49 protein-coding genes (1 of these 49 only partly in view) are annotated in these 50,985 nt (G+C 29.9%); 16 read left to right on the top strand and 33 right to left on the bottom strand.

The features are described 5' to 3' along the window. Positions 1-97: 97 nt before the first annotated feature. From ACN0WB_RS03145 to topA, 16 genes are all read right to left on the bottom strand, one after another. Complete coding sequence (locus ACN0WB_RS03145; RefSeq protein ID WP_417428734.1) at positions 98-778, bottom strand: hypothetical protein; 681 nt, start codon at positions 776-778, stop codon at positions 98-100. Then, positions 775-1,635, bottom strand: coding sequence for a dTDP-4-dehydrorhamnose reductase (gene rfbD / locus ACN0WB_RS03140; RefSeq protein WP_417428733.1), 861 nt, complete (start codon positions 1,633-1,635; stop codon positions 775-777). The genes ACN0WB_RS03145 and rfbD overlap by 4 nt, the downstream gene beginning before the upstream one ends. Before the next feature lie 202 nt (positions 1,636-1,837). Further along, the gene (locus ACN0WB_RS03135) at positions 1,838-2,326 is read right to left on the bottom strand and encodes an acyl-CoA thioesterase (protein WP_417428732.1); all 489 of its coding nucleotides are present in this window, start codon (positions 2,324-2,326) and stop codon (positions 1,838-1,840) included. Between the two features lie 95 nt (positions 2,327-2,421). Continuing rightward, the gene (locus ACN0WB_RS03130; RefSeq protein WP_417428731.1) at positions 2,422-2,919 is read right to left on the bottom strand and encodes an OmpH family outer membrane protein; all 498 of its coding nucleotides are present in this window, start codon (positions 2,917-2,919) and stop codon (positions 2,422-2,424) included. 28 nt (positions 2,920-2,947) lie between these two features. After that, on the bottom strand, positions 2,948-3,571 hold the full coding sequence (locus ACN0WB_RS03125) for an OmpH family outer membrane protein (protein WP_417428730.1): 624 nt from the start codon (positions 3,569-3,571) through the stop codon (positions 2,948-2,950). Between the two features lie 18 nt (positions 3,572-3,589). Further along, positions 3,590-6,139, bottom strand: a complete 2,550-nt coding sequence (gene bamA, locus ACN0WB_RS03120; RefSeq protein WP_417428729.1) for an outer membrane protein assembly factor BamA — start codon at positions 6,137-6,139, stop codon at positions 3,590-3,592. Positions 6,140-6,163: 24 nt separating this feature from the next. Beyond that, complete coding sequence (locus ACN0WB_RS03115) at positions 6,164-6,913, bottom strand: isoprenyl transferase (RefSeq protein ID WP_417428728.1); 750 nt, start codon at positions 6,911-6,913, stop codon at positions 6,164-6,166. Between the two features lie 4 nt (positions 6,914-6,917). Beyond that, a complete protein-coding gene (locus ACN0WB_RS03110) occupies positions 6,918-7,790 on the bottom strand; it encodes a DUF6089 family protein (RefSeq protein WP_417428726.1) in 873 nt (290 codons plus the stop codon). A gap of 222 nt (positions 7,791-8,012) precedes the next feature. After that, positions 8,013-10,499 (bottom strand): polysaccharide biosynthesis tyrosine autokinase, encoded by a 2,487-nt coding sequence (locus tag ACN0WB_RS03105; RefSeq protein ID WP_417428724.1) that lies wholly within the window; start codon positions 10,497-10,499, stop codon positions 8,013-8,015. A 4-nt stretch (positions 10,500-10,503) separates the two neighbouring features. Next, the gene (locus ACN0WB_RS03100; RefSeq protein ID WP_417428758.1) at positions 10,504-11,349 is read right to left on the bottom strand and encodes a polysaccharide biosynthesis/export family protein; all 846 of its coding nucleotides are present in this window, start codon (positions 11,347-11,349) and stop codon (positions 10,504-10,506) included. A 31-nt stretch (positions 11,350-11,380) separates the two neighbouring features. After that, positions 11,381-12,511: a glycosyltransferase family 4 protein gene (locus tag ACN0WB_RS03095; protein WP_417428722.1), complete on the bottom strand. Its 1,131-nt coding sequence runs from the start codon at positions 12,509-12,511 to the stop codon at positions 11,381-11,383. Beyond that, a complete protein-coding gene (locus ACN0WB_RS03090) occupies positions 12,502-13,629 on the bottom strand; it encodes an EpsG family protein (RefSeq protein WP_417428720.1) in 1,128 nt (375 codons plus the stop codon). The genes ACN0WB_RS03095 and ACN0WB_RS03090 overlap by 10 nt, the downstream gene beginning before the upstream one ends. 4 nt (positions 13,630-13,633) lie before the next feature. After that, positions 13,634-14,635, bottom strand: a complete 1,002-nt coding sequence (locus ACN0WB_RS03085) for a glycosyltransferase family 2 protein (protein ID WP_417428718.1) — start codon at positions 14,633-14,635, stop codon at positions 13,634-13,636. 4 nt (positions 14,636-14,639) lie between these two features. Beyond that, positions 14,640-15,722, bottom strand: coding sequence for a formimidoylglutamase (locus ACN0WB_RS03080; protein WP_417428716.1), 1,083 nt, complete (start codon positions 15,720-15,722; stop codon positions 14,640-14,642). Between the two features lie 78 nt (positions 15,723-15,800). Continuing rightward, entirely contained in the window at positions 15,801-17,354 is a 1,554-nt protein-coding gene (locus ACN0WB_RS03075) for a hypothetical protein (protein WP_417428715.1), read from the bottom strand. Positions 17,355-17,432: 78 nt separating this feature from the next. Further along, on the bottom strand, positions 17,433-19,982 hold the full coding sequence (topA, locus tag ACN0WB_RS03070) for a type I DNA topoisomerase (RefSeq protein WP_417428713.1): 2,550 nt from the start codon (positions 19,980-19,982) through the stop codon (positions 17,433-17,435). A 126-nt stretch (positions 19,983-20,108) separates the two neighbouring features. Here topA and ACN0WB_RS03065 point away from each other — a divergent pair, with 126 nt between their 5' ends. The 9 genes from ACN0WB_RS03065 to trpS all read left to right on the top strand — a co-directional run bounded on the left by ACN0WB_RS03065 (position 20,109) and on the right by trpS (position 27,305). Next, positions 20,109-20,588, top strand: a complete 480-nt coding sequence (locus ACN0WB_RS03065; RefSeq protein WP_417428711.1) for a DUF2062 domain-containing protein — start codon at positions 20,109-20,111, stop codon at positions 20,586-20,588. A gap of 88 nt (positions 20,589-20,676) precedes the next feature. Continuing rightward, positions 20,677-24,075 carry an isoleucine--tRNA ligase gene (ileS, locus tag ACN0WB_RS03060; protein ID WP_417428709.1) on the top strand — a complete coding sequence of 1,133 codons (3,399 nt, stop codon included), beginning with the start codon at positions 20,677-20,679 and terminating at the stop codon, positions 24,073-24,075. 60 nt (positions 24,076-24,135) lie between these two features. Next, a complete protein-coding gene (locus tag ACN0WB_RS03055) occupies positions 24,136-24,516 on the top strand; it encodes a TraR/DksA family transcriptional regulator (RefSeq protein ID WP_417428707.1) in 381 nt (126 codons plus the stop codon). A 188-nt stretch (positions 24,517-24,704) separates the two neighbouring features. After that, positions 24,705-24,776, top strand: a complete 72-nt coding sequence (locus ACN0WB_RS03050; RefSeq protein ID WP_417428756.1) for a DUF6576 domain-containing protein — start codon at positions 24,705-24,707, stop codon at positions 24,774-24,776. Positions 24,777-24,788: 12 nt separating this feature from the next. After that, positions 24,789-24,974, top strand: a complete 186-nt coding sequence (locus tag ACN0WB_RS03045) for a DUF2683 family protein (protein ID WP_417428706.1) — start codon at positions 24,789-24,791, stop codon at positions 24,972-24,974. A gap of 1 nt (position 24,975) precedes the next feature. After that, positions 24,976-25,614, top strand: coding sequence for a lipoprotein signal peptidase (locus ACN0WB_RS03040; RefSeq protein WP_417428704.1), 639 nt, complete (start codon positions 24,976-24,978; stop codon positions 25,612-25,614). 52 nt (positions 25,615-25,666) lie between these two features. After that, complete coding sequence (locus tag ACN0WB_RS03035) at positions 25,667-25,966, top strand: nucleotidyltransferase family protein (RefSeq protein ID WP_417428702.1); 300 nt, start codon at positions 25,667-25,669, stop codon at positions 25,964-25,966. Then, positions 25,959-26,306 carry a DUF86 domain-containing protein gene (locus ACN0WB_RS03030; RefSeq protein WP_417428700.1) on the top strand — a complete coding sequence of 116 codons (348 nt, stop codon included), beginning with the start codon at positions 25,959-25,961 and terminating at the stop codon, positions 26,304-26,306. Before ACN0WB_RS03035 ends, ACN0WB_RS03030 begins: the two co-directional genes overlap by 8 nt. A gap of 30 nt (positions 26,307-26,336) precedes the next feature. After that, positions 26,337-27,305 (top strand): tryptophan--tRNA ligase, encoded by a 969-nt coding sequence (gene trpS / locus ACN0WB_RS03025; protein ID WP_417428698.1) that lies wholly within the window; start codon positions 26,337-26,339, stop codon positions 27,303-27,305. Positions 27,306-27,370: 65 nt separating this feature from the next. On the opposite strand, the gene ACN0WB_RS03020 is transcribed toward trpS, so the two are convergent. The 5 genes from ACN0WB_RS03020 to ACN0WB_RS03000 all read right to left on the bottom strand — a co-directional run bounded on the left by ACN0WB_RS03020 (position 27,371) and on the right by ACN0WB_RS03000 (position 32,022). Continuing rightward, on the bottom strand, positions 27,371-28,066 hold the full coding sequence (locus tag ACN0WB_RS03020; RefSeq protein WP_417428696.1) for a YjjG family noncanonical pyrimidine nucleotidase: 696 nt from the start codon (positions 28,064-28,066) through the stop codon (positions 27,371-27,373). Between the two features lie 219 nt (positions 28,067-28,285). Continuing rightward, positions 28,286-28,876 carry an RNA polymerase sigma factor gene (locus tag ACN0WB_RS03015; protein WP_417428694.1) on the bottom strand — a complete coding sequence of 197 codons (591 nt, stop codon included), beginning with the start codon at positions 28,874-28,876 and terminating at the stop codon, positions 28,286-28,288. Between the two features lie 174 nt (positions 28,877-29,050). Continuing rightward, on the bottom strand, positions 29,051-29,536 hold the full coding sequence (locus tag ACN0WB_RS03010) for a hypothetical protein (RefSeq protein ID WP_417428693.1): 486 nt from the start codon (positions 29,534-29,536) through the stop codon (positions 29,051-29,053). A gap of 70 nt (positions 29,537-29,606) precedes the next feature. Continuing rightward, positions 29,607-30,887 carry a methionine adenosyltransferase gene (metK, locus tag ACN0WB_RS03005; protein WP_417428691.1) on the bottom strand — a complete coding sequence of 427 codons (1,281 nt, stop codon included), beginning with the start codon at positions 30,885-30,887 and terminating at the stop codon, positions 29,607-29,609. Between the two features lie 178 nt (positions 30,888-31,065). Further along, positions 31,066-32,022, bottom strand: a complete 957-nt coding sequence (locus ACN0WB_RS03000; RefSeq protein ID WP_417428689.1) for a LysR substrate-binding domain-containing protein — start codon at positions 32,020-32,022, stop codon at positions 31,066-31,068. A 99-nt stretch (positions 32,023-32,121) separates the two neighbouring features. On the opposite strand from ACN0WB_RS03000, the gene ACN0WB_RS02995 reads away from it, so the two are divergent. From ACN0WB_RS02995 to ACN0WB_RS02975, 5 genes are read left to right on the top strand one after another with little or no spacing between them, the layout of a single operon-like run. Further along, positions 32,122-33,612 (top strand): catalase, encoded by a 1,491-nt coding sequence (locus ACN0WB_RS02995; protein WP_417428687.1) that lies wholly within the window; start codon positions 32,122-32,124, stop codon positions 33,610-33,612. Between the two features lie 58 nt (positions 33,613-33,670). Further along, on the top strand, positions 33,671-34,438 hold the full coding sequence (locus ACN0WB_RS02990) for an enoyl-CoA hydratase-related protein (protein ID WP_417428685.1): 768 nt from the start codon (positions 33,671-33,673) through the stop codon (positions 34,436-34,438). Beyond that, complete coding sequence (locus tag ACN0WB_RS02985) at positions 34,439-34,873, top strand: deoxycytidylate deaminase (protein WP_417428683.1); 435 nt, start codon at positions 34,439-34,441, stop codon at positions 34,871-34,873. A 6-nt stretch (positions 34,874-34,879) separates the two neighbouring features. Beyond that, positions 34,880-35,785, top strand: coding sequence for a site-specific tyrosine recombinase XerD (gene xerD, locus ACN0WB_RS02980; protein ID WP_417428681.1), 906 nt, complete (start codon positions 34,880-34,882; stop codon positions 35,783-35,785). A 2-nt stretch (positions 35,786-35,787) separates the two neighbouring features. After that, the gene (locus tag ACN0WB_RS02975; RefSeq protein WP_417428679.1) at positions 35,788-36,303 is read left to right on the top strand and encodes an NUDIX hydrolase; all 516 of its coding nucleotides are present in this window, start codon (positions 35,788-35,790) and stop codon (positions 36,301-36,303) included. Here the strand turns inward: ACN0WB_RS02975 and ACN0WB_RS02970 are convergent. The 12 genes from ACN0WB_RS02970 to ACN0WB_RS02915 all read right to left on the bottom strand — a co-directional run bounded on the left by ACN0WB_RS02970 (position 36,290) and on the right by ACN0WB_RS02915 (position 47,569). Further along, the gene (locus ACN0WB_RS02970; protein WP_417428677.1) at positions 36,290-36,748 is read right to left on the bottom strand and encodes a heme-binding domain-containing protein; all 459 of its coding nucleotides are present in this window, start codon (positions 36,746-36,748) and stop codon (positions 36,290-36,292) included. The genes ACN0WB_RS02975 and ACN0WB_RS02970 overlap by 14 nt on opposite strands. A gap of 2 nt (positions 36,749-36,750) precedes the next feature. Further along, positions 36,751-38,520: an Ig-like domain-containing protein gene (locus tag ACN0WB_RS02965; RefSeq protein WP_417428675.1), complete on the bottom strand. Its 1,770-nt coding sequence runs from the start codon at positions 38,518-38,520 to the stop codon at positions 36,751-36,753. Between the two features lie 48 nt (positions 38,521-38,568). Further along, positions 38,569-39,819, bottom strand: a complete 1,251-nt coding sequence (locus ACN0WB_RS02960) for a serine hydrolase domain-containing protein (RefSeq protein ID WP_417428673.1) — start codon at positions 39,817-39,819, stop codon at positions 38,569-38,571. 75 nt (positions 39,820-39,894) lie between these two features. Beyond that, positions 39,895-40,845 carry an NAD(P)-dependent oxidoreductase gene (locus ACN0WB_RS02955; protein ID WP_417428671.1) on the bottom strand — a complete coding sequence of 317 codons (951 nt, stop codon included), beginning with the start codon at positions 40,843-40,845 and terminating at the stop codon, positions 39,895-39,897. Positions 40,846-40,966: 121 nt separating this feature from the next. Beyond that, positions 40,967-41,488, bottom strand: a complete 522-nt coding sequence (locus ACN0WB_RS02950; protein WP_417428669.1) for an acyl-CoA thioesterase — start codon at positions 41,486-41,488, stop codon at positions 40,967-40,969. Beyond that, on the bottom strand, positions 41,475-42,146 hold the full coding sequence (locus tag ACN0WB_RS02945) for a hypothetical protein (RefSeq protein WP_417428667.1): 672 nt from the start codon (positions 42,144-42,146) through the stop codon (positions 41,475-41,477). The genes ACN0WB_RS02950 and ACN0WB_RS02945 overlap by 14 nt, the downstream gene beginning before the upstream one ends. Positions 42,147-42,234: 88 nt before the next feature. Then, the gene (locus ACN0WB_RS02940; protein WP_417428665.1) at positions 42,235-42,909 is read right to left on the bottom strand and encodes a T9SS type A sorting domain-containing protein; all 675 of its coding nucleotides are present in this window, start codon (positions 42,907-42,909) and stop codon (positions 42,235-42,237) included. Between the two features lie 146 nt (positions 42,910-43,055). Next, entirely contained in the window at positions 43,056-43,817 is a 762-nt protein-coding gene (locus ACN0WB_RS02935; RefSeq protein ID WP_417428663.1) for a T9SS type A sorting domain-containing protein, read from the bottom strand. Positions 43,818-43,880: 63 nt separating this feature from the next. After that, positions 43,881-45,998 (bottom strand): TonB-dependent receptor, encoded by a 2,118-nt coding sequence (locus ACN0WB_RS02930; protein WP_417428661.1) that lies wholly within the window; start codon positions 45,996-45,998, stop codon positions 43,881-43,883. A gap of 171 nt (positions 45,999-46,169) precedes the next feature. Continuing rightward, positions 46,170-46,865 carry a WG repeat-containing protein gene (locus ACN0WB_RS02925; RefSeq protein WP_417428659.1) on the bottom strand — a complete coding sequence of 232 codons (696 nt, stop codon included), beginning with the start codon at positions 46,863-46,865 and terminating at the stop codon, positions 46,170-46,172. A gap of 27 nt (positions 46,866-46,892) precedes the next feature. Continuing rightward, a complete protein-coding gene (locus ACN0WB_RS02920; RefSeq protein ID WP_417428657.1) occupies positions 46,893-47,195 on the bottom strand; it encodes a DUF2752 domain-containing protein in 303 nt (100 codons plus the stop codon). 77 nt (positions 47,196-47,272) lie between these two features. Next, entirely contained in the window at positions 47,273-47,569 is a 297-nt protein-coding gene (locus ACN0WB_RS02915; protein ID WP_417428655.1) for a CD225/dispanin family protein, read from the bottom strand. Between the two features lie 513 nt (positions 47,570-48,082). Here ACN0WB_RS02915 and ACN0WB_RS02910 point away from each other — a divergent pair. Both ACN0WB_RS02910 and ACN0WB_RS02905 read left to right on the top strand, forming a co-directional pair. Then, positions 48,083-50,359: an aconitate hydratase gene (locus ACN0WB_RS02910; RefSeq protein ID WP_417428653.1), complete on the top strand. Its 2,277-nt coding sequence runs from the start codon at positions 48,083-48,085 to the stop codon at positions 50,357-50,359. Between the two features lie 191 nt (positions 50,360-50,550). Next, a protein-coding gene (locus tag ACN0WB_RS02905) for an Eco57I restriction-modification methylase domain-containing protein (RefSeq protein ID WP_417428651.1) crosses the window boundary here: on the top strand, positions 50,551-50,985 show its 5' end (the start). 2,448 nt of this gene lie beyond the right edge of the window; the window shows 435 of its 2,883 coding nt (coding positions 1-435); the start codon lies at positions 50,551-50,553; its stop codon lies off the right edge, out of view.

Here is a 50,985-nt window from a genome sequence, read left to right as displayed (position 1 = left end):
ATATTTTTAAAAGACATTTGATATTAGAAAAATAAAAAAGAAAAAATCCACTTAAAAATGGATTTTTGGTTTTCTAAATGGAATTAATATTTCAAATTTATTGTGAAACTTCCTTATATATTGTTGTTAAAAAATCACCATAAGACTTTTCCAGTTTTAAAATATCACCAGATTTTATATTAATTCCCGCCTTTCCATAAGAATTTGAATTAACTTTAAAAGGTGATATTTGAAAAAATTGTCCGTTTTCATATTTATTATACATCACTTTTACAGATGATCCCAAAAATTTTCGGGTAGAAATAGTAGAAATCTCACCTGGTAAAAGTTTTTTTAAGACAAAAGAGCGAGATGGTAATTCTACCAATTTATTATTAATACTAATTTTCTGATTTTTTTTTGAAGAGGAAATTACATAAAGTAAATTCGTTTGATCTGGAAAATCCTCTTTTTCTACTTCATATAAACTCAATAAATAATGGGAAGAATCTATTTCTACAGATTTCCCGTCAATTGAATTAAATGGTTTATAAGTGAACGCATTTGCGCCAATTAATTTTGCCTTCTTATATATTAAATCAAAAACTGCAACATCATTATTAGAAAAACCTTGAACTTCTATTTCTCCCAAATATTGGGATTTTACAAAATCGGGATTAATTTTATAAAAAAATTTATCTTTATTATTCGCAGTTTTTTCTACTTTACTTAAAATTACATTTTGACCAAATGTAAAATTTATAAAAAGAATGGCGAAAATTTTTATAGTAGTTCTCATTTAGCTAAATAATTATCAATACAATTTTCCAAACTATTTTCCCAATTTTGTAATTCTACATTATAGGTTTTTTCAATTTTATCTAAACACATAGTGCTTCGAACGGGACGTTTTGCAGACGTAGGAAATTCTGCAGTTGTAATAGGATTTAATTTAATGTTACTTTTAGATAAATCTGCAATTTTTTGTGCAAAATGAAACCAAGTTGTTTCAGGATAATTTGAAAAATGAAAAATTCCTGGAATCAATTTTTCTGAAGTAATTATTTTCATAACCGCCTCCGCCAAATCATTCGCATTTGTTGGTTGACCAAACTGATCATTTACAATATTCATTTCTTCTTTTTGCGGAAATAAATTGAGCATTGTTTTCATAAAGTTTTTATTAAACTCAGAATACAACCAAGAAGTTCGGATAACGACAGTTTTGGGATTTTCTTCTAAAGCGAGAATTTCGCCGTCTCTTTTGGATAAACCATAAATTCCTTGTGGATTTGTAAAATCTTCTTCATCGTAACAAAGATTGGTTTCACCATCAAAAACGTAATCTGTGGAAATTTGAATTAAAATTGAATTAATTTCTGCGCAAGCTTTTGCCAAATGAGAAACCGCAACTGCATTAATTTCAAAAGCTTTTTCTTTTTCATTTTCAGCTAAATCTACCGCTGTATAAGCGGCTGCATTAATGCAAAAATTGGGTTTAAAATCTTGCAAGAAATCCTGAACTTGAACTTCATCTGTAATATCTAAAGTTTCAGAATCTGCAAAAACAAATTCAAATTGCGGGAAATCTGATGCGAGTTTTTGAAAACATTGTCCGAGTTGTCCGTTTCCACCAGTTACTAATATTTTTTTCATTTATAATTTCAATTTGTTTACTAATTTTATTTTATAAAGCAGAGAATCTTATGCAGCCCAACTTGATGAAAAATTTTTTATTTTTTTATTTGAATCATCGAACCACTTCGTTAGGTTTGAGCGAAAATCTTTTTTGTGATGCAAAGCGGTACAAAAAGATTGAGAGCGGAAGGCGGAAATAGCTGCTCAAATAAAATCTACATTAATTATTTCTAATTTTATTCTGTTTGCGGAAATGTTTTACTCTACTCGCAAAATCTGGCTCCGGAAGATCTACTTTATATTTTAAAAATAATTCTTTTACTTCTTCTGGTTGGATTTCGGATTGCCGAGTTTTCATATTAAAATAAATAACTTGCACCCACAAAACGGCGTGTATTATCTTTTCATCTTCACTTTTCATCAAAATTTCTATGGTAGAAGTTCTATCTGAAATAGAAACTGTTTTACTACTTATGACCACTTTCTGATTGTAGCGCACTTCTTTTAAATATGCTATTTCATTTTGAATAGTAATCCAAGTGCAGCCTGTTTTTTTTGTCCACGCTTCGTAAGTAAATCCGTAAAAATCTTCTACATGATCTTCTCTAGCGTTAAACATGTATTCTAAATATTTAACGTTGTTTAAGTGGCCGATTGGATCACAATCGCTAAAACGGATTTTAACTTTGGTTGATATTTCTTTTTCCATTGGTACAAAAGTACGATTGATTATATAAAAAGTTTTAAAATAATAAAAAAAACCACCTCCTTAGAAGTGGTTTAGATTTTTTAGAAATTAAGATTTTAAAGTCCCAATTCTTTTTTTACCAAAGCTGTCGCATCTGGACCTCCTTTATATATTAAACTTGGATTGTTTGCGTCAAAGATGAAATCCCATCCATTTTCTTTAGCAACTTTAGCAATTGCAGCATTAAATTTTGCTTCAATTGGTGCGTAAGCTGCATCAGTTTTATCTGCAACTTCTTTACGAGCTGCTTCTGATTTTGCTTGTAAATCTGCTTGTAATTTTTGCAATTCTGCATCTCGTTTTTGATTTACTTCGGCAGTTTGAGTAGGTGCTTCTTTTTGATATTTTTCGAATATCGCTTGAGTTGGCGCGGCGGCTTTTTTTAATTCCTCTTGTTTTGCTTTGGAAAAAGCATCTAATTGCTCATCTGCTTTTTTCTTTTCTGGCATTAAATTCAAAATACCTGCTACATCTAAAGAAGCTATTTTCTGGGCTTTTACGCCTACACTTAAAAGCATCACAACGGCTGCAAATAATACACTTAATTTTTTCATAATCGAACTATAATAATTTTAAAATTGTTTATTGGTTTATTTCTTGTTTTTGATTTCCTCGTGGTCTTTTAATACCCGGAGATTTCATGTTTTTTTTCTCTTCTTTTTCTTGAATATTACTGCTTTGGTTTGGTTGCATTTGATTTTTCAACAGCAAATCTAAAACTTTATCTGTATAATCATATCTTTTTTCTAGAAAAATAACACTTATGTTATTGCTTTTATCAAGAACTATACCCAAACTGTTTTTTTCTGCTACGGTTTTAATAGCATTCCATATTTGATCTTGAAAAGGTTTTGTAAGATTTGCGCGAGAACTATTAATTTCACCCATTGTTCCAAAACGTGAATTTAGCAAATTTTTTATTTTTTTTCCTAAATCATCAATTTCCTTTTGTCTTGTTTTTAATTGTTCTCCAACTAGAAGGACTTTTTCATTTTCAAAAGCAGCACTTTTTTTATCAAAATCTACTTGCATATTTTGGATTTCAGCTTGCCAAGAAGAAATTTGTGCATTCAAGCGAGATTCTGCTTCTTTGTATTGTGGCAATTTTTCTAAGATATAATTGGTATCTACAACGCCAATTTTCTGAGCATTTGCAAAAATACTAATTAATAAAAAAAAGACGCCGAAATATTTAAAATGCTTCATTATTTCATAATTTAATAATTATAAACTTTGATTCATTAAGAAATGTGTTTTCCAACCAGAAGGTTCTGTATTTCCTAAAGTTTTATCAAATCCATAAGCAAAATCAAATCCAATTAAACCAAATGCTCCCATATATACTCTAATTCCAACTCCTGCCGATCTTTTTAGCTGGAAAGGATTATAAGAGCCAAAACTATTCCACGCATTTCCTCCTTCTAAGAAAGTGAGCGCATATATTTTTGCTGTTTGATTCATTGAAATTGGATAACGCAATTCTAACGAGAATCTGTTATAAATTGTTGCTCCTCCATAAGGTGTTACATCATCTGGCTCTCCTCCTGCAGAAGAAGAATTTTCGTAACCACGTAAAGGAACTAATTCTCTACCATCGTATCTTCCACCAAATAAACCAGTTCCACCTAAATAAAATCTTTCAAATGGCGGTGCACCAAGTTTTTTGTTATAACCGTCTAAAAAGCCCATTTCTGCAGAACTTCTTAAAACTAATTTACCTACTAAAGTATTATAAATATCTGCTTTTAATTTTACTTTATAAAATTCTAGCAATTTATATTTCTGGCTTGGTGTTTCTTTATCATAATCTCTATTGCTGAATAAGGAATAAGGTGGCGTAAATTTTACTGTCGCTTCTACATTTGAACCTTGTGTGGGGAAAATAGGATCTACTCCTGCCGAATTTCTACTAAGTCCAACATTAAAACTAAAGTTATTAGCTTCTCCATAACTTTCTGTTGTATTTCCAAATTGAAAAGGATAATTGCTGAAAGTATAATTTTGATATTGAATCCCCGTGTAAAGTGAGAAATAATTATCCGGCCATTGCAAGAGTCTATTTAAACCAACACTTGCAGAAAAAATACTTAATTTTTGATCTTCTACCACATTTGTGGGGCTTAAAGACGGACCATAATTTACTAAAGATTGGTTAAAACTTACAGATAATGCAGTAGGTTTTGTACCAAATAACCAAGGTTCTGTAAATGACAAACCATAGTTTTGGAAATATTGTCCAGCTTGTGCTTGAATTGATAATGTTTGACCATCACCTTGTGGAATTGGTTTGAAGTCTTTAAATTTTAAAAAGTTTCTTAATGAGAAATTATTAAAAGTTAAACCTAAAGTTCCGATGAATGAATTCCCACCATAACCGGCTTGTAGTTGAACTTGTGACGATCCTTTTTCTACTAATTTCCAATGTAAATCTACAGTATTGTCTTCTGGATGCGGTTGAATGTCTTGTCCGATTTGTTGTGGATCAAAAAACGTCATCGAAGCTAAATCAAAATAGGTTCTTTTGATGTCTGTTTTTGCAAATAAATTACCTGGTTTTGTACGTAAAGCACGTAGAATAACATGATCATGTGTGGTAGTATTTCCACTCCAAGTTACCCGATTCCAAGTTGCTTTTTCGCCTTCGTTAATTCTAATTTCAAGATTAATGGAATCTCCTTTAACTGCTTTTTCAATTGGTGTCACAGTGGAGAAAAGGAATCCACTATTCATATAAACGGATTTGATATCAGAATCATCTTCTTTACCGCCGTCTAAACCCACTTTTTTATTAAAACCAACTGCATCATAGATATCGCCAGTTTTATATCCTAAAACTCTTTGTAAGAAATCTGTAGAAAAAGTGGTGTTTCCAAGAAAAGAAATATCGCCGATGTAATATTTTTTACCTTCACTAAGTTTTACATCAATCATATAATTATTGCGCTTGTTTCTGTAAACTGAATCCGAAACAATTTTTGCATCTCTAAAACCAAGAGAATTGTAATAATTAATTAAATTTTCTTTGTCATCTTCATATTTACTTTCAATAAATTTAGATGGTTTTAAAATTCCTCCAATACTAAATCTTCTTTGTTTGGTGTCTTTGAAAGCTTTATTACGCAATTTTCTATCAGAAACTACAGTATTCCCTTCAAATTCTATATGATCAATTTTAATTCTTTTGCCTTTATCTATATTAATTGTCCAATCTATTAAATTAGGATCTTTTGCATTTACTTTATCTTCAATAGTAACATTCGCGTCTGGAAAACCTTTTTTAATATAGTCTTTCGGAATGTTTGTTTTTAAATTGGAAATTAAATTTTGAGTAATTTTTGTTCCTGGTTTTAGATTATTATCTTTTGCCAGTTTTTCACTTTTAGATTTACCCACTCCTTTCCCGGTGAATTTTACTTCACCTAATTCTTTTAAATCTTGAAGATTGAATCTAAGAACTACATTATCTCCTTCTACGCTTTGTACATACACTTCTACTTCGGAGAAATTATCCGTTTCCCAAAGTTTTTTTATGGCATTACTGATTTTTTGACCAGGAATATCTACGCTTTCACCTTTCATTAACCCAGTAAATCTAAGAATTTGATCTGCAGAATATTTTTTAACACCATCTACGATAATGTCTTTTAGGACGTAAGTTCCTTTTGTACTTTCTGCATTCACCGGATTTGCGTCTGGCTTTTCCTGCGGTGTAACTTGTCCATAAAAATGGGCAGAAACCACAAACATGATAATTGGTAATAATTTAAACTTCATTATATTTTATCCTAAAACTTTTATTTAATTAATGTTAAGCTGATCGCTTGTTTTGCCGTATCTTCTTTCCTTGCATTGGTAATCTAAAACACATTGAAAGAGATGCTCTTTTGTGAAATCTGGCCAAAGTACATCTAAGAATTGTAATTCTGCATATGCAATTTGCCAGAGTAAAAAATTACTAATTCTAACTTCGCCACTGGTTCTTATTAATAAATCTACAGGCGGAAAATTTTTTGTGTAAAGATGGTTTTCAAAACATTCTTCTGTGATGTCTTCTATTTGTAATTTTCCTTCTTTTACATCTTGGCTAATTTCTTTTACTGCATTCAATATTTCTTTATGAGAGCCGTAACTGAGTGCCAAAATAAGATTTCCTTTTGTGTTATTTTTTGTAATTTCTAGAAGACTTTGAAGTTGATCTTTTACTAAGGTTGGAAGTAAATCTATTTCTCCAATTACGTGCATTCTTATACCTTTTTCATGGATTTCTTCTGCTTCTAAAAGTAATGTTTCAGAAAGTAAATTCATTAAAGTATTGACTTCATCATTTGGTCTATTCCAATTTTCTGAAGAAAAAGTATAAAGCGTAAGATATGGAATATGAATGTCATTACATGCTCTAAGTGCATCTCTAACAGCATTTATTGCATTTTTATGTCCAAATGTGCGTTCTTCACCTCGGCTTTTTGCCCATCTTCCGTTGCCATCCATTATGATAGCAATATGCTGCGGAATTTTTTCCAGATTTATTTGGTCTTTTACAGAAATCATACTCTTATTGTTCACAATAACAAGGTGGTCTTCCGAAAGAATAAGAAATACCAATCGTGATACTGTTTATCCAATCTTTAGAATTAATATTGCCTACTTCTCTGTTTTTAATAAAATCTGCTTCTCTTTGTTTTGCAACGTTTAAATAAGGATCTGTTTGTAATAAAGATTTTTTTCCACTAGGATCTAATATATCTTTATTGTAAATAACTTTTATATTTTTATCACTTATTGTGCTATAATCTAAAGCATCAGAAAATGTTGGTCTGAACATAAATTCTCCAAAAAGCGCCCAATTGTAATTAAACTTATATTTTAAGCCAACACCAAAAGGAATTGACATTGTTATTTGCTGGGTTCCATAATATGTTTCGTTTGTTACAAAATCAGCAGGTGAAGTTGGTCCACCATTTATAATATTTCCATTTATATCTCTATTAAAATCATGATTTATAGTGGCTTGCATAATATTTGTTATCATACCGCCAATTCCACCAAAAATATAGGGACTTAGAAGACTTTTTTGTTCATCATTAACAGGAAATAAATTATACTCAAAAATTACATCTGATTCATATATAGTATTACTCCCTAAAAGTTTTCTAAATCTTCTGTAATTTTCTTTAGCGTAACTGTCATCAAACTCTACATGGCTCACTCCAATATTAAAACGCAATGTTTGATAAGGATTAAAATTCATACGATATAAAATCCCTGCATACCAAGAAAGTCTTCTTTTTTCAAATTTATGATATATGGGGTGTTGCAAAACATAAGAAGTATTACCAATGTCTCCTATAAGGTTACTCATGCCAAATTGATAACCAATTTCGTGTCGCTGTGCTTTCATCATAAAACTCAGGAGAATAACAATCAAAAAAGAAAATAAAAATTTTAAATTCATTCAATAGTTTTGAATTACTTCACTATTTTAAAAATAATTTGTGCAAATATAAAACAATTTTGTCTTAAGAAGCTTCTTAATTTTTCGTTAAAAAAACTCAAATAAGTATAAATTTTTTATAATAAAACGGAAATAAAAACTTTTTATTCTAATTTGAATTCTAAGAAATAATATAAGAGATAAAAAATTGGAAATCTAGTTTCTACTGAACAGACTTCTCAATTTGTTAAAGATTTTAACCAGACGTGGTTCAACATAGTTTTTATCTTCTTCAAAATATCCATATCCGTATCCATATCCGTATCCATAACCATATCCGTATCCATAACCTTGTTTCACGTAGTAATCATTATAAACTAATCCAATGTGTTTTATTTCTTCACTTCTATTCTTGTCCATTATCATTTTCATCATATATTTTTCTGTATATTCATGACGAACAACATATACATTCGCATCTGTATGCTTCATTAATTCGAAAGAATCTGCAACTAAACCTACTGGTGGAGAATCTATAATAATAAAATCATAGGATTTTTTCAGTTCAGTAATAAAATTAATATTTCTATCACTCATTAATAATTCTGAAGGATTTGGTGGGATGGGACCAGACGTAGCAACATCTAAACCTGTAATCCTTGTTTTATTAATAATTTGCTCCATTTCAACTTCACCAGTAAGATAATTAGAAATTCCATATTTATTATCTATCGCAAAGTCTCCAAAGATTTTTGGCTTACGCAAATCCATTCCTAACAAGATGGTCTTTTTACCACTCAAACCTAAAACCGAAGCAATATTTATAGAAATATATGTTTTTCCTTCACCTCCCACTGAAGAAGTAACTAAAATTACTTTACTACCGCCATCTTGTTTATGTAAAAATCTTAAGTTTGCACGAATACCTCTAAAAGCTTCAGAAATTGAAGATTTTGGATGTTCTAAAACGGTTAAGTTTGTATCATTTGTATTATTTCCAATTACGCCTAGAAGTGGTAATTTAGTGACACGAACTAATTCTTTTACATTCCGTATTTTATTATCTAATAATTCTCTGAGTAATATTAAAAAGAGTGGAATTATCAAAAGTCCTCCTATTATTAATGATTTTGCACGCGGAATATTTGGAGCAATAGGAGCCTGCCCTAAGTTTTTCGCAGGATCAATTATACTAATGTCAGATTTATTACTTGCAACTCTAATAGAAGTTTCATTTTGCTTTGTAAGTAAAGCATTATAACTTGCTTCAATCATATTATAACCGCGTTGTACGTCTAAATATTTCCTTTGTTTTTCTGGATATGAAGCTAAATCACTTTCAGCATTTGAAATATTAGAATTAATATCTTGTAATTGATCGGCAAAAACGGATGAATATTTTCTTAAGCTGCCCACAGATTTTCCTCTAGATTCATCGATAAGGCGATTTATTTCTCGCATTGGCTCAGAATTCGGTTGATAAATTGTTGCTAATTCTCTCCTTTTTGCATACAGCGCTTTTAACTCAGAAACTGTAGCTGTGAATAAGCCATCTTCAATTCCTGCTGCACTTAAACTAATTAAGTTCTCTAAATTAGATGATGCAACAGAATTCCGAATCGTATTTAGTGAATTTATCTTTAAAATTAATTCTGCCTTTGTTTTTTCTAAGTCATTTATTTCTTTAAGTTGTTTTTCATCTCTATTTGAAATATCATAAAGTCCTTCGTTTATCTTTAAATTATTTAATTTCTCTGCACTTGAATCTAATTTCTTTCTGATTTTTCCTAAAGTTTCTTTAATATAAATAGCAGTATTTTGATCTAATTGATTTTGGTCTAAAAGTCTTTTTTTCTTAAGTTCTTCAACGGACATATTAAGAAAATTAACTGTTCCATTTAAATTATAACCCTTCTTGGATATAATCATTATTGTAGAAATTTCTTTATCAAAACTTACATCTATGCTTCTAATGATTGAATTAACGGCATCATTAATTGTAGATAGCGATATAATTATATTATCAAGTCCGATAGGTGTATTTTCAGGATTTCGAACAAGCTTAAAGCGTAAATTTGGTGAAGTGTACCACTCATTTACCCTAATAATTTTATTTTTTGGTCGAGAATATGGTGAAACAACTTGAAAACCTTCTCCAACATAGGTATATAAATAGGTAGATTCTCCATCATCGGGCAATATTACTTCATATTTTCCACCTTTTTTGGGAATAAGTGTTATGGGATAATTAACTTGTTGTAAATGATTTTTATCTATTTCTAAAAATACCGGAGAATCATTCTTATCTAAATAAGTTTCTTTTATTGTACCTTTTGTAGAGTAATTAGAATATAAATCTAATTTCTTTACCAAATACTCATTATGCGTTCTAGAAAGTAATAATTTTTTTAAGAAAATACCATCTTGGTTTCCACTTTGACCCCAAATAAAATTAATAGATTGGTTTGGAGTAAAATAACTTGCTGTACTATTTGAAATACTTAAAGAAAGATCTGAAGCGTAAATTCTTTGTGCATAATATTTAGCATACATAAAAGATATTGCATAACCCAGTATGAACATTAAGACAAACCAATACCAATTTTTTAGAACCTTTCTTAGAAAATGTTCAATATCAAAAAACGCAAAAGTTCCTATTTTTTCTTTCGCGAGAATATTTCCTTCTGTTTGTTCTGGAATCATAAGATTATAATCTAGATAGAATTAAATATATTGAAAGTGCAGTTGTAATTACACTTACACCAGTAGAAAGAGTTTGTATAGGATCTTTACCTAATCCGTTTAAGTTTTTCGCTCTTGTTGTAAGAAAAATTTCATCACCATTTTGTACCCAGTAATATGGGGAATTCATTGCGTCTTGTCTTGTAAGATCAATTTTTGCAATTTTTATTCCTTCAGGTAATTTTCTATGTATTTCAATATTCGTACGATCTACTGTCCTATTTAAACCTCCATTTGCTGCGAGAGCCTCTGTTAAAGTTAAAGTGTTTTTATGTGCGTTCTTTTCGCCCGTTAATCCAACCGTTTCTACATCACCTAAAATTGTGTAATTTATACCATCTGTATTAAGCCTTACTTGAGATTTACCATCTAAAAAATTTTCGTTTACACGTTGCTGAATTTCATCTGAAACTTCTTTTATTGTTCTTCCTTCAGCTTTTATGTAACCTATTCCAAAAATATTTATTTCCCCATCTCTTTCAACTTTAAGACCGTTAAAATAAATATTTGCATTTCCACCATTTCCACCACCGCCAGATACAGTCACTCCCGCAGATCCGGTAGTTGTGGAACCAGAAGAGTATAAATTTGAATAAAATTGGGCAGCATCTCCTTTGGGAGTTGTGACAATATTTAATATTAAAATATCATTTTTTGTAATACGATATTCTGGTATATTGTAAGGAATTAAACCCTCTTCATTAATTACCAAAGTTTCACTTGGTTGAAAATAACGTACGTCTTTTGTTGTAACACAAGATGTGAATAAAAAAGCTGTAAATAATATTAAGAAAATTTTTAAAAATTTCATCATTGGATATAAAGATTGTAAAAATAATGAATTAAATGGATTTCTTTAGTTTTAATTTAATATTAGGAATGATTGCCCCCAAAACTCCCAAACTTACAATTAAAAAAAGTAATAAGTTATTATCAAGATGTCTAAAGAAATAGGCAAAAAGCACAATAACACAATAATAACAGATAATATAAACCGTAGATCTTCTATGAGTGTACCCCATTTTGAGTAATTTATGATGAAGATGATTATTATCTGCAACAATGAGTGATTTTCTATTAATTAATCGAATAAAAATGACATTCAAAGTATCGATAATTGGTAATATTAAAATAGCAACAGCAATTACAGGCGCGCTTTCTAAATGATAATGTGGAATATCAGATATTTTTTTATCAATGAAGATATCAATAAAACAAATACTGGTAAACGCCAAAAGAAATCCTAAAACCATAGATCCCGTATCTCCCATAAATATTTTTTTATTTCTATAGTTTGATAAATTGTAGTATAAAAACGCCAAGACCGAACCAACAATTACCACGGAAAGTATTACTAATGGATAATTATAGGGACCTAAACGAAAATAACTCAGACCAAAAAACAAACTACAAAGTACAGAATAACTTCCCGCTAAACCATCTATTCCATCTATTAAGTTAAATGCATTTATGAGTATCACGAATGTTAAAACACTAAAAAAAACACTGAAATAATATGACATTTCATAAATACCAAAAACACCAAACAAACTTCTTATTCTCACGTCTGAACCAACTACCATTAAAACCGAGACTATAATTTGTGCAATTAATTTTTTATAAGCCCTCATTATCATCACATCATCCAAAACTCCTACAAAAAGCAATATTATTAATGAAGCAAATAAAAATTTATATTGAGAAAAAAGCTCATAAGCAAATATTGAAGCACATATACAAAGTGAAAAAATAATTGCAATTCCTCCTAAATTTGAAATTTTTCTAAGATGAGAACTTCTAGATCCGGGTTCATCCATTAAATTTTTTCTACGAGAAATATTTATAATACTTGGAATTGATAAAAAAGTAATTAAAAAAGAAAAACCGAAGCCAAAGAAAACTTTAACCCAAAAAATAGGAATGTTATCAGTATTTAAAATAATTTCTAATCTATCCATAATTATTAATCCCAAAGATAATTTTGATAGCTTTCTGGTGTAAATCTCCCATTTACAGCTTGATAATTTCCGAAAACAAAATAATAAAAAATGACAAATAAAACCAAAATTAAATGTAAAAACTTTTTATAACTCAAATTTTCTATAACAGCTAAATTATTAGGAAGTATAAGTGCTGTAAAAAACATATATGTTCCTGGTAATCTTGTAGAAAAAATTGGGCTTCCTCTCATTATAAAGTATAAACAAATTCCTGCCACTCCAAGATTTCTCATATACTCATAATAAGGAATTTTTTTACATGTTTCTTTATCAAAAAATATTATAAAAAATAAATACAAAAGACTTATCAAATCTAAAAATTTCACTCCTCCACTTGAAGGACCTTCAATGTCAACATAATCAGAAAATCCTTGATATATTTCTTGTGGAGCAATGCTATTTAAAGCGCTAAAATAATTATAAATCTGAAATGGCGATAATATCATACAAAAAAGTACTAAAGCGATTATTTTAGTCTTATTTAATGGCACTTTAGCTATCCAATAGGCAGGAAGAAAAATGACAGTTGATTTATGAAAACCCAAAGCAAAATACATCACAAATAAAAACATGGGTAAATTTTGTTTTTTTATATATCTAAATGAATAAATAGCCAAAGCCATTCCTACTCCTTGTCTTATCTGTCCACAATCTGCAATGAAAAAACCTGGAACAATATATAACAAAAGAGCAGTGGCAGGATAAGCCACATTCTTTTCTATAACATAAAATTTCGGCACAAGTGACACAATCGCTACAAAAAAAGTAAAAATATAAAAGGGAAAACCAAAATTGAAAAACAGATTATTAAAAAAGACAAATAACCATTCAACTTCTAAAGAATTTTGCTGAAAAAATGCTTTCTGGAAAATGTCTGAATATGTTGCATTAAATGGGAAATAACTATACATATTGAGGTATGAACCATAATCTGCACCTACAAATTTTCTAAAACCCGCTAAAAGTATTAATACAACAACAACAATCCAAACGCTTTTATAGTTTTTTATTTCACGGCCGTAAACTTCTAAAAAGCTATAGCAAATTAAAATTAATATCGTTATCGTGAAAACAGGATGTAAAAATTGCACCTAATTATTTGTGTTTTTTGATAAATTTTCGCAACCAATTATGCAAACCAAAAAAATAAAATAAATAATAAATTATTTTATTCTTTGGCAAAGATAAGAGATAATTTTTACCAAACCGTTTGTAAAACAATATTTCCCACAACTCAATATTATTTTTTTTAACAAAATCACAATATACTAAATGGAGCTTTTTGCTAATTTCATCGTTTTTCACAAATGCTGAATAAGCTAAAAAAGTATAAACACCTTCTAAAATTTTAAAATTTTTTAATTCTTTTATTTGCATAGAATATTGTGATTTTTCAAAAGCTTGTTCAACAAGATTAATAGCTTTTAAAATATCCAAACCTTTTTCTGTATGCGTTTTACTTATTGAATCTATACGTTCAAAATATTGATAATGAAAAGCTTGCGTTTGTGCTAAAATATTACTTTTTAATAATAATTGTGGAATGAGTTCTATGTCTTCAAAATGCATATTTTTTTTAAAACGCATTCCTTCAAAAAGTTCCTTTTTAAAAAGTTTATTACAAGCAAAATAAGACAAATCTGGAAAAACAGAAAAGTTTTCTTTTAAATTAAAAACCTCTGGCAAATTGGGAATTTGGGTTAATTTCTGTGTAACAATTCCATTTTCATCTACTTTTTGCAAATTACAAATGACCATTTCAGCTGAATATTTTTTAGCTAAATCATACATTTCTTGGAACATTTCTAAAGAAGCATAATCATCACTATCTACAAAGCCAATAAAATCTCCTGTAGCTTTATCTAAACCAAAATTTCTCGCATCGCTTAATCCACCATTTTCTTTTTTAAAAGCTTTAATTTTATTAGGAAATTTATTTTGAAAAAGCTCGATAATCTTCTCTGATGAATCTGTACTTCCATCATTGATTACTAAAATTTCTACCTCATCTAAAGTTTGTTTTACTAAAGAATTCAAACATTTTTCCAAATATTTTTCTACGTTATAAACGGGAACAATAATGGAAACTTTCGGCATTTTATTAATTATTTAAAAAATTTAATAATCGATCATTCATCTTTCCTTCTTTTGCTGTTTGATAATCTAAAGCAGAACATGGCAAACAATTTTCTATTTTTTCATCGGGACCAAAATACCAAAGATTTTTAAAAGTATCTCTTTTAAAAGTATAATTTTCTTCATCCACCATCACATGAAAAGTCTCAAAGAAGCGTTCTTTTGGATGAGATTTTTCTAAATCTATACCAGAAACCAAGTACCAAATCATTTGAGCTAAAAGTTGGTGGTTCAAAATATTTTCTGCTTCAAAATTAAAATTAAAAATTCCCACAGATTTTAAATTTTCGCCTAACCCAATTTCTTGCATATAGGCACAAATTTCTCGTCTGTTCAATCCATTTACTTGTGGGCGAATTGAGAAACTTTCCGCAAAACTTTCCACTGCATCACAGTTTAATGTAACTAGATTTGCGCGGCGAAAAAAAGGTTCCCCTTTTTCCGTTGCATTCATCATTTCAGCTAATCTAAGAATATCAAATTCTACTTCTTTAATGAGATTTACAGATTCTTGTGGATTTAAATGTTTTTGATAAGCCAGATGATGGTAATTTTTTACTGATAAATTCTTTGAACTTAAAATTTTAGTTAAATAATTTTTTTCCGAAATTGCTTCTTCAGCATTTCCAAGTTCAACTTTGCTATTTATTTGCGTATAATTAATGTTTTTTTGATGAAAATTTAAAGCAGAAAAAAGGGAAAAAGCCAAATCATTACTTCCTCCAATTACAACTGGAATTGCATTTTTATAATGACAAAGAGATAATATTTCTTGCAAAATATATTGCGTATCTTCCGTGGAATTTCCGGAAATAAGATCGCCCAAATCACAAATAGGCGTTTCAAATTCTAAATGAGAAAGACGATAAAATTGGCTTCTAACTTTTCTAAAATCTTGACTTTCTCCACTTCCTTTTGCACCACGGAAATCTGAAACGAAGAGCAAAACAATGCTGTTTTCAATAATTTCAGTATTTATAAAATTTCCAATTTGCCATTTTTCCGTTTTTATTTTTGGTGGCGAAATGATGAAGTCTTCTATGTTCATTTTTCAGTATTAATAATTATAACTTACTTTTCAAATTTAAAAAAATAAGCCATCAAAACAAGAATTAAAAATTTAAAATTATTTATCTGAAAGTATTTTCACTTCTATTGTTTTCGGTAATTTTTTTTTAAATTTCTGCAAATTAGAAACAAGAGCTGTATAATTTTTAGGATTTACAGAATAAAAAGAAACTTTTGGGTTTCCACAAATATAATTATTTTGAATAGTCCAACTTCCAGCAAACGTGAAATTATCAGGCATTTTTAGCCAAGAATCATAAACAATGGCAATGTCATATTTTTCGGAAGTGGTATAAGTTTGTACAAAATTTCTAAGAGATTGATTATTTTTATTAAACTTTCCAAAATCCTTTTCTCTGATTTTAGCCACATTTACAGAGCCTAAACCGTAAGTATCCAAAAGATGAATGTTTGTAAAATAGGAAATTGCACCGATGTCATTTGCAACAACTTTGCTGTTATTATAATATTTATTTAAAAATCTCGCCATCTGAACTTGTTGCTCAAAAATATTTTTTGAAGCAATAGTTTCATTTTTCAGCATAGAAATTAAGCGGAAATTCAGCGGTATCAAAAGAAGTATAAAAAAAGAAATTTTATAAATTACTTTTGGCTGAGCAAAAATCCATTTTATGGAAGGAATACAGGCGACAAGCAAAATTACCAATAAATAAGATTCATATCTTTCAAGCCATCCAAAATTCGCAAAACAAAGATGAACACAAAATCCAAGAAATACTATAATCTGCAATGCATTTTTAGAAAAAAAAATTTTTATATTTCTTTTCTTTTCAGCTAATAATTGAATAATTAGTAACACCACGAAAGGTAAAATAGAAATTGCGCGATATCCATTTCCTAAAACTCTCATTAAAAATCCGGAAATTCCATCGTTCATATTTCCTTTTAACATAAGAGAATTTGGTAAGAAAAAAGAACCTTTTGACACTGAAATAAGACCGTAAATCAAAACGGGTGAAACCGCAATTATTCCTAAAATAATACTTTTAAAATATTCTTTTTTTAAAAAAAATAAAAATACGCACATAAAAAAAATGAAAAATAAACTTTCAAACCGAAAACCAACGGATACAAATGCAAAAAGTAGCATTAAATAAAAATATTTCGTTTTATTATTTTCTAAATATTTTTTAAAAAAGAGTAAACAAAGTAGTAAAGTTAAAGTGTGTGAAATGTGCTCCATTCCTATCAAAACCATGGTATGAAGCGGCATTAACCAAATAGTTGCCGTGAAAATTATACCATGAACTAAAGTTTTTTCTTTTATTAAAATTCTATGTAACAAAACTATAAGTGATAATGCAACAAGAGAATTTAAAATAATAGAAATGTATTGGTAATTGCCGAAAATTTTAATTAATAAAGATAATAAAAGCGTAAAAAAGGGAGAAGAACTGGTAGAAGAAAATTCATATTTTGTAATTCCCCAAATCCCAAATTGCGCGAAATTCTTTGCCATAGAAAGATGAATATAAGCATCATCTAAAGGATAAATATAACTTCCAGCAAAAGAAATTACCGTGGAAATGACATGATAAGAGCAAACAATCAATAATAAAACATTTCCAAAAAAGATAAATTTCTTTGTCATAAAGTTGTGAATCTTGAAGTTATCAAGTTGTAAAGTTAAACGATTTTAGGGCTTCACATCTTTACAACTTTACGTTGTTTATTTCTTTTTCGGAGTTGCTTTTTTCTTTGCAGTTGCTTTTTTTGCGGCTGCCTTTTTAGGTTTTACTTTTTCTTTAAACGCATTTTTATCTTGTGCCGTAATCCATTTTTTTACTTCCTCTAAAACCACTTCTTTCAAATCTTCCACTTCATATTTTTCACCAGATTTGGTTTTTGGGATTTTAAAAATATTTTTTCCGTGTTTAATAATTGGACCCCATCTTGCATTTTCAATAGAAATTTTTTCATCTGGCCATTGTTGAATATAGCGATTCGCTTCTTTTTCTAGTTTAGCTTCTATCAATTCATCAATATCATTTTGAGATAAATTCTCAAAATTATAACGCTTCGGAACATTGATAAACATTCCGTCATATTTAATAAATGGACCGAATCTTCCCGTTCCTTTTGTGACTGGATTTCCTTTATAATTCGTAATTGGTGCGTCTGTTTTTTTCTTTTCTTCAATAATTTCAATAGCATGTTCGTCATCCACAGAAAATGGATCCATTCCTTTTGGAATACTGATAAAAGTTTCGCCCCATTTCACATATGGCCCAAATCTTCCGACACCAACCAACACTTTTTTACCTTCATAATCTGATAAATCAAACGGAATTTTAAATAATTCTAAAGCTTCTTCAAAAGTTAAAGTAGAAATATTTTGGTTTGCCATTAGACTTGCAAATGTTGGTTTTTCTTCGTCATCTTGCTCTCCAATTTGCACCATCGGTCCAAATCTTCCAATTCTAGCGTAAACATTTTTACCAGATTTTGGATCTTTTCCTAAGAATCTTTCGCCATTTGCGCGTTCTGCATGTTCTTGTACGTCTTCAATTTTTGGATGAAAATCTTTGTAAAAAGTTTGTAAAGTTTCTTTCCATTTTTCAGAACCATTTGCAATATCATCAAAATCTTGTTCTACTTTTGCTGTGAAACCATAATCTAAAATTTCAGCAAAATTTTCAGTCAAAAAGTCTGTTACAACTTCACCAATATCCGTAGGAACGAATTTATTTTTATCACCCCCAAACTTTTCTTCTAAAATTTCTTTTTTTAAAGTTTTGGTTAAAGTTAGTTTTAAATATTCTCGAGTTTGAGCTTCAATTTCGCGTTTATCAACATATTCTCTATTTTGAATGGTTTGAATTGTCGGCGCATAAGTAGAAGGTCTTCCAATTCCGAGTTCTTCTAATTTTTTTACCAAACCAGCTTCCGTATATCTCGCTGCAGGTCTTGTAAATTTCTGCGTCGCTTCAATTTTTTTATAAGTTAAAATTTCACCGATATTTACTTTTGGTAATAATTTGCTGTTATCTTCTGCATCATCGTCGTCATTTTTTACAATTCCGTAAGCTTTTAGAAATCCTTCAAAAACAATAACTTCTCCGACCGCTTCGAAATGTTGCGGCAAAGATTTATTTCCAATTTCAATAACTGTTTTTTCAATTTTTGCATTCGCCATTTGCGAGGCTAAAGTTCTTTTATAGATTAATTGGTATAATTTATTTTGTTGCGCATCAGGAACGGATTTCAAACTAAAATCCGTCGGTCTAATTGCTTCGTGTGCTTCTTGTGCGGATGCAGATTTTGTTGTAAATTTTTTTGGTTTAGAATATTCCTCGCCAAATTCAGAAATAATTTGTGATTTCGCGCCATTTATCGCTTCTTCCGAAAGGTTTACAGAATCCGTTCTCATATAAGTGATAAAACCTTCTTCGTATAATCTTTGCGCAATTCGCATCGTGTTCGTTACGTTGTAACCCAATCTATTAGACGCTTCTTGCTGCAAAGTTGAAGTTGTGAAAGGTGCAGAAGCAGAACGAGTTCCAGGTTTTTTTTCTACATTTAAAACCTTAAATTCTGTGTTTTGTGCTTGATTTAAAAATGCTTCAGCTTCGGTTTCTTTAACAAAATCCTTCTTTAATTTTGATGAAATTTCTTGTTTTTCATTATTAATGAAAGTTCCTTCTACTTTATAGGATGATATCGCTTGAAAATCTCTAATTTCTTTTTCTCTTTCTACAACCAATCTCAAAGCAACAGATTGAACTCTTCCTGCAGAAAGTCCAGTTTTCACTTTCCGCCATAAAACAGGCGACATTTCAAAACCCACAATTCTATCTAAAATTCGTCTGGCTTGCTGTGCATTAACTAAATTCTGATCAATTTTTCTTGGGTTTTCTATCGCTTTTAAAATTGCATTTTTGGTAATTTCGTGAAAAACAATTCTTTTAGTTTGTTCTTCTTTTAATTTTAATTCTTGTGCTAAATGCCAAGAAATAGCTTCTCCTTCTCTGTCTTCATCGGAAGCCAACCAAACTATTTCCGCTTTTTTTGCAGCAGCTTTTAATTCTGCGACTAATTTTTTTTTATCTGCAGAAACTTCATAATCTGGAGTGAAAGTTTGAAGGTTGATTCCCATTCCTTTTTTAGGCAAATCTCGGATGTGTCCAAAACTGGATTTCACTTCAAAATCGCTTCCCAAATATTTCTGAATAGTTTTAGCTTTTGCGGGCGATTCTACAATTACGAGATTTTTAGACATAGAAGAAATTTTTGCAAAAGTAGAAGTTTTTTTTTAATCTGAAATTTTGCATCAATTAATTAACCTTATTATATAGATTTACAAATTCTAAAAACATCTAAATTTGCACGAAATTGAAAATCAACTTTGAAAAATTTTATTAAAAATACATTACAAAGCAATAAAGTTTTTTACCGCTATTATCGGAAAAAAGGATTCAAAAGATTTTTAAAAGAAAATATTTTAGAAATTGATGTGAGTAATAAAACTAAAGCGCTTTCAATTGCTTTAGGCGTTTTTGTGGGTCTAACTCCTTTTTGGGGATTTCAAACCGTAATTGTTCTCTTTTTAGCAACCTATTTTAAACTCAATAAAATGCTTTCTTATATGAGCACTCACATTAGTTTTCCGCCGTTTATTCCTTTTGTTATTATGATTTCGCTTTACATTGGTTCATTTTTTGTGTCGGAAAATAGCAATTTTGAAAACCAAAAATTTAATTTAGAATTAGCAAAAACTCACTTTTTACAATATTGTATTGGAAGTATAATTTTAGCAAGTTCAATGTCTTTAATATTAGGTTTAGGTTCTTATTTTTTTCTTCAAAAATTAAGTTCCAGAAAATAAAATTATCACCTTTTTAGCCACTTGAATTTAACTTCAAAAATCCTTATCTTCGCCCATTATTTTTTTTTAACACTAGAAATCAAAATTGATGAGTCAATTTACAGAATATAAATCTCTGAATCTTACTGAAATAGCAACCCATATTTCAGATTTTTGGAAAGAAAATAAAACTTTCGAAAAATCCGTAGAAATGCGCGCTGGAAAACCAGAATATGTCTTTTATGAAGGACCGCCTTCCGCAAACGGAATGCCTGGAATTCACCACGTAATGGCTCGTGCTTTAAAAGATATTTTCTGTCGTTATCAAACTCAACAAGGCAAACAAGTTTTTAGAAAAGCTGGATGGGATACGCATGGTTTACCAATAGAATTAGGCGTTGAGAAAGAATTAGGAATTACAAAAGAAGATATCGGAAAAACAATTTCAGTAGAAGATTACAACGCAGCTTGCCGAAAAGCAGTGATGAAATACACCGATGTTTGGAATGATTTAACTGAAAAAATTGGTTATTGGGTGGATTTAAAAGATCCTTACATTACTTACGAACCAAAATATATGGAAACGGTTTGGTGGCTTTTAAAGCAACTTTACAAAAAAGATTTGCTTTATAAAGGTTACACCATTCAACCTTATTCTCCGGCTGCAGGAACTGGTTTGTCTTCGCATGAACTTAATCAGCCGGGAACTTACAGAGATGTTTCAGACACGACAATTACTGCGCAATTTAAGGTTAAAACTCTTTCTGAAAGTCTAAAATCTCAAATCTTAAATATAGAGTCTCCAATCCACATTTTAGCTTGGACAACGACGCCTTGGACTTTACCTTCAAATACTGCACTTGCGGTGGGAAGAGATATCGAATATGTTTTAGTTAAAACCTTTAACCAATATACTTTTGAGCCAATCAATATTATTTTGGCAAAAGTTCTTTTGGAGAAAAATTTTGGTAAAAAATATATTTTAGGAACTGAAGAGGATTTTTCAAATTATACTTCTGAATCTAAAATAATTCCTTACCAAATTTTAGCAGAATTTACAGGTGCAGATTTAGCAGGAATAACTTACGAACAATTAATTCCGTGGTTTTTACCCGCTGAAAATCCTGAAAATGCTTTTAGAATAATTTTAGGTGATTTTGTAACAACTGAAGATGGAACTGGAATTGTTCATATCGCGCCAACTTTTGGTGCAGATGATGCGCGTGTGGGAAAAGAAAATAATATTTCGCCCATGTTGGTGAAAGATACAAATGATAATTTAGTTCCATTAGTAAATTTGCAGGGGAAATTCATTAAAGGTGAAAATGTACCAGAATTATTTGCTGACAAATTCATTAAAAATGAATATTATGAAGCCGGAACTGCGCCCGAAAAATCTTGGGATGTTGATCTTGCAATTTTATTAAAGACTGAAAACAAAGCCTTTAAAGTAGAAAAATATGTTCACAGTTATCCACATTGTTGGAGAACCGACAAACCTGTTTTGTATTATCCATTGGATTCTTGGTTTGTAAAAATGTCTTCTTTGAAAGACCGATTAGTTGAACTTAATGAAACAATCAATTGGAAACCAAAATCGACAGGTGAAGGGAGATTTGCAAATTGGCTCGCAAACGTAAATGACTGGAATTTATCTCGTTCCAGATATTGGGGAATTCCTTTGCCAATTTGGCGTACAGAAGATTTGAAGGAAGAAATCATCATCGGTTCTGTGGAAGAATTAATGACAGAAATTAATAAATCCGTTGCTTTAGGATTTATGGAAAATAATCCTTTTTCAAAATTTGAAGTGGGAAATATGTCTGTTGAAAATTATTTGAATATCGATTTGCATAAAAATATTGTAGATCAAATTATTTTAGTTTCCACTTCTGGAAAAGCGATGAAACGCGAATCTGATCTAATTGATGTTTGGTTTGACTCCGGTTCAATGCCTTACGCGCAACTTCATTATCCTTTTGAAAATAAAGAATTAATTGACGAGCGAAAAGCATTTCCTGCAGATTTTATTGCGGAAGGTGTAGATCAAACCCGCGGTTGGTTTTATACTTTACACGCAATTGCAACAGCGGTTTTTGATTCTGTAGCATATAAAAATGTAATGAGCAACGGTTTGGTTTTGGATAAAAATGGACAGAAAATGTCTAAAAGACTTGGAAATGCAGTTGATCCTTTTACAACTTTAGAAAAATATGGACCCGATGCAACGCGATGGTACATGATTTCTAACGCCAATCCGTGGGAAAATTTAAAATTTGATTTAGAAGGAATTGATGAAGTTCGCCGTAAATTTTTTGGGACATTATATAATACTTATTCGTTTTTTGCACTTTATGCGAATGTGGATAAATTCAATTATTCCGAAAAAGATGTAGAAAATCGTCCTGAAATTGACCGTTGGATTTTAGCAGAATTAAATATATTAGTGAAAGAAGTAACAGATTTTTACGAAGATTATGAACCGACGAAAGTGGCAAGAGCCATTAATACTTTTGTAAATGACAATTTAAGTAATTGGTATGTAAGACTTTGCCGCAGAAGATTTTGGAAAGGTGATTATTCTGAAGATAAAATTTCAGCTTATCAAACTTTATACACTTGCCTTGAAACTGTGGCGAAAATTTCCGCTCCTATTGCGCCATTTTTTATGGATCAACTGTTTCAGGATTTAAATAAAATCTCAGGCAAAAATTCAGCAGAATCAGTCCATTTAACTGATTTTCCTTTGGTTAATGAAGGTTTGATCGATTTGAGTTTAGTAGAAAAAACACATCTGGCGCAACAAATTACTTCGATGGTTTTTTCTTTAAGAAAAAAAGAAAATATCAAAGTTAGACAGCCGTTGCAGAAAGTTTTAATCCCTGTTTTGGATAAAAAAACGGAGGAACAAATTTTAGCAGTTTCTGATTTAATTAAAAGCGAAGTAAACGTGAAAGAATTGCAATTAATTAACACCGAAGAAGCTTCAAATCTCATCATTAAACAAATAAAACCTAATTTTAAAGTTCTAGGAGCAAGACTTGGAAAAGATATGAAATCTGTTGCAACCGCAATTACTAAACTTGATTCAGAAGAAATTGCAACATTTGAAAAAACTGGAAGTATAGATATTGATGGATTTTCTATTACGTTGGATGAAGTAGAGATTTCCACAAAAGATATTCCTGGTTGGACGGTAATTTCTGACAACAAATTAACTGTTGCTTTAGATTTAACTTTAACAGAAGAGCTTAAAGCAGAAGGAATTGCACGGGAATTTGTAAATCGTATTCAAAATATTAGAAAAGAAAAAAGCTTTGATTTAACAGATAAAATTTTAGTAGAAATTGAGCAAAATTCCCCTTTTGAAAAACAAATTATAGAAAACAATGATTATATTTCGATGGAAGTATTGTCAGATGAAATAAAGGTTGTAAATTCACTTTCAATTTTTGAAAATATTGAGATTGACGAAGTGAAATTCAAAGTAAATGTGAACAAAATTTAAGAAATTAATAATTTTAAAATTAAAAGAAGATTATTAAAAATTATAATAAAAATAACGAATATGACAGAAGATAGACAAAGATATAGCGATGCAGATTTAGAGGAATTCAGAACGCTTATACAAAGTAAAATAGATAAAGCGGAAAGAGATTTAATGCTGATTCGGGAAAGTTTCATTAATGATCAAAATAATGGAACAGATGATACTTCTCCTACTTTTAAAGCTTTTGAGGAAGGTGCGGAAACCTTAAGTAAAGAACAAAATGCAATTTTAGCAGGAAGACAAGAGAAATTCGTCCGCGATTTAAAAAATGCATTAATCCGTATTCAAAATAAAACCTACGGCATTTGTAGAGTTACCGGAAAATTAATTGCTAAAGATCGATTGAAAGCTGTTCCACATGCGACTCTAAGCATAGAAGCGAAAAATATGCAGAGATAATTTCTTTATTTTAGATGACAGAATCTATTATACTTTTCATTATAGCGCTACTTATTTTTGTGTATTTTTTCAGAAATAAATTTTCTAAAACTCATCACGAAAAAATTAAAAGTAGCTATACAATGGATGATCAATATAATTCTGAGCGACGAGAAAAAGAAAAAGAAATTGACGTTTAACTTTCTAAAATAGGTAAAAACGGCTTAAACGATTTATCTGAAAAAGACCAAAAACGTCTAGATGAACTATCAAAAAAATAAACATTCAAAAAAATGGAATCTATAATTGTACATACCAAAAATGCGATGGAGCTTCAAGCTGTGAAAACCGTATTAAAAGATATGAATATAGAATTTGAAAAGTTTCACAAAAATACTTTTCACAACCAAAAAACTGTAAAAAAATTGCAGGATAAAAAGGTAGAAAAAATTGTGAGAAAATCAAAACCAAAAGGATAAAATGAAGAAAATTGCCATCATCACAATTGTGATTCTATTAATTGATCAACTCACCAAATATTATATTAAAACTCATTTTTTTCTCGGCGAATCGCAAGATATATTTCCTGGTTTTAAACTGACTTTTGTAGAAAATCCTGGAATGGCGTACGGTTTTCATTTCGGCGGATTAATTGGTAAATATTTCTTAGTTTTAGTAAGATTAATTCTTATTGGTGGAATGATTTATTTATTTAGAAAATGGCTGAAAGAAGGCGCTTCCAACTATCTAATTATTCCAATGTCCATCATTTTTGCAGGGGCAATTGGTAATTTAATTGACGGCATGTTTTACGGATTAATTTTTGATTCTGGAACCGTTTTCGAAGAAAGTATTGGAAGATGGATTGATTATGATGGCGTTTCAAAACTCACTCAATTTGGTCACGGTTATTCTACTTTCATGAAAGGTTGCGTTGTAGATATGTTTCATTTTCCACTTGTAAATTGGAATGTTCCCGAAAATTGGCCGTTAATCGGCGGAACGCATATTGAGTTTTTTAAATATATTTTTAATGTCGCAGATGCAGCAATTACAATAGGTGCCGCTTTTTTATTTATATTTAGAAAAAAAGCATTTCCTCACGGTTTGGAGTTTTAGGAAAATCTTCCTCTACATTTCAATACCTAATTTATTTCACTATTTTTGTTTAATGAAACTCACCATTTTAAATAATGAAGAACTTAATATTTTGTGTAAAACACATGAAGTAGAAAATCTTTATTTATTTGGATCCTCGCTTTCAGAAAACTTTCATAAAGAGAGTGACATTGATTTTCTAGTAAAATTCAATACCCAAGATTTATTTAACTATTTTAATAATTATCTTTCATTAAAAGAAAAACTAGCTAAATTATTTAATAGAAAAATTGATTTAGTTGAGGTTCAAAGTTTAAAAAACCCAATACTAATTAATTCTATAAATAAAACTAAACAACTTATTTATGGATGAAAAGATTCTAAAATATCTCTATGATATTGATTTTGCAATTTCTGAAATAGATTCCTATTTTATAAACAAGCCAAAAGATTTCAATGCTTATAAGCAAAACACGATGCTTAAACGTGCTATTGAAAGAGATTTGGAAATTATTGGTGAAGCAGTAAATAAAATTATAAAAAAAGATAAAAATTATTTAGACAAAATCTCGGAAGCAACATCTATCATTGGTTTAAGAAATTTGGTAATCCATGCTTATGATAGTATTTCAGATGAAAACATTTGGGCAGTAATTATCAATCATTTACCGAAATTAAAATCCGAAATTAAAATTTTAATTAGTCTAAAATAATTTTTTATCAATCATCTATTAATCTAAAAAATGCCAAGAATCCTCACCGGAATACAAGCAACTGGAACGCCACATTTAGGAAACCTTTTGGGCGCCATAATTCCCGCTATCGAATTATCAAAAAATTCTAATACAGAATCTTTTTTGTTTATCGCAAATCTGCATTCTTTAACACAAATTAAAAATGCAAAAAACTTAAAACAAAATACTTACGAAATTGCTGCAGCGTGGCTCGCTTGTGGATTGGATACTGAAAAAACTTTCTTTTACAGACAAAGTGATATTCCAGAAGTGACAGAACTTTCTTGGTATTTATCTTGTTTTTATCCTTTTCAAAGACTGACTTTAGCGCACAGTTTTAAAGATAAAGCCGATCGCTTGGACGATGTAAACGCAGGTCTTTTCACTTATCCTGTTCTAATGGCTGCAGATATTTTATTGTATGACGCAGAAATTGTTCCCGTGGGAAAAGATCAATTGCAACATTTGGAAATGGCGCGCGACATGGGCGCAAGATTTAACAATCAAATGGGTGATATTTTTGTTTTACCACAAGCAGAATTACAAGAAGACACTAAATATGTTCCTGGAATTGACGGACAAAAAATGTCAAAATCTCGTGGAAATATTATCAATATTTTCTTACCAGAAAAAGATTTGAAAAAGCAGATAATGTCTATAGAAACCGATTCTAAAACTTTAGAAGAACCAAAAGACCCGGAAACAGATAAAGTTTTTGCTATTTTTAAATTAATTGCTTCTGCAGAAGAAACTGAAAGTTTAAAACAAAAATACCTTGCAGGTAATTTTGGTTACGGACACGCAAAAAATGAATTATTAAATTTAATTTTAAAAAAATATTCCAAAGAAAGAGAGTTGTTCAATTATTACTTGAACAATCTCCCAGAATTGGAAGCGAAACTAAATGAAGGCGCAGCAAAAACCAAAAAGATTGCGGCAGAAACTTTAAAAAGAGTGAGAGAAAGTTTGGGAGTTTAAATTTAAAGTGAAATTTAATTGCCACGAATGCACTAATATAAAATTATGGCATTAGTGGTATTTTTTTATAAATAATCTTTTATTTCAATTAAATTTTCAATTCTTTTAATATCATTTAAAGCCTGCTTTTCTTTAAAAACATCAAAGAAAATCACGTCTAAACCATAATTTTGAGCGCCAAGAAAATCTGCAATCCAATCATCACCTATTAAAATTGATTCTTCTTTTTCAGCATTTGCTAATTTTAAAGCGAAATCAAAAATTTTCGGATTTGGCTTTCTCACACCAACTTCATCGGCAGAAGTAACGGTTTCAAAATATTTGGTGAGTTTTGCTCCATCAATTTTTCGATGTGTCACTTCATGGAAACCATTGGTAATAATATGAAGCATATAATTTTTAGATTTTAAATAATCTAAAATTTCAATACTTCCGGGCACAACTTCATTGAAGGCTATAATTTCATCTAAAAATTGGTTTTCAAACTTTTGAGACAAAGCAAAATCATCAATTTCAAATTTCAAAAAAGAATCATAAAACCGGTGTTTTCTAAGATATTCTTTATCAATTTTTTCATCCCGGATTTTTGCCCACAAATCTTCATTTATAAAATCATACGCTGTGTGGAAATCTTCAAAACTAATTTGATGAAGTTCTTCAACTTGATATCTTTTAAAAAGAATACCTAAAGTTAGTCTTGCATTTTTGCGGTGATCCCAAAGTGTATTGTCTAAATCAAAAAAAATGTGCCGTATTTTCATAGGGCACAAATTTAAGGTTTTTGCTTCGGTTTAATTCTTAGAAATCAAGTATTTTTTTTTCTTTGTTTTTAGAATGGTCATACTTTTTGAGAATTGAAGTAAGAATGAGACCGTTTCTTTTTTAGGATTAAAAGTTGTAGTTTTTAAAGTGTCAAGATTTTTCATAGGCTTTTGTTTTTTTTAATTTAAATTTAAAACGCAAGCATTTAAAAAATATTGTTATCTGGTTAAAATAATATTTTTTTCTTCCATTATTTTTCTCAAATTAATCAAAGCATATCTCACTCTTCCCAGAGTTGTATTAATACTCGAATCTGTTTGATCTGCAATTTCTTTAAAACTTAAACCGTCAAAAAAACGAAGTTTAATTACTTCTTGTTGATTTTCTGGTAGATGCACTAAAAGACTAAGTAAATCTGAGTTTATTTGTTCTGAGATAATTTTTTCTTCAATATTTTCATCTTGCACTTGTAACATATCAAAAATGGAATATTCTTCATTATCATATGTAGTTTCAGAGACTTTTTTATGTTTTGAAATTAAACGATAATGATCTATTATTAAATTGTGCGCAATTCTTTTTGCCCAAAGTATAAATTTTCCTTGATCGTTATAGCCTCCTTCTTTCAACTTAACTATAATTTTCATGAAAGTATCTTGGAAAATATCATTTGCAAGATCATCATCCATTAATTTATAAAAAATATAGGTGTAAAGATCTTTTTGATGGCGGTTAATAAGAAAGCCGAGAGATTTCTCACAACCATTTTGGTAGGAATCAATTAATTGACTATCGGTATAAGTATTCATTATTTTTCTTTTTAAATTATGACCCAAAAACTTTCCACACTTCGCGTGTGAAAAACGTTTTCTGGTAATTAAAAAGTAAAATTATGCGATAGATGAATATTTAATTGATGGTAAAAGTAATAAAAAAAGTTAATACTTTGTTAAAAATAATAAAATATCTGTAAGTTTTTAACTTTATTTTAATAAATCTCGCAACAATAAAAAAGGTAAATTAACGGTGAAATTAAGATTGAATCCTTTTAAATCCTTTCCATTAAAAGTTTTGTTACTCATCGGAAAAGCGTAACCGCCACTCAAATCTACAATTCCAAATAATGAAACACCCAATTTAGGTGCAAAATATTTTGAAGTTACTTCCGCTCCTGCTAAAAAATAATAAGCATGATAAAGATCTACGTTTTTCTCAAAATTCAGTAAAATATCTCCTTGCAGTTTAGGCAAAACAGCAATTTTTGAATTTGCACTTCCTATCATTGCAGAAGCGCCTAATCTATAAATTACATTATCATTATTTAAAAATAAAAAACGACCTCCCAATTCCGCAAAACTCTGATTTTGATAAACATAACCAGCTTGCAACATAGTATAAGTCGTGAGTTGTGCCTTTGTAATTTGCCCGATAAAAATAAAACTTAAAACTAAAATTAAACGCTTTGCCATTGTTGGTAATATAATTAAAAACGAATATAAAAAAAACAGCTTTATGAAGTGTCATAAAGCTGTATTTATTTTAAATATTAAATTCTTTCTTAATCTCTTCTACTTTATCCAATTTTTCCCAAGTGAAAAATTCTAAATCTTTTACTACAAAATCTTCACCAGTTACCGTTTTAAAAGTTTTATCTGCAACATAATAATCTCTTCCCATGTGACCGTAAGAAGCCGTTTCTTGATAAATTGGATTTCTTAATTTTAGATTTTGCTCAATAGCATAAGGTCTTAAATCAAATAATTTTTGAACTTTTTTTGCAATTTCTCCATCTGTGTATTTCACTTTTGATGTTCCATTAGTATCAATAAATAAACCGCAAGGTTCTGCAACACCAATTGCGTAAGAAATTTGAACTAAAACCTCGTCTGCAACTCCTGCTGCAACTAAATTTTTTGCAATATGTCTTGTTGCATAAGCTGCACTTCTATCTACTTTGGAAGGATCTTTTCCAGAAAATGCACCACCGCCGTGTGCGCCTTTTCCACCATAAGTATCAACAATTATTTTTCTACCAGTTAATCCTGTATCTCCGTGTGGACCGCCAATTACAAACATTCCTGTTGGATTTATATGATATTTGATATCATCATTAAATAATTCCTGAATTTCTGGTTTTTGTTTTTCTTTTACAATCGGTATTAAAATTTCAATTAAATCTTTTCTAATTTTAGAAAGCATTGCTTCTTCCGCAGCAAAATCATCATGTTGTGTGGAAATCACAATACTATCAATTCTAACTGGTTTATGATCATCAGAATATTCAATCGTCACTTGGCTTTTCGCATCTGGACGAAGATATTTAATAGCATTATTATTTTTTCTCAGCGTAGATAATTCTTTTAAAATTGTATGCGCTAAATCTAAAGCTAAAGGCATATAATTTTCTGTTTCATTGGTTGCATAACCAAACATCATTCCTTGATCTCCTGCTCCTTGTGAATTCGCTTTTGTTTCAAAATCCGCTTCACCTTTCACACGATCTACACCTTGATTAATGTCTGAAGATTGTTCATGAATTGAAGAAATTATCCCACAAGATTCTCCATTAAACTTATATTCACTCTTCGTATAACCAATTTCATTAATTACATTTCTCGCAATTTCTTGCACATCAAGATAAGCTTTAGATTTTACTTCTCCTGCTAAAACAACTAATCCTGTAGTTACTAAAGTTTCGCAAGCAACTTTTGATTCTCTATCAAAAGCTAAAAAATTATCAATCAATGCATCAGAAATTTGATCTGCAACTTTATCTGGGTGACCTTCAGAAACGGATTCCGAAGTAAATAAATAAGACATAAACTTTTATTTAAAATTAATTATAGAAAAAATTTTGAAAAATAAAGACCCTTGAAAAAGCTAAAATAGAAAATCTGTTTTAGCATTTTTTTGAGAGGTTGCAATCAGTTCAAATTTTTCCTCGAAATATTGGGGACAAATTTAAGATTTAAAATTCAATTGTAACAAACTTTTTAAATTAATTTACAGATGCTTGTATCGCAACAAAATCTTTAGGAGCTTTATAATAATTTAATTTAAACTTCAAAGATTTTTGGATGGAATTCACCAATTCATCAATGATTTTTTGTTTATAAGTAGGTTTATAATAAATAATTGAAATTTCGCGAAAAGGAAAAGGTTTTACAAAATGAGAAACATTATTCCTCTGTGTTTCTGATAATTGGTCAACAGCCAATTCTGGTAAAATGGTAATTCCGCCCATTTTATCTACCATATGGATTAATGTAGAAATATTAGAAGCCAAAAATTCTAAATTTTTTGGTTTGGCGGAATTTTCTTTTAAGTGACAAATCTTTTCAAACTGATTTCGCAGACAATTTCCTTCTTCTAAAAGCCAAACTTTATCTATGTCAATTTCTTCAGGAAGAATAAAAGACTCTTTTTTTGTTTTATTTTCCCCGGAAGAATATACCATCAATTCTTCATTAAAAATAAATGTTTTTGAAAACTCTTCTGCTTCATTGTAAGGTGTAGAAATAATTCCTGCATCCAATTCACCACTTTTTAAAGCTTTTATAATACTTTCTGTGGTCATTTCTTTTACATTGAGTTCTATTTTTTCATTATTAGAAATAAATTCAAAGATTTCTGTTGGAATTAGACACCCAGAAACTGTTGGAATAATCCCTAAATTTAATTTACCTCCCAAAATATTATTAAGTTGATCCGCTTTATTACGCAGTTCCATTACATTATCAATAATTAAAGTGGCTTGTTTTATTATTTCAATTCCAGCATCTGTAGTTCGAATGGGATGTGTTGTACGATCAAATATTTTAACATCCAATTCATCCTCAAACTTCTGAATCATCGCACTCAGAGTAGGTTGTGTTATAAAACATGACTTTGCTGCATTCCCAAAATGTTTATATTTATCCACTGCGATAAGATATTCCAATTGCTGTATATTCATTTAATAAATTTTATCTATTACAAATATAATTATGTTTTTAGAATTATACATATTTAAAGCAAACTAAATAGTAAATTTGTTTAAATAAAAAATTCAAAAATGGATTCTAAAAAATTAACAAACGCTTCTGGATCTCCATATTTTGATCACCAGGATTCTCAATCTGTGGGTGAGCGCGGTCCTTTATTTTTGCAAGATTTTATTTTACAAGAAAATTTAGCCCATTTCGTTCGCGAGCGAACTCCAGAAAGAGTGGTTCATGCAAAAGGAAGCGGCGCTTATGGGACTTTTACAGTTACGCATGATATTTCAAAATATACCAAAGCAAAATTATTTTCAAAGGTTGGAAATTCTTGTAAAATGTTTGCGAGATTTTCTACTGTTGCCGGTGAAAAAGGAAGTGCAGATACAGAACGTGATCCGCGTGGTTTTGCTTTAAAATTTTATACTGAAGATGGAAATTGGGATTTAGTAGGAAACAATACGCCTGTTTTCTTTATAAAAGATGCCAAAAAATTCCCAGATTTTATACATACACAAAAGCGAATTCCAAAAACTAATTTGCGAGATAAAACTGTGATGTGGGATTATTGGAGTTTAAACCCCGAAAGTTTACACCAAGTTTTAATTGTAATGTCGGAGCGCGGAACTCCGGTTGGTTACAGACATATGCACGGATTTGGCTCTCATACTTTTTCTATGATTAATGAAAATAATGAAAGAGTTTGGGTGAAATTTCATTTTAAAACCGAGCAAGGAATTAAAAATTTCTCTTCCGAAGAAGCGAAAAAAATGCAAGGTGAAAATCCCGATTTTGCACAAGAAGATTTAGTAAATGCAATTGAAAAAGGTGATTTCCCGAAATGGAAAATGTACATCCAAGTAATGACAGATGAACAAGCGAAAGAATTCCGATGGAATCCATTTGATGTAACTAAAGTTTGGTTTCAAGAAGAATTCCCTTTAATAGAAGTTGGTGAAATGGAACTTAATGAAATTCCAAATAATTATTTTGCGCATGTAGAACAGGCCGCATTTTCTCCGAGTAATTTAATAAATGGAATTAGTTTTTCACCAGACAAAATGTTGCAAGGAAGATTATTTTCTTACGCAGATGCAGCAAGATATAGAATTGGTGTCAATGGAAATCAGTTGGAAGTAAACCGATGTCCTTTTGGTTTTAATAATTTCCAAAGGGACGGTTTTATGGCAGACTCAAAGCAATATAGAGATGAACCAAATTATTATCCAAATAGTTTTGGCGTGGTGAAACCTGATGAAAAATATAAAAATTTTGAATATGATTTAGACAGTCTTCATGTTGCAAATTTTAATAGAAACGCAAATGACGACGACCATTATACACAACCAGGTTTGCTTTACACCAATGCAATGAATAGAGAAGCAAGAGAAAATCTTATTAATAATATTGTAGATCATATGCGCGGAATAAAAGGTGAGAAAAAAGATGAAATTATAAACCGGCAATTGTGTCATTTCTTCAGAGCAAATATTGAATTAGGAATGAAAATAGCAGAAAAACTTCAAATTAAAATTGACAGTAATATGATAAGTCATTCTGCAGAATAATTAGAAATATTTTTTAATCCAATTTTCATAAATTGCATTTTTAAATTTAAATTAAACCATGAACTATCAATTTTTAAGCATTTCCAAAGAAAATTTTGTAACCACAATTACAATCAATAAACCCGAAAGTTTAAATGCTTTAAACAAAACTATTATTGAAGAACTTTCAAACGTCTTTTCAGAAATAAATGAAGATAAAGATTGCCGTGTTGCTATTTTAACAGGAGCTGGAGAAAAATCTTTTGTTGCAGGTGCAGATATAAAAGAATTTAGTGATTTTGGTTCGGCAAATGCAGAAAATTTAGCTCGGTTTGGACAAGAAAAATTATTTAATAAAATCGAAAATTTAAGCAAACCTGTAATTGCAGCTGTAAATGGTTTTGCTTTAGGTGGCGGTTTAGAATTGGCAATGTCTTGTCACATTAGATATGCTTCAGAAAATGCAAAACTTGGTTTACCAGAAGTTACTTTAGGATTAATTCCCGGTTACGGCGGAACACAAAGATTACCAAAATTAGTAGGGAAAGGAATGGCAAATGAAATGATTTTTTCCGCAAAAATGATTTCTGCACAAAAAGCAAAAGAAATTGGTTTGGTAAATGAAGTTTTCAGTAGCGAAGAACTTTTAAGTAAATGTTTAGAATTAGCAATTACAATTTCTCGAAATTCTCCACTCGCCATTCAAAAAGCAATAAAAGCAGTCAATTTATATAATACTTTAGAAGGCTTTGAAACTGAAATAAAATCTTTCGGTGAATTGTTTGATTTAGAGGATAAAAAAGAAGGTGTGAGTGCATTTTTAGAAAAAAGGAAACCCAATTTTTAAATGGCAAAAATTACAAAATTTGATAAAGCCTATTTAAAAATGGCGATGGAATGGGCAAAATTGTCTTATTGCAAAAGAAAAAAAGTAGGTGCGCTTATTGTAAAAGACAGAATGATAATTTCTGATGGTTATAATGGAACGCCTTCTGGTTTTGAAAATTGCTGTGAAGATAATGAAGGAAATACACTTTGGTACGTTTTACACGCGGAAGCCAATGCAATTCTAAAACTCGCAACAAGTACTCAATCTGCAAAAGGAGCCACACTTTATATTACACTTTCACCTTGCAAACAATGCAGCAAACTTATTTTGCAGGCCGGAATAAAAAAGTTGGTTTATATAGAAGATTACTCTGATTTCGATGGAATTTCTTTCTTAAAGGAACACGAAATTGAAGTGTTAAAAATAGATGAAAACCAACTTTTTCAATCTTAAATAAAAATGGAATGGAGTGAAAAAATTAAGGATTATGAAAACTATCTTTTATTGGAGAAGAGTTTTTCAAAAAATACTTTAGACGCTTATTTAAGAGACGTTAATAAGATTAAGAATTTTGCATTAGAAAATTTGCATAATGTTACGCCAGAAAATATTTCCTACGAACAAATCCAAGAATATCTTTTTCAAAATAGCAAACAAAAATTTAGCGAACGTTCACAAGCAAGATGGGTTTCTTCCATAAAATCATTTTTCAATTTTTTAGTAGAAGAAGAAATTAGAGAAGACAATCCTACTTCACTTTTAGAAGGTCCAAAACTCGGAATTTATTTACCCGACACGCTTTCTGTGAATGAAATAGAAAAAATTATAAAAGCCGTTGATCGCAGTTCTATTCTCGGACAAAGAAATTATTGTATCGTTGAAACGCTTTATGGATGCGGTTTACGAGTTTCCGAATTAGTAAACCTAAAAGTTTCTAACATAAATTTTAAAGAAAATTATTTGAGTGTAGATGGAAAAGGAAATAAAACTCGTTTTGTGCCTATTGCAGATTTTACAGCGGAAGTAATTCTAGATTTCTTAAAAGAGTGTAGAATAAATATAAAAATAAAGAAAAAACACGAAGATGTAGTTTTCCTAAATAGACGCGGTTCTGCAATGTCACGCGTGATGGTTTTTATTATTATTAAAGAATTAGCAGAAAAAGCAAATATTAATAAAACAATTTCACCACACACTTTTCGGCATTCATTTGCGACACATTTACTTCAGAATGGTGCGGATTTGCGGTATATTCAAGAAATGTTGGGACATTCAAGTATTACAACAACTGAAATTTATACGCATTTGCAAACTGAAGAATTGCGAAATGTGATTTTAAATTATCATCCTAGAAATAAAAAGTAATAATGGAAGAGTTATCATTTTGCCCAAAATGTGGACATCAAACTTTAATTTGGGATCAGGATTCAAAATTAACTTGCAGCAATTGTGATTTTGTAATGTATCAAAATTGCGCAGCTGCAGTCGCAGTTTTAATAAAATTTAAAGACAAATATTTATTTACCTGTAGAAATAAAAATCCCCAAAAAGGCTTTTTAGATTTAGCCGGTGGATTTACAGACACCAACGAATCTTCTGAAGAAACTTGTAAAAGAGAGTTAAAAGAAGAATTAAACCTAAATATTAAACCTGAAAATTTAAAATATTTGGGAAGTTTACCAAACACTTATCTTTTTAAAAATATAAAATACAATACTTTAGATTTGTTTTATCTTTATGAAATAGAAAAAGAAACGCAACTCAATCTCCAATTAGAAGAAGTTTCTGAAGTAGTTTGGTTAAAACAAAATGAACTAAAAATTAAAGATTTAGCTTTTGATTCCCAAAGAAAATTTTTAAAAAAATATTTTAATATTCTTTAGATTTCAATAATGCTTCAAAATAATTAATAAGAATTTGCCTATCTGCTTTTGTAATATTCGCTTTCGGATGATACGCAATATACGCAGACATCGGCATTTTATATTGTTCTAAATCCGAGATTGAATTTTCTAACATATTTTTCTTCAAATCCGAATTAAAAGTCGCCCATTCCGAGAAATTCAGATGTTCTCTTCCATCATTCACATGGTTTTTTACAGCCCAAGAAAGTGGCGCTATAAAAGCATAATTTGGATATTTTGTCTCATTAGAATGACAATCGTAACAAGCATTTTTTAGCAAATTTTGAACTTTTGGTGGCGAATTTAAAACCTCGACAAAGTTTTCTGATTTTTTCACAGGTTTATTTTCTCTATCAATTGGGATAAATTGAATAAGTGAAATCCCAATCAAAAACCAAAATACGATTGTTTTAAATGTTTTCATATTTATTTTTGGAGAACTTTTTCCTTCATTTTCGGGAGAACTTTATCTCTTCTTATCGGTGGTAAATCAGGGCTTTTTTGAAATTCTTTTGACTTGCTTTCTTGTTTATTTTGTGGCGCAATTTCTGGTAAATTTTCAGATTCATCAATTGGAGCCTGATTTTGCAAATCCCAACTTTCTACAATTTCCCAAAAAGGTTTTACCTCTAATTTTTTATTAAATGAAAATACATCTTCTGCGTAGGTTTGTGTCATAAAATCTGCGGTGTCCCAAACTCCATTTTCATTATTATCCACCAAAATTCTGACAGAATAAACCCTTGGTTTTAGCTCTGTGAATTTATTTTCTAACTCTGTTGATTTTTTAGAATAAGCAACTTTATCCTCATTATTTACAAGTTCAATCCAAAATGGATGTTCTGGTTTATTTATTAAATTTAAAGTAAAACTTCCATAATTTTCAGCTTTATCTATCTCAAAATTAAATTGGTAAGATTTCTCAATGCTTTCAAAATAAGAAGAAACAGATTCTTTTAAAACCGTTAATTGGTATTTTTTTCCTTCTTTAAAATCAGATTTTATAAAAATTTCATGCGGATTTGTTTTTGAAATTCCCGCTTTAAAATCTTGCTTTAAACTATCCGAAACCAATGAGAATTTTTCAGGTAAAATATTTTCTACAGGTAAATTAGAATAGATTTTAAAATCTTTTTTCGGTGGCAACAAATTTCCATTTCTATTGCTCAATTCCATTAGATTTTTTGGATCATGTTTATAAAATAATGAAACACTATCTTTCTTTGAACCAATTTCATATTTAAATTTCAAATTCTGTGAATTTTGCAAACCGATATTTTCGCGTTGTGCGTCAAAATAAATATTTACACTATCGGATTTTGGTTGATGAATAACTTTATAATTTTTGAGCAAATTATCATTAGATGTCACTTTCACATCTTCTGGATTTCCTTCAAATAAAAGTAAAATTCCACCAGTTTGCGATTTCCATTCTACATATTTTTGTGGTTTTTTAGAAGGATAAATTTTTAAATTTAAACCAGAAATATTTTGTTTTAAATCAATGTCTTCTTTCTGAAATCCAATTTTTTCTTTTCCATTATCAAACACAGAATTGCTATTTTCATCTTCAAAAGCTATAATTTTATATTTTCCTGGAGAGAGATAATTTAGTTCAAAATAACCATCTGGATCCGCTTTTGTAATGTAATATGGTTTTTGACGAAAATCCATAGAATCTTTCACTTGAAATAAACCAACAACAATATTTTGATCTTTATTTGCGGTACTATTTTTTCCATTCGCAAAAGCATCTTTCACAACTCCACTAATATATAAATTATCAATTTTATCGCCCGTAGAAAAAGCAAAATTATAATAAGGAAGCGGATTTCCTTCATTAAAATCTATAATAGAATTACCGAAATTAAAACTATAAGTAGTGTTTTCCGCTAAAGTATCTTTCCATTGAATTAATAAAAATTTTGTCGCCAAATTAGAAGGAATAATTTTCGTTATTTGTTTTATGGGTGGCGAAATAATGAGATTTTTATTAATGTCTTTCAAAGTAATGTATTCGTCAAAATCCAAGCGAAGTTCTTTTATATTTCGAGGAACATTTACACGAGCAGAATCAATATTTGAACCTAAAAATTTTGGAGCAATTGTATCTTTTTTTCCACCAACTGGGGAACCAACTCGAGCACAAGAAATTGTAAAAAGTGTAATTAAAATTAAATAAAAATAATTTTTCATTGATAATAAAATTCGGCGGAAAGTTACGTTTTTTATTAATTTAATTTTCTATTCTGAACTTTCATCCACCGAGTTTTTTAAACTGTCTTTTGGTGTGGTTACTTTTAATAGTTTTTCCTTTTCGTAAGGAAAATCTTCAAATAAACTGGAAAGCGCTAAAGCAGAATAAACACGTTGTGAATATTTATTTCCAATAGCAACAATCGTAACATTTGATTTCAGCAAATGCGCAAAAACAGCGTTACTTCCGTGCCACCAACCGTTATGATAAGTAAGTTTTTCACCATTATCAAAGATTTTCATTCTAAAACCAACTCCGTAATTATTAATTCCGGGATTTTCATTACTGTGTGGTTCAAAAACCAGTCTCATTAAATCTTCTCTTAGAAAATTTTTCGCAAAAAGTGCTTTAGAAAAATTTAATAAATCGCGTGGCGTTGTGTAAACATTTTTATCACCATAAATTAAATCAAGTCGGTCCAAAGGATAAAGTTTATTTCCACCGTTAAAAAAAGATTGCGCCGCAGTTGCCGTATCTTTTTCCTGAAAAATATAAGTATGATCCATTTTCAAAGGTTTGAAAATGATTTCTTGCATCGCTTGTGGAAAAGGTGTTTTAGTGACTTTTTCTAAGATTAAAGCCAATAAAGCAAAATTGGTATTGCAATACATAAAGCCAGAATTTACAGGTTTTGCGAGCTCTGGTTTGTATTTTTCTAAAAGATTTAAAACATCTTGATTGGTAAGATATTTTTTTGAAAGTTCCGTTGGTTCAGGTTTTATTCTTTCAATAAAATACTCATATTTTGGTAAGCCACTTCTTTGAGTTAAAAGATTAAAGACCGTCACTTGTGGATAAGGAAATTTTGGAAAAAATTTAGTTAAATGATCGTCTAATTTAAGCAAACCACCTTCTACTAATTTCATTGTCGCCATTGCTGTTAAAGTTTTAGAAACTGAAGCAACGTGAAGTGGCGTGTTTTCATTAATGGGCATTTGTTCATTTTCACGACCAAAACCTCGGTAATCTTCAAAAATAATTTTATTTCCTTTTGCTACTAAAAGACCACCACTTAAATTTCCTTTTTCCCAAACTTTTTCGTAATAATTTTGAATGGTTTTTTTAACAGAATCTTCGTTCTGTATTTTTATATTCTGTTCTGTAAAGATTTTATCAACATCAACATTTCCAAAATTTGGAAGCGTGGTTTGGTAAGAATTTTTATCGGAATCGGAATTCTTTTTACAAGAAGTTAAACTAAAAGCAAGGCATAAAAGGAGAAAATTTCTGTACAGCATTATTTATCAGCAAGTTTTTTTAAAGAAAAACGAATGTAAGAATAATCTGTTAAAAAGTGCTTTTAGAAAGAAAGATTAAGAATATTTTAACAGAATTTTATCTACAATAAATTGTGCTAATTTCTCTTTACTTTCCAAAGTCCAACCTGCAATATGTGGTGTAATAATTACTTTTTCTGAATTTAAAAGAAATTCTAAATTCTCTTTTTCTTTTTTGTTAAGTGAAGTAGCAGTATCAATATTTTCAAAAGAAGCTTTTTCAAATTCTAAAACATCTAAAGCTGCACCTTTAATTTTACCAGATTTTATACCATTAACAAGTGCAGAAGTTTCTACATTTTTTCCGCGTGCAGTATTAATTAAATAAAAATTTTTGTGCATTTTAGAAATAAAATCTTCATTAATAATGTAATGCGTACTTTCATTAATCGGCAAATGTAAACTGATGAAATCAGCATTTTTCTGCAATTCTTCTAAAGAAACTTGGCTTGCAAATTCATCAGATAAATTAGGAAGAATGTCGTGAAAAATAACTTTTGCACCGAAACCACTCAATCTTTTAGCAAGGGCTTTTCCCATATTACCGTAGCCGATGATTCCAAAAGTTTTGCCATAAATTTCATCACCGCGATTTTCTTCTCTCTTCCAGATTCCTCTTTTTACTTCTTCCGAGGAAATAATTAAACGATTCATTAATAATAAAAGCATTCCTAAAGCTTGTTCTGCAACAGCATCTCTGTTTCCTTCCGGAGAATTAAAAAGTGTAATTCCTAATTCTTTTGCAACTTCTATATTAATATTTTCCATTCCTGCACCAACTCTTGCAATGAATTTCAAATTTTTAGCTTTTCTTAAAAAATTTTCGTCTAAAGGAATTCTACTTCGAATTATTATACCTTCAAAATCTGAAATTTTATTTAAAATTTCGTCATAAGTGGAAGTGAAATCTTCTTCAAAAGTAAATCCTTTTGCAGAAAGCTGTTCTTCAATTAAAGGATGGTTTTTATCTAAAAGTAGTATTTTCATTTTGGCTTTTTAACATGATTCTTTAAACACAAATTTTTTTCTATTTTCAAAATTAAACCATCCAAATTCGTGTCATTTGTGTTCTAAAGAAAAAATTTTTGTGTCATTTATGTTTAAACATCTATTCCGGCGCAAACAATTTTTTCAATTCCACGCTGTCTTTTGCTTTCATTCTTCCTGATAAAATAAGCGATAATTCTTTTCTGCGCAAAGCAGCTTCCCATCTTTCTATTTCTAATTCCGTTTCTGGAATTGCGTCTGGAATGGGAACCGGCATATTGTATTCATCTACAGCGACGAAAGTATAAATTCCGTCATTTGTATGAATTTTTGTCTGTTTTATTGGATCGTCTAACCAAACATCCACATAAATTTCCATTGAGGTAGAAAATGCACGTGAAACTTTTGATTCTAAAACTACAATTCCGCCTTCTGGAATTGGATGTGAAAAAGAAACGTGATTTACTGAAGCGGTTACAACTCTTCTTGCACAATGTCTTGCCGCAGAAATTGCTGCGCAACGATCCATTTTTGCGAGAAGTTCGCCACCAAATAAATTTCTTAAAGAATTGGTTTCATTGGGTAAAACAATATTTGTCATTACCGTGCGAGATTCGCTTACAGGTTTTTTATTTTTTGGCATTGATGTTATTTTGAGTAGGAATAGAATCAGGTTTTATTGTATCGCTTTTAATATTTCCTTTTTTAAGAATTGGAATTATTTTAGTTTTATTCAGATTTTTAAAAGATTTTTTACCAAAAATTAGTTCTGGTTTTTGAGTTGTAAAATAAACAATTGCAGCTGCAGGAATTATAAAAAGCAACCACCACAATTTATTATTATTGGTTTTATAATCAGTTTCGGATGGTTTTTCAAAATTTAGAGATTTAGTTTTAAGTTCGGATAAATTTATTTTTTCCAACCCAAAATTATCTGGATTTTCTCGGGAAAAACGTTTCCCTTTAAAAACTAGGCTATTTTCAGTAGTATAAAAATTACCGAATTCTTGAATTTCTAATTCGTGTTTTGCTTCAAGCGTATTTTTCCAATAAGTAGTAAGTTCAATTAATTTATCAGAAATTTCTTGTGTTGATTTATTTCCTTCTTTAGCTAAAAAATCGGTTAGATTTAAATCTTTTAAATCGTAATTAACTTCAAAAATAATTTCTTTTCCCGGCGGTAAAAATGCGGCAGATTTTTCATCATAAAAAGCAGCAGAATCTATCAATTTAAAAGAACCAAAATCTGGTATTTTTACTTCTTTTTTTATTAATAAATATTTTGAAATTAAATCTGTCATTCCCATATTTTGCACAAATTTAAAGTATTTTGTACAATAAAAAAAAGACTGCCAAAAAGCAGTCTTATATTTTTAAACAATTAAAAATTTACTTAATAAATTTCACAGTTTCTGTTTGGCTTCCGTTAGAAATTTTCACAATATAATTTCCTCTTTGCGGAACGTTAAGTTCTAATCCAAAATCTGAAGATTTTACTTGAGATTTTTCAACAATTTTCCCACCCATGTCATAAACTGTAACATCAAGATTTCCTGATAGTTTTGTATAAAGTTTACCATCTGCGACAAAAGAATTCTTCTTTGCATTTTGTAAATCATTTACAGCTAAACCACTTAAAATAGTTGTGAGATTAATAGACAGATCTGCAGATTGTTTAGTTGCTCCATTTTGCAAATCTTTAAAAACCATTCCAACTTTATTAACTGTTGTTCCCTGTGGAACTGTATTATTAGTGTTGGTAAAAAGTTTAGTATTTAAATCTATTGTTCCTACATAAGCTCCAACTCCGGAATCAAAATTCATAGTTACTGTAGAATTTGTCCAGGCATCGTTATACGCAACATTTTGAGAGTTATCTGCTGCTGAAATAAAAACATGTACATAAAAAGTAGGCACCCCAAAACCAGGATCATAAGTTGTGTAATCATTAGTTGCACCATAAGTAATTTTATAAACACCGGGACTCAAAACCTCTGTTTGCACTTGTGCAAAACTAATGGAGATAATTGCTATTGAAAGCAAAAAAGAATAAAGTTTTTTCATTTTAAAAGATTTTTTATTATACAAAATTATAATTCTTTATTTAATTAAACATCAACTATTTAATAAATTTTTAAACTTTTTTACACAATTAAAAATAAAAAAAAGACTGCAAGAAAGCAGTCTTTAAAATTATAAAAACAGAGGAATTATTTAATAAATTTTACTGTTTCTACTTCTTTTCCGTTAGAAACTTTTACAATATAAGTTCCTCTTTGTGGAACATTAAGTTCTAAAGCAGAATCTAAAGATTTTACTTGAGATTTTTTTACAATTTTACCGCTCATATCATAAACTGTAACATCCAGATTTCCTGCTAATTTTGTATAAAGTTTACCACCTGCGACAAAAGAATTTTTCTTAGCATTTTGTAAATCTGAAACAGCAAGTGTATTATCTATTGTAAAAGTAGCTTTGTAATTTGGGCCACCGTTATTTGAGTATTTTGTACCAACACTTGTTGGTGCGTCAAAATAAACTTCAAGATTATAATCTCCATTCGTTAAACCTGATAAAATATTTGTGGTTCCATCAGCTTTTTCCCAAGTCTGATTCCCGCCGCCATCATCCGATTTAAAACCTGCATTCAAGGTTGTAAAAGCTGCTACATCTCCAGTTTTATAAACTTTATAATAAACATTTGCTCCTGTAACATCTGCACCACCATTTTTCCAGGTTTTTATTTGACCACCTGCAAAAACTAAACTTTGAGTATTATAAAATGTACCGAGATTTGCACCATTAAAATCTGTGTTTCCAGTTGTTGCTTGTGCATCATAATAGGAATTTCCGGCGCTATTTATGTTTAATATAACATAAGTTTCATAAATACCAGCATCTTGTGCTTTTAAACTAAAGCTAAAAATAGATGTAGCAAGAATTACTAACATCAGAGAATAAAGTTTTTTCATTTTAATAAATTTTAAGTTAGATTATTATACAAATGTATAAATTTTTTGATACCAAAATAAAAATTATTTAAAAAAAAACCATGAAACACCCATTGTCACTAATGTCCCAGATTGAGAAAAGTAATAAGGTCCGCTGTAAACATAACCATTGTTTACATATTTTTTATTAAAAATATTATTTATTAAAAGATTAAAAGTGAGTTCATTTTTATTAAGTTTCAAATGATATTCTCCCATAAAATCTGAGAGCAAATAAGCGTTTAATTTATAAAGTTTATTTTCTGTATTATCTAAATACTGTTTTCCTACATATTGATTCTGAATTTTAAAATTTAAATTTTCTGTAGGAGAATATTGCAAACTGAGATTAGAAATTATATTCGGTGAAAGAGAAATGGAAGTATTTCCTAGATTTTGTACCGAATTTCCATTTTCTACGATAAAATTTCTATTTTTATTTTGGCTTAAAGTGAAGTTTCCAGCCAATTGAAATTGTTTTGAAATCGGAATTAAAGTAGAAACTTCTATTCCTGCGCGGTAGCTTTTCCCAGAATTCACACGAATAAATTCTCCAACATTATTAATTTGTCCATTATAAACCAACTGATTTTCATAATTCATAAAATAAAGATTGGCTGTAAGTGAGGCATTTCCAAATTTTTTCTCGAGACCAGCTTCAAAATCGTGAAGTTTTTCTGCTTGAGTTTCTGGATTTGAGAATAAATCATCTCGGTTTGGTTCGCGGTGAGCATGAGCATAAGAGAAAAATATTTTACCGCCATTTATTCTGTAATTAACGCCAAATTTTGGATTAAAAAAGAGCCAGTTTTTATCTAAATTTAAACCTTCATCATCGCCTTGCTGAATAATTTCAGTAGAATAAGTAATATTTCTGAGTTGCAAATCTCCGAAAAATTCAAAATTATTTACTTTAATTAAAGCTTTTGCAAAACTTGCAACTTCATTTTTTAAAGACGTGTTTCTGTAATATTCAAATTCATTGATTTGCGGAAATTGAACACCCGAAACATTCCCAAAATGTCGTCCAAAATATTGATTTGCAACTGCGCCAAAATTTAAATCTAAGTTTTCAAATTTTCCAAATAAAGTAGAAACCACGCCGTAAAAATCATTGTTCAACCATTTTTTACGGATGAAATCTGTGCGTTTTACTTCAGAATTATTTACAAAAATATTCGGTAAATTGTATTTAGAAAATTTCGCATCTTGTTTGTAATTGTCGTAGTAACCTTGTCCTTTTGTATAGTGAAAAGTGGTTTCTAAATTCCATTTATCATTTAGTTTTTGCTCCCAAAGTAATTGATAATGATTTTGTTTATAATTATCTGTCTCATTATCATAAAACCCAATAATATTGGTAAAAGTGGGATCGTAAATTGCGCCAGAAATATTAAATTTAGGATTGGTTTCCCAAGTCTTTTTATCAATTCCGTTCCAAGCTTGATAGGTTTTTTCTTTTCCACCAAAAGTGAGGAAACGTAATTTTGTTTTTTTGGTTTCAAAAAGCGCTGTGAATTGATAAGAATTTAAATCTGAAAAAGCGCGATCAATATAACCATCGGAATGTATTTTTGAGTAACGCGCCATCAAAGATAATTTATTATTCAAAAATTTACCTGAGCCAATTTCTGCGGAATATTTATACGTATTTAATGAACCATAACTTTCATCAGTTTTTATATAAAATCTTTCTGACGGATTTTTAGATAAAATATTGACACTCGCTCCAAAAGCAGAAACGCCATTACTGGAAGTTCCAACGCCGCGCTGAATAATAATATTAGAAGCGGAACTCGCCAAATCTGGAACATTTACAAAGAAAGTTCCTTGACTTTCGGAATCATTGTAAGGAACGCCGTTTAACATGACATTAATTCCATTTCCACTAACACCGCGAATTCTAAATCCCGTGTATCCAACTCCGTTTCCAGCGTCGGAAGTTGATAAAACTGAAGTTTGATTTTTTAGTAAAATTGGTAAGTCTTGCGCTAGATTTTTATTTCCTAAATCCTTTTCAACATTAATAATGTCTTTAGAAACGGGCAATCTTCTGGTGAAATTTACGGACTCAATCTCTTTTATATTGAGAGAATCCTGTTGCGTATTTTGTGCATAAAATAATGGACTTGCACAAAGTCCTAAAATAAAAAATCCTTTCATTCTTTTAATTTTTTTAATAAATTATTAGAATAAAAGGGGAAATAATAAGATACGATCACCAAAAATTTGGTGTTTTTCCCTAAACAGCATTATCTGTTCTAGGTTCATTGGGTATCATCTCAGCTTTTTACAGCACCCCTTTTTTCTTGTCACAAAAATAATTAAAAAAAATTAATAAGCGACGTTATTTTGATTAATATAGAAATAATTTTTACCGTCTTTACTTACTTCGAACATTTTGCCTAATTTCCAACTATAGTTTAGTTTAATATCATTATAAATAAACGGGATTATAATTTTTCCGGTTTTATCTATCACTCCAAATTTGTCTTTATTAATTCCAACTAACATCGGATTATTAATATCATCTCCTTCCATCACATGCAATCTTTGATATTGTGGATAAATTACAAAATCTTTTGGGTTTGCTTCATCTATATAATTTTTGTCAACCAAACCATAAAAACCTTTCATTTCATAAGCTTTATATTTTTGAGATTTATAACTTGATGGACATTTTCCCAAATCGGTTTTTATAAAAGTATAAACTTTTTTACCGTTTTTATCTATTCTGTAAGTTATTTTATTTAAATCTACAGTTGCATAATCACTACTACCAAATGTTCGAACTTTTTCATTAGGTGAATTTAGTAAGTTGCAATCTTCATTAAAAAACATTCCTAAACTAAACTGTGGCGCAATTATCATTTTGTGTTTTTGGTTTACATAAACTACTTTGTTTTTTATTTTGTATGGAATTAAAGTTGCGAATTCATTTTGAATTAATGAATCTTTTCTAATATTCGAGTTTTGAGATTCATATAAAAGACTCATTACTACCAAAAATAATGTAAGAATGGATTTCATTTGTGTTTTATTGTGTTTTACTAACCATTATAAATTTCTAAAAATGAAAAATAAAATGATAATTATCCCAATTACATAGATTGCATTTGCTCCAAATAGAATTTTTCGTGTTCTTGGAAATTTATATTTTAGAGAAAACCATTCAAATAAAATCCCCGTAAAAACATAAGGAATTGCAATAATAAATAAAGGGTTGTAAGAAAATGCTTGTTTAAAATTTCCGTGCAATATTTCATGAATGGCACGTTGACTTCCGCAACCAGGACAATCTAAACCTGTTACAGTTTTGAACGGACATTTAATTAGAAATGAGTTAGAAAGTGGATTCATGTAATAATAAAATATTATTCCACATGCTAAAATCGAAATTATAATTAAAAAAAGAAATTTATTGTCTTTAATCCACATTATCTATTAATCAAACCACTAAGAATTGCCATTCCTCCAAATGCCATAAATAATATAACACTTAGTAAACCAGTTCCAACACTTACAATAACTAAAGTTTTTGCAGTTCGAGAGGCACTTTCTGCTCCTGCAACATCACCACGATAAAATTTTGATTCTACACCTGCAGCATAAATTATACTGATAATTCCTAAGATTTGACAACAAAAAATTGTGACTAAAATAGATTCTACTAACCAAGTTTTTGGTGGCACTGCATTGGGATTGACTGGAGAAGGATTGCTGTAATTTTCCATAATTATTTTTTAGTAAATATATTAATTTTTAAGAATTAATTTAATTCTTTAAACATAAAAACTCTTTTTTGTCTCTAATTTGAATGTTATGTTGATAATTTTATAATTAAGAACCAGAAGTAATAAAACTTGTAGATTATTGTGAAGAGCTGGAAAAGCGAAAGCATAAAAAATTTCAGAAAACAAACATTAAAGAATTGGTGATGCTCGATATGCTACAAGAGATTATAAAAGGTTGAAATCTTCTGAAAAAAGAGCAAGTAAAACACGAACGTTTTGATTATGAAACACACAATATAGAGAATCTATTTTAAATTTAAAACAATATATTTTAGACAGTTATAGAGAGAAAAAATTTATATTTAAAAATGTAGAATTAAAATTAAAATATCTTGGAAATCAAATTATAGATTAGAATTATTATCAAAATCTTTAATCTAAATATAATTTTATGATTATCCATTTTTAATTTCTTAAATTTGAACTTCAAAAAATTAAGATAAAAAACAACATATGACTTTTGACATTGACATGATTAAAAAAGTGTATGAACGTTATCCAGAGCGTATTGCAACTGCAAGAATCGCCGTTGGAAAACCACTTACACTTGCAGAAAAAATTCTTTATTCTCACCTTTGGGAAGGTGGCGCAACTCAAAGTTTTGCACGCGGAAATTCTTATGTGGATTTCGCTCCAGACAGAGTTGCTATGCAAGACGCAACTGCACAAATGGCTTTATTGCAATTTATGCAAGCAGGAAAAGCAAAAGTAGCAGTTCCTTCTACAGCTCACGCGGATCATTTAATTCAGGCGAAAGTGGGTGCAGAAAAAGATTTACAAGAATCATTGAATAAAAATTCAGAAGTTTTTAATTTTTTAAGTTCTGTTTGTGATAAATATGGCATTGGTTTTTGGAAACCAGGCGCAGGAATTATCCATCAAGTGGTTTTAGAAAATTACGCATTTCCAGGCGGAATGATGATTGGAACAGATTCTCACACTGTAAATGCAGGTGGACTTGGAATGGTTGCAATTGGAGTTGGTGGCGCAGATGCTGTAGATGTAATGGCAGGAATGCCGTGGGAATTAAAAATGCCAAAATTAATTGGTATAAAATTAACCGGAAGATTAAACGGCTGGACTTCAGCAAAAGATATAATTTTAAAAGTTGCTGGAATTCTAACTGTAAAAGGTGGAACTGGCTGTATCGTAGAATATTTTGGCGAAGGAGCAACTTCACTTTCCGCTACTGGAAAAGGAACAATTTGTAATATGGGTGCAGAAATTGGCGCAACTACTTCAACTTTTGGTTACGATGATTCGATGCGCAGATATCTTTCTGCAACTGGAAGACAAGACGTTGTAGATGCAGCAGATAAAATTGCAGAACATTTAACTGGAGATACAGAAGTTTACGCAAATCCAAAAAAATATTTTGATGAAGTCATTGAAATTGATTTAAATACTTTAACGCCACATTTAAATGGTCCTTTTACACCAGATTTAGCAACTCCTGTTGCAGAATTTCACGATAAAGCAATCGCAAATGATTGGCCAATAAATATTGAATGGGCTTTAATTGGTTCTTGTACCAATTCTTCTTATGAGGATTTATCCAGAGCAGCTTCTGTTGTGGAAGATGCCGTTGCAAAAGGTGTAAAACCAAAAGCAATTTTAGGTATAAATCCTGGTTCTGAACAAGTGAGATTTACAGCAGAAAGAGATGGTTTTTTAGATTCTTTTAGAAAATTTGAAAACGCAAGAATCTTTACAAATGCTTGTGGACCTTGTATCGGACAATGGGACAGAGAAGGCGCAGAAAAAGGTGAAAAAAATTCTATCATTCATTCATTTAACAGAAATTTCGCAAAAAGAGCCGACGGAAATCCTAATACAAATGCTTTCGTTGCTTCACCAGAATTAGTTGCAGCAATCGCAATCGCAGGTAGATTAGATTTTAATCCAATTACCGACACTTTAACAAACGAAAGTGGCGAACAAATAAAATTAAATGAACCTTCTGGAAAAGAACTTCCTCCAAAAGGTTTTGCAGTTGGAGATAATGGTTATCAAGAACCATCACACGACGGTTCTTCGGTGCAAATAAATGTAAATCCCAATTCTGATCGTTTACAATTGTTGTCGCCATTCAAAGCGTGGGACGGAAAAAATATTACAAATGCTAAAGTTTTAATTAAGGCTTTTGGAAAATGTACAACCGATCATATTTCTATGGCGGGACCTTGGTTAAAATACCGCGGTCATTTGGATAATATTTCCAATAATATGTTAATTGGCGCCATAAACGCTTACAACATGGAAACCAATAAAGTTAAAAACGAATTAACTGGAGAATACGGCGAAGTTCCTGCAGTTGCAAGAGCTTACAAAGCAGCCGGAGTTCCAACTATTGTTGTAGGAGATCACAATTACGGAGAAGGTTCTTCCAGAGAACACGCTGCAATGGAACCGCGACATTTGGGTGTAATGGCAGTTTTGGTAAAATCTTTTGCTAGAATCCACGAAACAAATTTAAAAAAACAAGGAATGCTTGGTTTAACTTTCGCTAATGAAGAAGATTACAATAAAATCCAAGAAGATGATACTGTGAATTTCTTAGATTTAGATCAATTTTCAGTAGGTAAACAATTACACTTAGAATTTCAACATAAAGATGGAAGTTCTGATATTATTGTAACCAATCATACTTACAATGATGCGCAAATTGATTGGTTCAGAGCGGGTTCTGCATTAAACTTAATTGCAAAAGAAGCCGCGAGAAACGCATAGTTTTTTTAAAAAATATTTTCTTGAAATCCCTTTCTTTTGAGAGGGATTTTTTTGTTTATTAAAAATTTCTTTAAAAGTTGAATTTCCTTTTCTGAATTTTCGAGAACAAATTTGTTCTTTCTTTTTTAAAATTCAAAACTTTTCTCTATTTGTCTTTTCTGTTTTAATTTGTATTTTTAAAGAAAATTTCCATGAGTTTTCAATCTGCGTTTGATGAAGTAAAATTATTAATAAAAGATTTTAAAAGTAACGAAGATTATTACGTTTCTCCCAAATATGCAGAAGCGGAAGTTAGACAAGATTTTATAGATAAATTTTTTACACTTCTCGATTGGGATGTAACGCACAATTTCCAAAAAAATCCTTTCGAGCAAGAAGTAAAAGTTGAAAAACCTCAAAGACAAGAAGGAATGCAAAGTCAGAAAAGAGCAGATTATGCTTTTTCTCTTGCACCAAATTACAAGCAAACCCAATTTTTTGTAGAAGCCAAAAAACCTTCCCGGCTTTTAAGACAAAATAGAAACGACTATTTTCAAACCGCTAAATACGGTTGGAATTCCCAAACCGGAATTTCTATTCTTACCGATTTTCAAGAATTTGTAATAATCGATTGTCGTTTCAAACCA

The sequence above is a fragment of the Halpernia sp. genome (assembly GCF_048269545.1).
Taxonomy (GTDB): domain Bacteria; phylum Bacteroidota; class Bacteroidia; order Flavobacteriales; family Weeksellaceae; genus Halpernia.
Note: the sequence above shows the minus strand (reverse complement) of the source record. Positions and strands in the feature narration are given on the sequence as shown.

Coding starts and splice junctions, on each gene's coding strand:
- ACN0WB_RS02960 (WP_417428673.1), bottom strand. CDS start 39,819: ATGCTGTACAGAAATTTTCTCCTTTTATGCCTTGCTTTTAGTTTAACT.
- ACN0WB_RS03115 (WP_417428728.1), bottom strand. CDS start 6,913: ATGATTTCTGTAAAAGACCAAATAAATCTGGAAAAAATTCCGCAGCAT.
- ACN0WB_RS02925 (WP_417428659.1), bottom strand. CDS start 46,865: ATGAAATCCATTCTTACATTATTTTTGGTAGTAATGAGTCTTTTATAT.
- topA (WP_417428713.1), bottom strand. CDS start 19,982: ATGTCTAAAAATCTCGTAATTGTAGAATCGCCCGCAAAAGCTAAAACT.
- ACN0WB_RS03085 (WP_417428718.1), bottom strand. CDS start 14,635: ATGCCGAAAGTTTCCATTATTGTTCCCGTTTATAACGTAGAAAAATAT.
- ACN0WB_RS03100 (WP_417428758.1), bottom strand. CDS start 11,349: ATGAAATTTTTAAAAATTTTCTTAATATTATTTACAGCTTTTTTATTC.
- ACN0WB_RS02950 (WP_417428669.1), bottom strand. CDS start 41,488: ATGCCAAAAAATAAAAAACCTGTAAGCGAATCTCGCACGGTAATGACA.
- ACN0WB_RS02955 (WP_417428671.1), bottom strand. CDS start 40,845: ATGAAAATACTACTTTTAGATAAAAACCATCCTTTAATTGAAGAACAG.
- ileS (WP_417428709.1), top strand. CDS start 20,677: ATGAGTCAATTTACAGAATATAAATCTCTGAATCTTACTGAAATAGCA.
- ACN0WB_RS03130 (WP_417428731.1), bottom strand. CDS start 2,919: ATGAAAAAATTAAGTGTATTATTTGCAGCCGTTGTGATGCTTTTAAGT.
- metK (WP_417428691.1), bottom strand. CDS start 30,887: ATGTCTTATTTATTTACTTCGGAATCCGTTTCTGAAGGTCACCCAGAT.
- xerD (WP_417428681.1), top strand. CDS start 34,880: ATGGAATGGAGTGAAAAAATTAAGGATTATGAAAACTATCTTTTATTG.
- ACN0WB_RS02995 (WP_417428687.1), top strand. CDS start 32,122: ATGGATTCTAAAAAATTAACAAACGCTTCTGGATCTCCATATTTTGAT.
- ACN0WB_RS02970 (WP_417428677.1), bottom strand. CDS start 36,748: ATGAAAACATTTAAAACAATCGTATTTTGGTTTTTGATTGGGATTTCA.
- ACN0WB_RS03010 (WP_417428693.1), bottom strand. CDS start 29,536: ATGGCAAAGCGTTTAATTTTAGTTTTAAGTTTTATTTTTATCGGGCAA.
- ACN0WB_RS03030 (WP_417428700.1), top strand. CDS start 25,959: ATGGATGAAAAGATTCTAAAATATCTCTATGATATTGATTTTGCAATT.
- trpS (WP_417428698.1), top strand. CDS start 26,337: ATGCCAAGAATCCTCACCGGAATACAAGCAACTGGAACGCCACATTTA.
- ACN0WB_RS02935 (WP_417428663.1), bottom strand. CDS start 43,817: ATGAAAAAACTTTATTCTCTGATGTTAGTAATTCTTGCTACATCTATT.
- ACN0WB_RS03135 (WP_417428732.1), bottom strand. CDS start 2,326: ATGGAAAAAGAAATATCAACCAAAGTTAAAATCCGTTTTAGCGATTGT.
- ACN0WB_RS02975 (WP_417428679.1), top strand. CDS start 35,788: ATGGAAGAGTTATCATTTTGCCCAAAATGTGGACATCAAACTTTAATT.
- ACN0WB_RS03105 (WP_417428724.1), bottom strand. CDS start 10,499: ATGATTCCAGAACAAACAGAAGGAAATATTCTCGCGAAAGAAAAAATA.
- ACN0WB_RS03145 (WP_417428734.1), bottom strand. CDS start 778: ATGAGAACTACTATAAAAATTTTCGCCATTCTTTTTATAAATTTTACA.
- ACN0WB_RS02945 (WP_417428667.1), bottom strand. CDS start 42,146: ATGACAGATTTAATTTCAAAATATTTATTAATAAAAAAAGAAGTAAAA.
- ACN0WB_RS03075 (WP_417428715.1), bottom strand. CDS start 17,354: ATGACAAAGAAATTTATCTTTTTTGGAAATGTTTTATTATTGATTGTT.
- ACN0WB_RS03015 (WP_417428694.1), bottom strand. CDS start 28,876: ATGAATACTTATACCGATAGTCAATTAATTGATTCCTACCAAAATGGT.
- ACN0WB_RS03080 (WP_417428716.1), bottom strand. CDS start 15,722: ATGAACATAGAAGACTTCATCATTTCGCCACCAAAAATAAAAACGGAA.
- ACN0WB_RS02930 (WP_417428661.1), bottom strand. CDS start 45,998: ATGAAAGGATTTTTTATTTTAGGACTTTGTGCAAGTCCATTATTTTAT.
- ACN0WB_RS03045 (WP_417428706.1), top strand. CDS start 24,789: ATGGAATCTATAATTGTACATACCAAAAATGCGATGGAGCTTCAAGCT.
- ACN0WB_RS03040 (WP_417428704.1), top strand. CDS start 24,976: ATGAAGAAAATTGCCATCATCACAATTGTGATTCTATTAATTGATCAA.
- ACN0WB_RS02965 (WP_417428675.1), bottom strand. CDS start 38,520: ATGAAAAATTATTTTTATTTAATTTTAATTACACTTTTTACAATTTCT.
- ACN0WB_RS02940 (WP_417428665.1), bottom strand. CDS start 42,909: ATGAAAAAACTTTATTCTTTTTTGCTTTCAATAGCAATTATCTCCATT.
- ACN0WB_RS02915 (WP_417428655.1), bottom strand. CDS start 47,569: ATGGAAAATTACAGCAATCCTTCTCCAGTCAATCCCAATGCAGTGCCA.
- ACN0WB_RS03055 (WP_417428707.1), top strand. CDS start 24,136: ATGACAGAAGATAGACAAAGATATAGCGATGCAGATTTAGAGGAATTC.
- ACN0WB_RS03125 (WP_417428730.1), bottom strand. CDS start 3,571: ATGAAGCATTTTAAATATTTCGGCGTCTTTTTTTTATTAATTAGTATT.
- ACN0WB_RS03000 (WP_417428689.1), bottom strand. CDS start 32,022: ATGAATATACAGCAATTGGAATATCTTATCGCAGTGGATAAATATAAA.
- ACN0WB_RS03020 (WP_417428696.1), bottom strand. CDS start 28,066: ATGAAAATACGGCACATTTTTTTTGATTTAGACAATACACTTTGGGAT.
- ACN0WB_RS03035 (WP_417428702.1), top strand. CDS start 25,667: ATGAAACTCACCATTTTAAATAATGAAGAACTTAATATTTTGTGTAAA.
- ACN0WB_RS02910 (WP_417428653.1), top strand. CDS start 48,083: ATGACTTTTGACATTGACATGATTAAAAAAGTGTATGAACGTTATCCA.
- ACN0WB_RS02990 (WP_417428685.1), top strand. CDS start 33,671: ATGAACTATCAATTTTTAAGCATTTCCAAAGAAAATTTTGTAACCACA.
- bamA (WP_417428729.1), bottom strand. CDS start 6,139: ATGAAGTTTAAATTATTACCAATTATCATGTTTGTGGTTTCTGCCCAT.
- rfbD (WP_417428733.1), bottom strand. CDS start 1,635: ATGAAAAAAATATTAGTAACTGGTGGAAACGGACAACTCGGACAATGT.
- ACN0WB_RS02920 (WP_417428657.1), bottom strand. CDS start 47,195: ATGAATCCACTTTCTAACTCATTTCTAATTAAATGTCCGTTCAAAACT.
- ACN0WB_RS02985 (WP_417428683.1), top strand. CDS start 34,439: ATGGCAAAAATTACAAAATTTGATAAAGCCTATTTAAAAATGGCGATG.